Consider the following 57,671-nt stretch of genomic DNA (forward strand, 5'->3'; position numbering starts at 1 on the left):
ATCAATAACCACTTTTAATAACTAACTTTGAAAACGCTTTTACAGCTCTCGCTGCTATCGTTCGCCAGCTAATCGCCTGGTCACTTTGCCACGGAATTAGGTGGTCAACATCCCCGGAATATCAACCATAGCCGACGGAAAAGGTAAATGGTGGGATGGCTATGATCCTGTTGACCTTTACGGTCCTGTACACTCGAGTAAGGACGATCCGTTACGTTCGTCGTTTGCCAATCAATTTATGTGGCGTGTTGATGATGCCATCACCAAGTACCACCCCGATGTAATCTACTTTGACGAACACGGGGGAGACTCGCAGGTAGATTTAGGAGTGCACATGGGTTTGGGGTTTTTAGCACCACAGTTAATTGCAAACTATTATAATAAGGCGTTGAAGTGGAATCATGGTAAAATGGAAACTGTGGTTAATTTAAAAGGTATAGGTGGCCAATACAACAGCTTCCAGAACAGTCTGGATCTATTGCCTTATGTAGAGCATTCCCTGGTAAAAAGTTCGGAAAAGGTAATCGAACGTGAAATTATGGCCTATCCGTTCCAAACAGAGGAGTCAATTTCGGAATGGCATTATCAAACCGGCCAAAAATACTTAAGTGCAGCAGAAATTGTAAAGATATTGATGGAGAACGTTTGCCGTAATGGGACGTTGCTGCTTAACTTAACACAGCATAACCGGGGTGACCTGGATCCTGAGGTAATACAAACAGCAAACGATATTGGAGCCTGGCTTAAAATTAATGGTGAAGCTATTTATGGGTCGAGGCCTTTTGAAGTCTATGGCGATACTACGCTTTATTATACCCGCAATAAAGGCAAACTATATGCCACTATCATGAACTGGGACAATAAGCCTGTTTATTTAAAAGCTTTAGCTATTAATGGTGCAACGCTCGGGAAGGTTACGAAAGTTGAATTGCTCACTAACGGCCTGCCCATTGCATTACCGTTTGTACAAAACGAAAATGGGCTAACAATAAATCCCACCCCACAGGCCAAAGTTCTGATCGGGATCAATAACCCCGTCTTGACATCGCAGTACCGTGTGCTACGCATAACACATAGCAAAACATGGATAAATGATGATGATCCGGGCGTTTACGTCGCACAGGGCTGGTTTAGGCATGCCAATTTAAACAGCGGGGATTTTAATAACGATCTAACCGGCAGCAACACCCCTAGCGCTAAATGGAGTTTTGCTTTCACCGGGAATCAAATTGCACTCATTGCACCACTACAGCCAAGTGCCGGTAAAATGGAAATTCTAATAGATGGTAAACGGATGAAGATTGTTGATCTGTCTACATCGGGGGGCCGGAAAAGCCAGCAAGAGGTTTATCGAAATAATAATTTAGCACCGGGAAAACATGCCATTACTGTTGTAAATCTTGGTGGCGGCTCGGTTGCAATTGATGCCTTAATTACAACAAGTTTGCATTGACGTTGGAAAGGCACGGCATCTGTTAGTGTGCGGATAATGAATAAAATATACTGAAGGAATTTGAATTGCCTATTGGAAATGAAAATAACTGATGTGAGCTTTTAAGAAGAAGCTTTGAACAATTTATGAATTACAATATGATAAAGAGAAAAGTGCTATGTTACGGAGTTATCCTTTGGATGATTTGTTTTGTAACCATGGCCGAAGGGCAGACTCAATTGGGCGGGTTGCCACAATACATTACTCAGAACCCGGTAGGCACATCTTTTCCAATTAAGGTAGGCAGCAAGACAGCTTCCATTGTTGTTGACCCTGATGATTGGAAAGGCGTGATAGGTGCCGCAAATGACCTGGGCGATGATGTGCGTAAGGTCACCGGCGTACCATCTATAGTAGTCAAAAGCCAGCAGTTAAGCAAAGGCAACATCGTTGTTGGCACTATAGGTAAAAGTAAACTCATAGACGGGCTGATCGCGTCAGGGAAAATCAACGTAAGCACCGTTAAGGGTAAATGGGAATCGTTCATCATACAAACCGTGGGCGATAACCTGGTGATTGCCGGCAGTGACAAACGTGGAACGATATATGGCATTTATGATGTGTCAGAAAAAATAGGAGTTTCGCCATGGTACTGGTGGGCTGATGCCCCGGTGAAAAAGAGTAACGCTTTGTACATTAAAGCAGGAAAATACATACAGGCTTCGCCTAAGGTAAAATACAGAGGAATATTTATCAATGACGAGAGCCCCTCGTTCTCCGGCTGGGCAAAAGCTAATTTTGGAGGCATTAATTCCAAAGCATATGTGCACATGTTCGAATTATTGCTGCGTTTAAAGGCCAATTACCTTTGGCCGGCCATGTGGGGTAATGCGTTCAATGAGGATGATCCGATGAGCCCGGTACTGGCCGATGAGTATGGTATAGTAATGGGTACTTCTCATCATGAGCCCATGATGCGCTCTCAAAAAGAGTATACCAAACGTCAGAAAGAGATTGGCGCGTGGGATTATACCACCAATGCCGAAAATTTGAAGAAATTTTGGACTGAAGGCTTGGAGCGTAATAAATCGTATGACAACCTGATCACCATGGGCATGCGTGGCGATGGTGACGTAGCCATGGGAAAGGGGGATGATAAGGAGAATATCCAAACCCTGCGCAACGTGGTGTCCGACCAGCGCGAGATTATCCGCAAAGTGTACGGCAAAGATCCCGCTGAGGTACCACAACTCTGGGCCATATTCACCGAGGTACAACGTTATTACGATGCGGGGATGAATGTTCCGGATGATGTAACGCTTTTGTTCTGTGACAACAATTGGGGTTATATACGCAGAACAGGCCCTGCTAAAGAACTGAAACGAAAAGGGGGATTGGGCATGTACTACCATATTGATATGAACGGCGGCCCGTGGAACGACCGCTGGATAAATACCACGACCGTTCCCAAATTGCGTGAACAGCTTAGCCTGGCCTACAATACAGGAATAGACCGGATATGGATTGTTAATGTGGGCGACTTAAAGCCGAAAGAAGTGCCCATTGATTTCATTATGCGTTATGCTTGGGACCCCAATGCCATTTCTGCCGACCAGACCGACGACTATATGCGGAACTGGGCTACAGGTATTTTTGGAAAGGAACATGCTTCGGAGATTGCGGATATTGTTTCTAAATATTCCAAATATAACCTGATACGCAAACCTGAAGTTCAGGATCCGCGTATCTTCAGTTTCGTAAATTATAACGAAGCGGACAAGGTGCTTAAAAAATGGAAGGAACTGACCAATCAGGCCGAGGCCCTCGAAAAAAAGATGCCTAATGATGCCAAAGATGCCTATTATCAGTTGGTCCTATACCCTGCAAAAGCTTCTGCCGGTGTAGCAGAAATATACCTGGCTGCTGGGCGGAATAACCTGTATGCCAAACAAGGGCGAATAAGCGCCAATGATCAAGCCAACCGTGCACGTGAACTATTTGAGCTGGATAAGCAGTTAAGCGAACGTTATAACAAGCTTGTTGACGGAAATAAATGGCAGAATATGATGAGTGATGTTCACATAGGATACCGGCAATGGTCTATGCCCAGGGAAAATAGCCTGCCGACTATGACGGAAGTTACTCCGCTTTCCTCACCGGCAATTGGGGTGGCTGTAGAAGGAAGCACTAACGCTTGGCCAAATGCAGAAGTACAGGCCGAATTGCCTCAGTTTGATGTCTTGGATAAACAGCAGTATTTTATTGATGTATTTAATCGCGGTACAGGAATGATAGCGTTTACTGCAAAACCCGATAAGCCATGGATTAAAGTCAGCGCATCTGGCGGCCATACTGCTAAAGAGCAGCGCTTATATGTAACCATCGACTGGAAAGCCGCCCCTGAAGGCAAAAACTCCGGAAACGTTGAAATTTCGCAAGGAGATACAAAAATCTTAGTTGCTGTTAACATGCTCAAAGCAAACGCTCCATTAGCTAAAGTACCTTTCTACGGTGGTTTCTCGGGAGAGTTCTCCATCCCGGCTCATAAATTCAGTGCAAATATAGCTGGTGCAAATGCTAAATGGAAAGTGTTGCCCAACCTGGGCAGGGCCGAGGCTTGTATGGGCATCAGTCCTGTTACCGCACCAAGTGCTACGCCTGATAACGCTCCGAGGTTGGAGTACAACGTTTTCCTTGGCAAAGGTGGCAATACTAAAGTTTGTTTAGGCATATTGCCCACGCAAGATATTAATCCATCACGCGGACTTCGGATTGCTGTTTCGATAGATGGAGGAGAGCCGGTAATAACTGATGCCAGGAAAGGGTATGTAGACACCTTCAACGAGTACACGCCCGCTAACCTCAAAAACTCATTAGTATTAAAACCTTTGCCTCCATTGGGGGCTGATTACGCGCTGGTATCTCGCCGCCAACAGCGCCGCAATGAAATTTTTGATAACCTTCGCTGGCTGGACGTTGACTTGGACGTGAAGCAGCCGGGTATGCATACCCTTAAGGTATTTATGATAGATCCCGAACTGGTGCTGGAGAATATCGTAATTAATCCAGATAACGATCATCCAAGTTATTTAGGAGCACCCCCTATCGAGCATCAAACTGCTTCAACTTTAAAATCAAAAATCGTAATAAAATAAAATAGCAATCTTAGTATGATTAAAAAAATGCAGTCAACATATATAACAAGACATTGGTTTAAGGCGCTTGTCCTCATCCTGATGGGTCTGAATTTGTCCGAAACGGTCAAAGCGCAGGAGGTTACTTCCGGTGAACGCCCCGCTTATGTCAAAAGCACAACTTCTAAAGTAAAATCTCCTGGCACCCACGTGTTCAAATACAAGAACCCGATCATCCACGACACCACGATCGCCATGCGCGATCATTCTATTTTAAGGGTTGGCAAAAAGTGGTACTGTACCGGGACCTCCTTACCAGTATGGACAGGCCCAAATCCGGGCGTGCGTTTACTGGTTTCTGATGATATGCTTCATTGGAAACAGGAGTCATGGCTGATCGACGGGTCTAAGCTGCCTGCCGATTGCCCGTATAACGGGAGGTTCTGGGCACCGGAGCTCCATTTTATCAAAGGCAAATATTGGCTCATTGTAAACAGTGGTAAAGTAACACCCCAAGATCCGAAAGGCTTGGCCACTCACAGTATTTGGTTATTTAGCGCTGATAAGGTGACCGGACCATATAAACTTGTTAACGGGCCGCTGACACCGCAATATAATAATGACGCTACGTTGTTTGAGGATACGGACGGACAAGTATATCTCTATTGCAGTGGTAATGGCTTGTTCCAGGCCAAACTCGACTTGGAAAAAGGGAAAATCATCGGTGAGTTGCAAAGATTTCGCACCGCCCGTGATAGCATTAATCCAAAATGGATGTGGGGTGGTATTGAAGGTCCGTTTGTGTTGAAACGTGAAGGCCTATATTACATGTTCTTCTCCACCTGGACCAGGGGTTATGAGGTGGGGTTGTTAAAATCAAGATCTCCATTAGGCCCTTGGGAGTTGGCTTTGCCTGAGCCAATTTTCGGTACCCGGAAGAAAGCTTACAGAGGGGCGATCGCGGACGTTGCCGGCAACTTTACAGACACTAAAGATCCTTATTGTGAAACCGGGCATAATGCGATTTTTGAAGGGCCTGATGGCAAGCTCTGGAGTTCCTGTCATTACGTTTTCTATAAAGGCCAACCGTTTCCTTCTGTAAATGAAATGGCAGAGCCGAAGCCGCAAATGGGGATTGAACCTTTATATTTCAAGAATGGCATCTTCACCATAGGTAAGCCAACATGGACGGAGCAAGCCGTAAAATATTAATAAATAACTTCGCAGCTTTACTGATCTACTATGGTCAAATTATTTGTGGTAGGCTTTCCGAGGGATATGAGTGAAATATCGCTTGATCAGCTATTTAGTAAAGAGGCAATGATTAGACGGGTTACCATTATCCGTGATATCCAAACCGGCATAAGTAAAGGGTATGCTTTTGTGGAAACAGTTGATCAGATTGGTGCTGAACGCGCCATTAGAGCACTTCATGGCACAAGGATCGGCGACCGTACAATGAGCGTTCGGATCGCAGAAGAGAAGACTCCGCAGTCCGCCCGCGTGCAAAATGTTATAGAGACTAACCAAATAAAGTCCGAAACAGAAAAAAAGATTATTGGTAAACGACCTAGAAAAGCTCGCAAATTCTGACCGGTGATTTCATCTGGGAATTTAATAGAATGGTAGTCAACTTAATAAAATAATGCGAGTGGCCAAAAACAACCTAAAAGTAAGCTAATAGCTAAGATCGCAATTTTGATGCAGCCGGATATATGCGTCTGACAAGTAAAATATCACGGTCTTAAAAGTACAACTAACAAATTGACGAGCACCTTTATTTAAAAAAGATCCTTTTAATTGTGGCTCCCCAGACTGAACAGGATTCGAACCAATTGGTAGGACAACTGAAGATTTTAAATGATTTAAATATGGCATAGATAGGTTAAATTCTTCATCGGTTAAGTTGTAAGTTGAGCGATAAGATTTAAGTTTCGCAACCTTAAACCCTTAAATCATCTTATTTTAGTTAATTCAACTTAGCGATACAGAAATTAATTTGTAGGTGATTGTTAGTAAATTTTAAGATTTCAGTACCAGATTAAAAACAAACTTGTCGTCCCAAAATGGGTCACTTCTGTTATTTCACTGTTTCCAAAGTGCGGAAACTTGGCAATATTAAGTATTATTTTGCACTGATTTATAAGTTGATTTTTATAAAAAAAATCGTTTTTCTTTCATAGTTTAAACGCACAAGATTGGTTTTTTGCCTGAACCAATAAAGTTATAGAAGACGATTTTCTGCACCGGTCATGTATTCGACAGTAGACAAATTATTCAATGTATCGATAAAGCCCTACTAAGTCACAATGAATACTATATATATTGTGACTTACAAAGTGCTATCTGACTAATTAATGTTTCATGTTGGATTTACTTATTAACATCCATATTTTCTTTATACCATTCAATTGTGTCAGAGGAAACATAATTAGTAAGATTAAGACGAAAATAAGACAGTTCTGGATTATAGCCATTAAATATTGGAAAAGATCGTTTAAGAAAATTTTTATCTGTGCCAAATCTGAAAATAGAAACATCTACGGAAATTCGATCAGTAGTTTTAGTTTGTGAATTAGATAGTTCAACAACCTTTCCTTTTTTATTTTTTACCATCATCCCAGTATACCTATCTGATTCGATTTGTTTATCTAGAATAAGTAAATAAACTATTAATCGGTTTAATAAGGATGAGTTTAGATTGAATTGATTGGTTCCTGAAGCATGGTAAACAACAGTGTCGTCTCTTAAAAACGGTTTTAAATCTGATAAGGCAATTGGAATTTCTTGATCATTCTTAAAATTAGCGTCATACATTTCTCTAAGTGATACATTTTCACCCAAATATTGTGAGGCGGCAAATTTTTTATCGACTTCCAGCATTTTCAATCCCAAATTACGAAGTGAATGAAGCCGTGTCAAATCGAAAATAGTTTTATGATTTATAGGTTCCCCGTCAAATGTATTTTTTAGCTTAGCTCGGATAAGATCTATTAAAGCCCCATCACCACTTCCTCCAACCAAAACACTTGTATGTGTTTTAAAGGGCCGCATCAAAACATCTGGTTTCCAATAACTTTGGAAATCTCCACTTTTAAAGATGTTTGTCTCATAACCATATCCAATTGCCATTATTAAAAAATCGTAATGTCCTTTAAATTTTTTATTGGCAAATAGATCATATCCTTGCTTTGACTTCTTTATATCATCAATTTTGACGTTTACTTGAAGATCGATTTTTAGTTTAGAATCATAAAATTGTTGCCTGATTTGATTTAAAACCGAATGAGTGTAATCCGCATTCCATTCTAAAAATGGCAATTCCGCTTGATCTTTTTCATATATCTCACTCGGCCAATCGTAAATGTATGGATGTATGAATCTATGTGTTGCAGTTTTTTGTAACATCAAAATATCATCATCACTTTCAAATAAATTGATATTTTTAACACCTAAATAGCTACAGGCGACTGCTGCAGTAACTCCTGAAATTCCTCCTCCGATGATACCTATTTTTTTATCCTGAGTAAGCACTTTAAACTCAGATAACGCGCGGATAAGGTTGATGGCACGTGATTGTTGTGCTAAAAAGGTTATACGCTCCTCATTTGTTCCCAGTAGAAAGATACCTGGGCTTTCCTTAACAGATGATAATAGAATATTTCTTTCAAACTGAAACTGGTCTTTTCTCTGCTCGGACCTAATTAATTTTTCAATGAATAATGAGTTTATTACATTTTCGGAAATTAGTTTGAATGCTGTAATCAGCTCTAGCTTTCGTGTTTCGCCAAGGTCCTCATTCAAAGCTATCATACAGTTTAATACTGATGTATGCTTTTTTAAATTACCGTCCTCATCATAATAGCTTATGGGATGTTTAGGGCTATGCCAAATTGAAAAAACAAAATGTTCTTTTAATTTACCATCTATTTGGCAGAAATAGTAATAAGGAACTATAATCGGATTGGACTTATGTAAAAAATCCAACGCAGAATTTATAGAGCCATCAAAATTATCACCTATTGAGTCTACAAAATGTTTAAATACAGCCGAAACGACCTCATTGTTTAAGTCTGTAATATTATTTTTGTAATCAATTATTTCTGTTAACTGTCTTAACGCGTCAGGTGAGTCTAAATACTTAATAGCGTCAATTTCTTCGGAAAGTTGAGGTTTTACGCGATCAACTTTTGCGCGGATTTTTTGCCAATGAGTGTGAGCATTCGCCGAATGTGATTTCCAATTACTTGGTATGTCTAATTCTTGTAAAGATGATTCTGGGTCACTTTTTAGGTTAAAATATTTATTCAGGAATGGGAAGGTAAAATAATTCTCAGTTTTAGTGCAATTTAAGTTTTCAACCGAATCACTCCGTAAGTAATTATAGCAATCCTTAACTTGTAAATCCTTGTTTTCTTTAAAATTTTTATACAGAAACCAAATTAGTAAACGCCAGATTAAAAAACCATACATCATTGTACCATGGTTATAAACAACGTAATTTGAGCTAGAAGCCAAATCACCTGATGAAGGAAGTTCTTTAAAAAATTCGGGAACTTTAGTAAAGGTCACAAAATTTTTGTGATCATAAAGACCTTGATTTTTCCTTTGAATTTGAAATATTTTATTTGCGAGTAAATTATATTCTTCCTCATTGAGGGCACTGAAATTTATGAGACTGCGTGACTTTGAGGTTCTATCTTTTCTGATAGGAATGTTTAGTTTAGGATAATTTTTAGCATCAGATACTTCATCTTGCAACAATACAACTCTTTTCTCTAATGCATCAGCGATTACTAAAGCTCCTCCGGCAATTTTAAAATAATCATAAAATAGCTTTCTGAATCCACCATCTTCCACGAATAAATTTTGGAATTTTTCAGAACTGGCATCACTTATTTCTCGATTTTTTTGAAAAATAGTTTCAAGGATTTTTAGGTATTCAGAGTGAGCCATTAAATTAAATATTTATTTTCTGTGATAGATTTTTTTAAGAATTCCGATTTAGGATTATCTATTTGTTGAATCAGGTTTTTTTCAACTATTGAACCGTCGGTTATTACGAAGTATTCATCAGCACAATACTTTGCAAAGTTGATAGAATGAGTAACCATGATAATTGTTGTACCATTTAAAACTGCATCCTTAAGTAAAAGAGCAATTTTTTTCGCATTAAGATTATCAAGTGCTGAACTTATTTCATCAAGTAATAACACTCGGGGTCTTAAAGAAATCGCGCGAGCAATTGCTACTAGTTGTCGCTGTCCAACGGAAATTTCCCAAGGCATTTTTTGCAAAAGGTGCTCAAATTGAAAATCTGAAATCGTTTTCTCGAAAATTTCTGAATAATTCTCACGATACCTGCTTTTTAAAGGCAAAAGAATGTTTTGTTTAATATTTAAATGAGGAAACAAAACAAAGTGCTGAAAAACAATAGTTACATCTGGCCAAAGGCTCTCAGAATGACGGTTAACTTCGCTTTTTGGACCATCACTTAAATTGAACTTGATTGATCCAGTATCAATGGAATCAACTTTTGCAATACATCTCAACAATGTGGACTTTCCGGAGCCGTTAGGTCCCAATAGCGTGTAAAATCGTCCTTGCGAAATCTCCAAAGAAATATTAGACAGAACATTAATTGTTCCGTATGCTTTAGAAATATTGTTAATACGGATAATCATTTCTCTGCAAGTTCCTTAGTGTATTTTTGATTATAATAAATCGATAATAGGTAAATTGGAAAACAGAGAAATATAAAGAAAACAGCCATGGCTGAATAAATAGTCACCGGTTGCTGTACTTCGGAATTTATTAACTGAGCTTTTTTAAAGATTTCCTGAACAGATATCGCTCCTGAAAATATCGATGTTTGAAGGATGAATATCTGCAACATAACTATTCCTGGTATACTTTTTCTTAAAATAATTGGTATTTTAATTTTTCTTAAAACATCTATCGAACTAAGACCGCATACACTTGCTGTATCCGCTATTTGATTAGGAAAATTTCTTAAAGAACTAATCAAAACCTGGTAAACCAAAAATGTATTTATGAACGATAGGGTAAATGCTGCCGTAACAAAAGGCGAAAAATTCCGACCAATCAAGGCTTGGAAAGGATAGTAAAACCAATATAACGTGATTAAAAATGGAACGGAGATTATCAATAATGTCAAGAGTTGAAATATATAAAAGAATGGAATTGGAACTTTGTAGGCAATTATAGATAGTATTATCCCTTGACTAATACCTGTTATCCATACTATTAAACATAATTGAATTGTCACCCAAAAACCATCCCAAAACACACCTTGGTATTCATTTAATATTTGGAAAAAATCATTCATTATCTTCTTACAGATTGATAAGGCTTGGCTACCCTGATGTGAGTTTTAAATCCTTTATCATATTTTTGAATAATACGGTCAATCGTTCCACTATTTTCCAGATCCATTATTGCAAAGTTCAATGTTTGGGTCAAATCGTATTCACTTTTTCCTACCATTATTGAGGTTGCAAATACGCGAATAGGTTTTTCTTCAGCAATGTTTTTAAGGCTGTTAGGATTTTTTGTAATGTAATTATTGCCCGGTCCTAATCCGATAAATGTAATATCAGCTTTTTTTTCAGCTACATTCTTTAGCATTAAAGAAAGATCGGAGGTTGGTGGAATACTTAACGTTTTTGCTGATGGAAAATCTTGTTTAGCAATAGTTGCTGCCATTTCACCATCGATTGTAGAAACAGTTATACTGGTATTATTAACCAGCGAAAGGTCTTGATTAAATCTTTCATCATCTTTTCGAACGTAAACACCAACTGCATCGTAAAAAATTGGTGTGGTAAAATCAGCGACCTTTCCTCTCGCACTATTTATCCATACACCAGATCCGACAACATCGTATTTTCCGGTTCTTAAACCTTCAGCCATGTCTGAAAACCCAACCTCTATTGTCCAAGATATTTTATAACCCAACTTTGCACCTATCGAATCTAATACTTCGCCAAATATTCCAGATATTTTTCCAGATTTCGGGTCTTTTATAAGGTAAGGATCGGCGATAAAGTATGCCGCTCTTATCTCTTTGTTTTTAGTCACGCGATTGTATGTAACATTAGTCGAATCTTTTTCGCCTTGGTCATAACATCCCGTTAACACAATCAATAGAATTAAAATGACGTAAGCTGTAATTTGAAACTTTGGAAACTTATAAGATTTATTTTTTTTCATAATGATAAATTTCAGGTTAATTCTATACATGAAAATAATTGCACTATAATAGCTTTTAAATATATTCAAATATTTATCGAGGTTACTAAATTATTTCACTTTCTTAGAGGTAAAAACATGATTATTTTTGGAATCTGGACTGCTGTTCTAAAAGCATACTGCTTCCTTAGGCCAAATCTTGTAGGCTATCATTCTGTTGCGCTAAAAGGGAGTGATTTTGCAGAGGTTAAACTGCAAAGATCGTCTGGTCAACATTTAGTTATATTCTGTTATACGGCGAAACACTCAACCTTGAAGCAGCTAAAACGCTATGGTCAAATTCCGCATTGACAGCGAATGGTCCGCATCTGGAATTAAGAATCTATTACAGGGATCGAAAGTTGCCTAACATTCAATATAGACCAAGGAACCATTTTTGCAGATGAAGAATTGGCAAGAACGGTATCCAGCGTTCCAGAGGAAATCCTTAATTGAAATGATAAGATCGGAGCACTAAAACTGGTCAATTATGTAACGCCATCATTCTTGATGATTCGAACGATGATATTTGGCTGAATTCTATATAAGGTAAGAGAAAAGTTAACTGAATGCTAATAAACTTAGGAGATGAGTCCTAATTTTTCAATGTTATCGATCTTGGATGTAACATTCTTAAAATCAGTTAAAAAGTTCGACTTTTGTCCGGTTCCTTCTACATTGACGCCACTCTTAACAAAGGTGGCGTTTTTTTTATTATTCTTTAATTTTTGTGAAATGCCATAACCTAATTTTTGAATTTCTCATAAATTTAAGAGCCATTTGGGTTCGAGTCCTCTTCTGGTTATTAGAAAGTTTCCCTATAATATAAATGAAATGCACTCCATTGAGAGATTCAATTTGGTAATATTCTTATATAACTTTACAATTCTAATCGCAACTAATATAGAACAGAAATTGGCATTAAGTATGTCATATCATTCACGTTAAACATCTTTAATTCTTTGATAAAGCATACTCTCCCAGCGGAAGACCTTTAGAAGTAATTGATAGGATTTTTTAACTGAATGGTTTTGAATCCTGTTAGACTTACAATTCCATTACTCTTTCAAAGATTTATGCAGTAACCTGTAGCATTTGATTAATCGCTAATTTAGTAGGCTTGAGTTTGAGCCCAAAGGGCCACTTAGGTTGAATTGAAGCCTCTATGTAACTGTTGAAGTAAACTAACATCAGACCGCGATTTGGATTGTTTACCTAAAGTATAAATTGACCAAAGGATCTGCATTTAGTTTCGCGAATCAAATTTCAAAGTACTCCTCAGCCACATAATGAAAAAGATCAGCATTGTCTTGCGATATGTCTAAGCACTCCAACACCAGCTGTGTATAGGGATGGTAAGCTATCTTTAGGCCATCAAATTGAGTATTTTGCTGGCACCAACCTGCATATTTTCAATAGCAGACATATAAACCAAAATGGACATGTCACTTTGAAAATGCTCATTCTGGTTGAAGCTAACTTGATTGAAGGCTTCTGAAATTACGGCATTAGTGCCTAAACACTTGTCTGTCAGCCAGGACTCCTGCATCAAATTGAATATTGCCTGTAAAGAGGTCATCTGCCTTTTGGTATCTTCCAGGTCCTCCGTCAGAGCTGCTTTAAGATTTCCAAAAGTAGCCTGTTCTACCAATTCTGGCAGGCACCCTGTAAGACTAATCTTCGCATTATAAAGAATGGTTAATTGTTGAACAAATACCGCACGCAATGCATCGATATCAAGAAACTTATTTTCGATTATAGACATAGGTAAATGATTGTATAGAAGATAAATAGTGGGTTTAACCCATCGCTTGTGAACTGTTAAATGTGCTGTATAATTTGCTCTTTCGACTACTAAATCTTTTATTCAATATATGGCTTTTCAGACCATTTCCATTGCGATATCTCCGGCATGTCTTTGCCGTTTGTATAAATGTAATGCTTGTGTTCAATTAGCTTGTCCATCATTTGCTGCTTAAGGTAAACGCCTTTGCTGCCGTTTGATGGCAGGCGATCAATTATATCCATTACCAGGTGAAACCTGTCCATTTCGTTCAACACAGTCATATCAAAGGATGTAGTAATTATGCCTTCTTCTTTGTAGCCACGCACATGCATACCCGTGTTGTTGGCCCGGTTGTAAGTAAGGCGGTGTACCAGCCACGGGTAACCATGAAAAGCAAATACGACAGGCTTATTGGTAGTAAACAAGGCATCATAATCTTTGTCGGTTAAACCGTGACTATATTCTGTGCTTTTTTGAAGTTTAAACAAATCAACTACGTTGACCACCCTTATTTTAATTTCCGGCAAATGCTCCCTTAAAATAGAAAGAGCTGCAAGTGTTTCTAACGTAGGTACATCACCGCTGCAAGCCATAACTACGTCGGGCTCAATATTCTGGTCATTGCTGGTAAAGTTCCAGATGCCGATGCCGCGTGTGCAATGGTCTACCGCTTCATCCATAGTGAGCCATTGTGGCGCAGGATGTTTAGCGGCTACAATAAAATTTACATAATGAGAACTACGCAGACAATGATCCATAACCGACAATAAGCAATTGGCGTCGGGTGGTAAGTAAACGCGGACAATGGTCGCCTTTTTGTTAACTTAAATTTTAATAATCAGACAGTTAAGTTAGATCGCGACTGCCTTTCTTTTTTCTGTTTAAACAATATTGAAAAAAACGGTGTGCACAAAGCAAAACAGATTTTAACGGCAATATTGAACAACTGGATGCTAAACATCAGGCAAAAGGTTGGACGCTGGCATTTCAGCCCGAACAACTTAAAGCTTACTCGGCAACACTGGACAGTATCATTAAGCACGAGGGAATATTTGTATACCTATTTTGCCAATCTGCAACGTTTAGGGCAATTAACAGGAAATGAAAAATCAAGAATAAGATGCCACTCTGCTAATAATAAATATTAACGCTCAAATTAGCAAAACGGCTTTAAGAGTTTTTTCAAGGATTTTTATAGCCGTTTTGTAAAAGTCGATTTAATTTCTTTTATTTGCCTACTAAATCGATAGACTTTATAGAATTAATCATGAATCAACCGCTACTTCACTATGATCTGAAGCTCCCACTTGCTCTCGCAAGTGGCAAAAGAGCCACCAATTTCCCAACTAAAAAAGATACCTCAAGCATGTCCCTGTACATGTGCAGCACCTGTTGTTGCTAACCGCCGTCGTTCTGACAGCTGTTCAAATCTCACAAACATAACACGGCATCACTGATCTGCGATTGCAGGATAGTACGCTTTACATTGATCACATATTTATTATTATGAAACACCTTTACATAAAGGGTGTGCTGGCATTGCTTTGGGTTTTAGTTACCCAGGTGGCCATTGCACAGCCCGGTAGTCAGCCTACCATCAAATCCAAACTTATCGGCACGGTTGTCGATGCTAATAACAAACAACCCATTGCAGGGGCGGTCGTTAAAATTAAAGGAACCACGCACGCTGTATCTACTGATGCAGATGGCAAGTTCAGTTTCGTAACCGGGCAAAGCTTTCCTTACACATTGGTGGTTAGCTTTATCGGTTACATTCAGCAAGAACTAAGAGTGGATGGCAGCCCTGTTGAGATACCATTAAAAGAAAACATCAGTCAGCTAAATGATGTGGTAATTACCGGTTACACCACGCAGGAGCGTAAATATGTTGCAAGTGCCATTACCAGCATAAGTGGTGATGTAATTAAAGACCAGCCTGTAGCAGGTTTTAACCAGTTATTGCAGGGCAAAGTAACTGGTGTTCAGGTATTGGCCAGCAATGGTACACCCGGCGGAGGTATCACCTTCCGTATAAGGGGCAATAATTCGATCAATGCTTCGGTCGATCCTTTGTATATTATCGACGGGGTTTTCGTGAGTAACGCAGACCCGATACAAACCGGGTTAGGTAATCAGCAAGGCTCCAACCCACTGGCCGACATCAATCCTAATGACATTGAAAGCATACAAATCTTAAAGGATGCCAACGCAACTGCCATTTACGGCTCTTTGGGCGCCAATGGGGTGGTTATTGTTACTACCAAGCGAGGCAAGCGCAACACGGCTGCCCGTATCAGCCTTAATACTTATCAGGGTTGGTCTACCGCAATCAATAAATTCAAAGTAGCAACCGGTCCCGAAACTGCCATACTCACCAATGAGTCGAGAGTAAATACAGTAAAAGATAACCCCAACTTACCTGCACCAACATTAATTGCCAATGCAGAAGGGCAGCCTACTTACGATCGCTTTGCCGACCTATTCCGTACCGCACGCACGCAAAATTATGAGCTGGCCACTCAGGGAGGTACCGAAAGGAGTAACTATTACATTGGCTTAGGCTATTTGAACCAGGATGCCGTAATAAGGCCATCTGGTTATACTCGGTATACTGCCCGATTAAATTATGATACCTATTTAACCAACAAACTAAAGGTAGGTACCAGCATAAATTTGAGCCGTTCTCGCCGCAACCTGAGTGGTAGCGACAATAGCCCTACCGGAGTCATTAACTCTGCTTTATTCCCACGTTCTTATCTTCCTATTTATAATGCCGACGGCACCTATGCACGTTACGGAAGTTTTGATAACCACATTGCCCTTATTGAAAACTTAGATAATGACGCCGTAGGCTGGCGGACTATTGGCAATATCTATGGTGAATACACCATCATCCCCGGTTTAAAACTGCGCAGCAGTTGGAGTTTGGATAATGGCAGTGAGTACGAGAACAACTATTCTAATACGCTGATCAGCGCAGGTATCTCCTCCTTAGGATCGGCTGCCTCCTATGAGAATAAGAATTTGGTGCTTACCAATGAACAGGTGTTAAACTACATTAAAACGTTTGGAAATGGAAAGCATAACATTAATGCCTTAGTAGGTAATACCATTAACACGGTACTCACTCAAAACACCTCCGCAACCGGGACAGGGTTTGCTGCCAACAGCTTAAAATCTGTTGCTGTTGCAGCTACCCGTTCGGGCTCTTCATCAAGGGCCGAGTCAAAACTTTTATCGTTTTTTAGTAAGGTAAGTTATACCTACGATAACAAGTACACCATTGATGGTAGTATCCGGGCAGATGGCTCTTCGAAATTCGGTGTGAATAAACAGTGGGGCTATTTTCCATCGGGAGGCTTTGCATGGCGCGCCGGACAGGAAGAATTCATCAAAAAACTCAACATTTTTGATGAATTGAAACTGCGTGCCAGCATTGGCCTATCCGGCAATCAAAACGGCATAGGTTCTTACGCGGCGCAAGGTCAGTGGTCTTCGGGTGCAAATTATCTCGAACAACCGGGCACTGCGCCATCCCAACTGGCTAACCCCGACCTTACCTGGGAAACCACCCGCCAAGTTGACTTCGGTGCCGAATTTGGTTTCCTGAAAAACAGATTGAACATTGTAATTGATTACTACAACAAGTACACTTATGATCTGCTGTTAAACGTTCCGGTGCCATATCGTTCAGGCTTTGCGTCTTACCTGCAAAACTATGGCGCAGTACGCAACAAGGGTGTCGAATTTGCTGTAAATTCAACTAACGTACAATCGGTAAATTTTAAATGGACAACTAACTTCAACATCTCGTACAATAACAACAAGATCGAAAAGCTGGCATCAGATATCGCGCTGGGTGCATCCGGCCGTAATATTTCCATCTTGCGACAAGGTTTTGCTGTGAATTCCTTTCAGTTGTACAAACAATTGTATGTAGACCCGCAAACGGGTAATGCGGTTTACGACGATGTAAATAAAGACGGGCAGATCACATCTGCCGATCGCCAGATTGTAGGCAACGCATTACCTAAGTTCACAGGTGGTTTTACCAACAACCTAAGCTACAAGAACGTAGACTTAAGCTTCTTCTTTTATTTCCAACAAGGCAACAAGATCATGAATATGAATGACTTTTTCATGGTTCATGGCGGTTTGCAGGCTAACATTGGGTTTCTGCCCCGCCAATTAGAGCGCTGGCAAAAGCCGGGTGATCAAACGGATATCCCGCGCTTAACAGCCGATAGCCGTAACCCAGCTGTAAATGGCGGAGCCGCTAATAATTATGGTGGCAATGTAGCCAACCTAAGTTCACGCTACCTGGAAGATGGCTCATTCATCAGACTGAAGACTTTTAGTTTAGGTTATAACCTGCCGGCATCGCTTTTACAGAAAATCAAAATCAGCAAGATCCGTCTGTATGCACAGGCAACTAACCTCCTCACCTTTACAAGATATGGAGGCCTCGACCCTGAGGTAAGTTCACAAAGCAGTAACCAGAATACAGCAGGCTACGATTGGGCAACTATTCCACAACCCAAAACTTTCCAGATTGGTGCTAACGTAACATTCTAACCTCTAAAAAAGAATATCATGAAAACTTTATATATAAAAAATATATTGCTGGTCGCTACGGTTTTAGTGACTGCTTCCTGCAAGAAGTACCTGGAAGTAATACCCAACAATGCCTTGCCTACCGAAAGCGCCATAACAGATGCTGGCACCGCCCGTGCGGCGATCATTGGTGCTTACGATAGAGTTCAAGGTTATTATGCGTCAAGTTACCCAACACTGGGCACTATCACTACCGATAACGTGGTATTCAACGGTACCCTGAGCGAATACCTGCAGTTAGATCAGAATGCCGTACCAACCGACAATGTGATCACGGTATCGGCTTATCAGAGCATCTACCGGGCCATCAATTCTGCTAACAGTGTGATAGCTTATGTACCCGCTGTACAGGACGCACAGTTAACTACAGTCGAAAAAAATAAAATTTTGAGCGAAGCTTACTTTATAAGAGCCTTAGGTTACTTTGACCTGGCTCGTGGCTGGGGTGGTGTTCAGTTACAGCTTAAACCGACTACCGACCTTACGGTACTTAAAGGTATTAAACGCAGTACACTCGACCAAACTTACGACCAGGTACTGGCAGACTTGATACAGGCCGAACAATTGTTGCCCGAAGATGCTACTACCCGTAACCGGGCGCAAAAGAGTGCTGCCCGTGCATTAAGAGCGCGGCTGCATCTTTACCGCAAACAGTGGGCCGATGCCGAGAATTATGCTACGCAAGTAATCAGCAATACCAAATACTCGTTAGTAAAACCATATAAAAGCTTCTTCACAGCACCGTTCCAAACAGCCGAATCGGTATTAGAGCTGGCCTACTCGGTTAACGACCGTAACACGTACTGGAACCTTTGGTACCCAAGTTCCGCAGGCGGGCAATACACCTTGAAGCCATCTGATGCTTTGGTTACTAAACTGAACAACCCATCTATTGGCGGCACACGCAATACACTCGTAGCCGGCACTGGTAGTTCGGTTTACGGGGTATTGTATAACACTACCGCTACAGGAACAGATCCATCTTATCTCATTCGTATAGCCGAGTTGTACCTCATCCGTGCGGAGGCACGTGCCCAGCAAAACAAACTTGTTGAAGCCACAGCCGATTTGAATGCTGTGCGTTCAAGAGCTGATGCAGGCGCAACTACAGCGGTGGGCCAAGGTCCGTTGTTGCAGGCCATTGAGGATGAGAACGGCGTTGAGTTTGCCTTTGAGGCGCACCGCTGGTTTGACCTGGTGCGTACTGAGCGGGCCGGTGCAGTGCTTGGCTTAAACAACCGCAACTACTGGCTTTTCCCTATCCCCTACTCTGATGTATTATCAGACCCTGATGTAACTCAAAACCCTGGCTATTAATTTACTTAAACCATATATAAAATGAAATTATTCCATAAGATTGGCGCTTCGCTTATAGTTATATTTATAGTAACGCTGCAGCAAGTATCGGCACAAAACAATTACTTTTTCCCTAAAGCTACGGCTCTTGATAGTAGAATCCCAACGCCAGAGCAGTTCCTGGGGTATCCTATCGGTTCGTATTTTACCCGGATAGATCAAGTCAACGCTTATTTTAGAGAGCTTGCCCGCGTAAGCGACCGGGTACACGTGCAAACTATTGGTAAAACTTACGAACAGCGCGAACAGATCATTGTGACCATTACCTCGCCGTCTAATTATGGCAGGTTAGAAGACATCCGTAAGGAACACCTGAACCAGATAGATCCGGTGAAACCTGTTTTAGGAAACAATGCTCCAATCATTGTTCATTTGGGCTACGGAGTACATGGTAACGAAACTTCGAGTACTGAGGTAAGCTTGCTTACCGGCTATTACCTGGCCGCAAGCAACGACCCAGAAACCCAAAAATGGCTGAGCGAGTCGATCATCTTCATCGATCCTGCCTTGAACCCTGATGGCCGCGACCGTGCTGCTAACTGGCACAATGCCTATCATTCTTTCCCACCGGTGGGCGACCCGGTAGATAAAGAGCATGTTGAAGGTTGGCCTGCCGGGCGTACTAACCACTATTTTACGGATCTTAACCGCGACTGGTTAAACCTGGTACAGGTAGAAAGCCGTAACCGCATAGAATTCTTTCACAAATGGTATCCTAACGTACAAATTGATTTTCATGAGCAGGGAACCAACGCTACGTATTATTTTGAGCCATCCCCTAAACGCCACGAAAGCCCTATTGTGCCACAATTCTTATATGAATACCAGGCGATCTTAGCTAAGTACCATGCAAAAGCTTTAGATGATATTGGCTCGTTTTATTTTACCAAAGAAAATTATGATAACCTCTCGCCTATTTATGGTTCAACTTATCCCAAGTTCTTTGGATCGGTAGCTGCTACATTTGAACAGGCCAGTTCGCGCGGCATTCAACAGGAATCGAGCAATGGATTGGTTACTTTTGCATTCACTATCCGCAATCACCTGGCCACCAGTTTTTCTACCATCCGTGGTGCCGTTGCAGAAAAAGCAGGATTATTCAAAGTACAAAAAGACTTCTTTAAATATGCTTTGGATCAAGGACAAAAAAACCCGGCCAAGTCATATGTATTTGGCGATAGCAAGGACGTAAATCTTACGCAAAAATTCTTGGGCCTGTTGTTACAGCACCGCATCAAAGTTTATGAGCTGAACGATAATTATACCCAGGATGGCAAAACGTTTGAGAAGAGTAAAGCTTACGTAGTGCCCTCGGCTCAACCCAACTTTTTGCTGGTACACTCCATATTTGAAGAAAACATATTGCAGGATAGCATCTATTATGATAATACAGGATGGAGCATCATCCACGCTTACGGTTTAAAATATGCAAAAACACCGGTAGTGGTAGCTAAAGCAGCAGAGATTAATAGCCTGAGTCTGGCTAAAGGCGAGGTAGAAGGAGGCAAATCGAGCTATGCTTATTTACTTAACTATAGCGACTATAATGCGAGTAAAGCGCTTTACAAATTGTTGCTTAAGAATGTACTGGTTAAGACCGCTTTCAAATCATTTACGGTAACCACAGGGTCGGGTAAACATGCTTATAGCTCGGGCTCGTTAGTGATACCGGTTGCTGGACAAAGCATTTCGGCCGATTCGCTTTATAAAGCCGTACAGGAAGTTGCCGCCAACACTCACATCAACGTATTAGCAGTAAACGGAGGTTTCAGTGCCGAAGGAATTGATTTGGGTAGCAGCAACATTAAAGCTATTCGTAAGCCGGAAGTAGCGTTGGCCTTCGGTCAGGGAGTAGTGGCTTCCGAAGCTGGTCAGGTATGGTACCTGCTAAACCAACAGTTGGATATGCCGGTAACTAAAATTGACCTGAGTAGCTTTGCACGGGCCTCCTTAAAAAGGTACAACGTGTTGGTACTGCCAGCAGGTAACTACAGTGCCTGGGACAACACCGTTGTTGAAAAACTAAAAAGCTGGGTGAATGATGGAGGTACGCTGATTACTTTTCAAACTGCTACAGCATGGGCTGTACAGCAAGGTTTAGTAAAAGAGAAGCTGGTTGAAGCCGATTTTTCCAGCCGTGGTGGTCGTGGAGATACACCTGCGCCAGCTCCCGAACAAAATGTTGCAAATGCTGGTGCTCCTGCGCAAACGGCAAGTTCGACCCGCCGAAACAACGTGCCAGCCATTGTTGGAGCCGAAGATGCTACTGCAAAAAAAGAAAAACAAACCCGTTTAGACTATGCCCGCCAAGAAGATGTGGAAGGCTCAAGAAGAATTAACGGCGCCATTTTTCAGGCCGATTTGGATATTACCCACCCAATTGCTTTTGGCGTAACCAGCCGCAAACTGTTTATTAATAAAAATGGGCCAACCATATTAGTACCCAGTACTAATAAATACACCACTATTGCTCAATACAATAGCAAACCATTTATAAATGGTTATTCCTCAAAGGTTAACATCAACAGAGTAGCCAACTCTGCAGCTATTATAGCTGCTGCAAATGGTAACGGCGAGGTGGTTCTTTTTGCTGACGATCCTACTTATCGTGGGTACTGGTTAGGTACAAACCGGTTGTTTTTAAATGCCATCTTTTTTGCCAACCTGCTTAACGGCGGCGGCGGCCTTGGCGGCGAATAATTAACTTAAGTGCCATTTGCAACAGCAGGTGGCACTCATAAGGCGGAGTGGCCGAGTGGCTAGGCAGAGGTCTGCAAAACCTTTTACGACGGTTCGAATCCGTCCTCACGCCTCACTTTGTTATCAAAATTCAGGCATTTGTAAAAACCTGAATACACTTGGCAGGTGATATGGTTTATTTTATACAATTCCATACATTTGAATGTCTACCAGATCCGTAGATTAATATTTTATGAGCAAGATCGTCATTTCACACGAGCATCCCGATTGGTTTAAACCATTGTTCGCCGAACTAGAAAAAAGGGGAATACCCTATGAAACAGTAAACCCTACACAACATAATTACGCCATTGAAGAAAGCGCGCCCGATATCGCGCTTTTCTTTAATCGCATGAGTCCGTCTGCTTATCTGCGCGGCGGTGTACAGGGTACGTTTTATACATTAAATTATTTAAAGCATTTAGAAGAGCATGGCATCCGGGTGATCAATGGCTACAAGGCATTTGTTTACGAAACGTCAAAAGCATTACAACTTCAATTGCTGCAAAAGCTGGGCATCAAATTTCCTAAGTCGAGAGTGATCAACCATCCATCGCAAATAGAAGCCGCCACTGAGGGGTTAAGGTTCCCGATCGTGGTTAAGGCTAACATTGGCGGTAGTGGTGCCGGTATCGAGAAATTTGATTCGATAGAAGAAGTGCGCGAAGCAGTAAAGAATGAACAGATCGATCTGGGAATAGATCATACGGCATTGGTGCAGGAATTTATTCCGGCACGTGGCGGCTATATTACGCGTGTAGAAACGCTTGGCGGCAAGTATCTGTATGCCATCAGGGTTTATACATCGGGCGAGAGCTTTAATCTTTGCCCGGCAGACATTTGCCAAACCACCACTGGTCAGGACTTGGTGCGCAATGCATGCGCGGTGGATGCACCCAAGAACGGGCTTAAGGTGGAATCCTATACACCGCCTCCTAATATTATTAAGAGCATTGAGACTATAATGGAGCAAAGCGGTATTGACGTTGGTGGTATCGAATACATTATTGACGATCGTGATGGTGAGGTATTATATTATGATGTGAACGCCCTTTCGAACTTTGTTGCCGATGCTGTGAACGTGATCGGTTTTAACCCGCACGAACGCCTGGTTGACTTCCTGGAGAAGGAAGCTGTGCAAGAAATTGAGAATATTGCTGTTGTTTAAGATCAGCTAAACCTAAAGAAAACCAAATATGGAATATGGATACTGGCTGCCGGTATTTGGCGGCTGGCTGCGCAATGTAGAAGATGAGAACATGACCCCGACCTGGGATTATGTGAAAAAGCTGGCTATCAGAAGCGAGGAAATCGGTTTTGACCTGGCTCTGATTGCCGAACTTTACCTGAACGATATTAAAGGAGAAGAAGAGGCATCGCTTGATGCATGGTCTACCGCTGCGGCATTAGCTGCCGTTACTCATAAACAGGAATTGATGGTTGCGGTTAGGCCTACTTTTCATAACCCGGCTCAATTGGCCAAACAGGCTGCCAATATTGATCACATTAGTGGCGGGCGCATTTCACTCAATGTGGTATCATCATGGTGGAAAGATGAAGCCGAGAAATACGGTATACAGTTTGAGCAGCACGATGACCGCTATGCCCGTACGGCCGAATGGCTGGAGGTAGTGGATAAGGTTTGGAAACAAGACCATTTTAGTTTTGAAGGTAAATACTATAAAGTAAAAGATAACATATTGCAGCCCAAACCCGTGCCTAACCGCCCGCGACCGAAGATCTATGCCGGCGGCGAATCGGAAGCCGCAAAAGAGCTTATATCTTCAACCTGTGATGGCTATGTGATGCACGGCGATTCTCCCGAAATGATTGGCCGTCGTATAGCAGACCTTAGCGAACGACGGGAAAAGAAAGGCTTACCACCCATGAAGTTTGGTGTGGCTGCATATAGTATTATTCGAGATAGTGATTTAGAAGTAAAACGCGAACTCGAACGGATCACCAATGTAAAAGAAGGGTCTTCGGGATATAAAAATTATCAGCAATGGTTATCCGGTACACAGCTAGATCAGCATGTATCTCTACAGGACTATTCTGTTTCTAACCGTGGCCTGCGTTCTGGGTTAATTGGAACACCATGGCAGGTACAGGATCACATTGCCAAATTTGAAAAGATCGGTGTAGATTTCTTCTTATTGCAATGTAGTCCTCAATTAGAAGAGATGGAGCGTTTCTCGGATAGTATTATTGCAGCTCAAGTACAAGGTTAGCTGAGCCTTGGGATTTTATAATGAGTAGAATTATATATTCTTATCTTTACAATCGCAAGACTTCTGATGGAAACATTAATATCCACTTAATTATCATACAATTAGCAAAAGTCCTGTTACTATATGATTGATCGAAATTCTACTCATATCACAGTGACAGCCTTTTCGTATTTTGACCTATTTTAAGACTCGGATGGAATTTGCATGAAAAGCATCATGCTGTGCCGGATCAATGGAGGGATGCGCCAAAGTGAAGACTTCGGTTTGTTGAAAGTCTTTAGTGGCTTTTTCTATAGCCATTATCAAGGCTGTGGTTAAATATACTTTTTTTTTAGATCATCTTCAATTATATCAACTATAAATTTAAAGAGTCTTAACAACAGCGCTGATCAAGCCGATGCAAATACAGGTTGTTTCGTTAAATATCCATATTTAAATCTAAAGATGACTGCATTACAGGTAACATATGTATTGGCGTAAACGTAGTGGTTAGATTAGATAATCAAAGAGAGTGATAAAATGTGTAAATATACATTGCCAAGTGACTACAAGACTTGGCTACATGTAATTGAATTCAAATCATCAATCAAGCGGTTCGATAATAGTCCGTGCAAGAATATCCAAACGCAAAAATGGCCTACGTAACCCGTCACACCAGATCCCATTGGGTAAGACCGTGCCGCTTACGCAAAGAATCAAATTACTCAAGTTAGCCGCCAGGCAAAACATGTGGATCATCGAGGAAGATTACGAAAGCGAGTTCCGTTATAAGCACCGGCCGATACCGGCGCTAAAAGGCTTGGATACTTTTGGCAAGGTCATTCATATTGGATATTTTAACAGGACCATCTTTTCGGTTTTGCGCATAGGCTATATGGTATTACCGACTGTTGAAATGGCGCAGCATATTACTATGATCAAAGCAATGACCGACCGTCAGGATGGGATAATTGATCACGCAATACTTACAAAGTTTATTGTTGAAGGTCACTTTCTACGGCACCTGCGCCGGATGAGGCTGATTTATAAAAAATTACAGACGAAACTTATCTCCTTGTTGAAAAAGCATTTCGGGAATGAAATTCGCATCACGTCCACGGATGCAGGAATGCATATCATTGTTTGGTTCCTAAATGCCAAGCATCCCGAAAACATTCCTCAATTAGCTAAGGAGATTGGAATGGTCATTTATGCCGTCGATTAGCTAGCCTTGAAGTTTGAAATCCCAACGCCTTTATTTTAGGGTCTACTGGATCCAAAGGAATGGTGATGGAAGATGCCGTTGTCAAGCTTAAGCAAATAGTATAAATGGCATAATTAACAATCCTAAATTTCAAACCTATCTGTAGACTAAAGTAAATTGGGTACGTTAATCTATATGAATTGAATTTATACCCTAAAATATTAATTTAAGGAAAAGGGTTTTTTTCAATCGATTCAATCTTCGACTTAACATCTTGAAGATCAGTTAAAAAGTTCGACTTTTGTCCGGTTCCTTCTACCCAAGTAAAAAGCCTCAAGTCGAAAGATTGAGGCTTTTTGCATTTCGTATATATCTATCAGACTCACATTAGGCCTTCGATTATAGGTTATAGTCATGTGCCGCTAAATCATCGGATTATGAATCAAGTAAATTCTGATAAAATTTTAATTTAATACCGCAAACTTATAATCTTTGCATTCTCAGGCTATGCAAACTTTTTTAATAAAACAGCATCTTTTTAAGGAAACTGAATACCCATTAAGGTACCAACGAAGCGTATTACTTAAGACGGTGACTGTTCAGTTTGGTGTTCTTTTTCTTTTCCTATTGCTGTTTAAACCTTTTGGTACCTATGTGCCGGAGCACCGGGTGAATTATTCCATCATCTGTCTCCTGCACGCCCTTTCGCCCAGCCTCATTATCTATGCCTACTTCTATTTATTAAGTTATGTATACGAGTATACCTCCAGGCTTAAAAGTTGGACTCTACTACAGGAGTATGCGCACCTTGCCATTGCTTTCTTTTTAGTAGGGCTCGCAAGTTTTTCAATGCGAAGCTTAATTTATAATAATCCGAATAACTGGTCATGGGGTTATTTGGGAGAAGAGATCCGCAACTGTTACCTGGCGGGCATCCTTTTTTATTTTCTATTACTCTTTGCAGGTGCGTACTTGCGGTCAAACCAAGCACCCTTTGCAACTGAAGAAGATCTTATTGATACCGATCTTCCGAACGAGAGCAAAGGTACTGTGAATACCAAAATGTCTATTAAAACGCAGGTAAAACAAGATGATTTCAGCTTTAATCCTGCCAATCTTCTCTATGCCAAAGCAGATGGCAATTACATTGAGCTCACTCTTAGCATCAATAACCAGGTCTTTACTGAGTTGAAGAGAATATCGCTTAAACAGTTCGAAGCGCAGCTCGCGACTTGCCCTTTCCTGTTTAGGTGCCATCGGGCATATTTGGTTAATTTACAGCACATCAAAAAGGTTTCCGGTAATGCGCAAGGATACACGCTTTTGCTACATATGGCCGAAGAACGGGTGCCTGTTTCTAGAACGCAGTTAGAAGTATTCAATAGTCGCTTTGAAAAATTGGCTGGCGCTATTGCTGGCTGATTGTTGTTCATCACAAAGGTTTGTCGCTGGTCACAACGCCCTTTTATGGCATCTAAGAACATAGTAGGTTTGCCATCACACTTCCGAATGTTAAGCAAGTTTATTTGCCAAGAAACTTCGGTAAGCATATAATCACTTCCAAAAGAATAAATCATGCCAGCACTTACCCAACCTTTATCCGCTACCCAACCCCAATATGAAAAGCTATTTTATATTGACAACATCAGGATTATTTTAACCATATTGGTAATCCTGCATCATACATTTATTACTTACGGTGCCTCAGGCGGATGGTACTATAAGGAGCCGACCACCCATTTAGGTGCGCTGATTCCAATGACGGTTTTTGTCAGCGTGAACCAGTCATTTTTTATGGGTTTCTTTTTCTTTTTGGCGGCCTTTTTTACTTACTCGTCTTTTTACCGTAAAGGAACCAGGCAGTTCGTCACGGACCGGCTTGTACGCCTTGGCATACCACTGATTTTCTATACTTTCGTTTTTTCACCATTTTTAAGCTTCCTGGTATACCGGTTTACCAAAGAAATCCCGATCAGCTACTCACAATACCTTAGTGTGTTTGATGGTTGGATAGATTTTGGCGTTCTATGGTTTGTGGCTGCATTGCTGTTATTTACGCTTATCTATGTGCTTAGCCGAAAGTTATTTAGAACATGGACGCAAAGGTCCCTACCAGTTCCAGAAACAAAAACCATCTTATGTACTGCATTACTAATGGGTTGTATAAGTTTTATTGTTAGGATTCTCTTCCCGGTTGGCTGGGTGCTTAAACCTTTAGGCTTTCAGTTGGGGCACTTTACGCAATACATATTCTTGTTCACAATTGGTTTACTCGCTGCAAAAAATAACTGGCTGGAGCAGCTCTCTTACCGTACCGGCAAGCAAATGCTGGGGGTTGCCATTGTACTGCTTTTGTTCTTCCCGGTATTCTTTCTTATCCGAACAAAGCTTCACATGCCCATCGAATGGTATTCGGGAGGATTTAACGGATTGTCGCTGCTGTATTCCGTTTGGGAGCAATCTATAGGTATGTCAATTATCATAGCTTTTTTGGCTATAGGTAAGCAATACTGGAATACATCCTCTTTAGCTTTAAGCTATTTATCACGGTGTTCATTTGCAGTTTATATTTTCCACCCGCTGACACTCATTGCATTATCGATGGTATTTCGCAACTGGAATGCCGATCCGGCAATGAAACTTTTGGTGGTGGCTCCATTAGGTGTGGCAGGTAGCTTTTTGCTGGGATTTCTTATTTTGGCATTACCCGGAGTAAAGCGAATTATATGAGTTAAATGAATAATTCCATACTTAACATAAAGCATTTTACTGGATGCTTGGAGTGATATAACTAGTTCATTTAATTCATACCTGGCTTTAAACAAATATTACGTCAGTTATTCTGTTTAGCATTTATAACACTATCCGCTTTAGATCTTCCATCAAGCGGTTCGATTTCAGTCCGATTAGGGCTACCCAAGTAAAAAGCCTCAAGTCGAAAGATTGAGGCTTTTTGCATTTCGATATCTATAGTCCTTTTCCTGATAGCAATAATGTCAAATTGTACAGGAACAACAAGGCCGAAAACAGCCGGTTTAAAATAAGGTATTTTAAAACGTTGGATGTATATGCGGTTACAAAATCATCTTGTGCATAATTTTATTTTGATGGCTTTAAGTTTGATATAGTTTTCAAATTTTCTGGAAATTTGTTCGACATCTGTAGCAGTGGACTCGCCTAGCTCCCTCAGTGGTAACACTGTTACATTATCACTTTACATGCTAATGCAATAACTAACAACACAAGCTAAAAAGTTAATAATCACTTAATGCAAAATTGAAATAATTGCTACAGTGCCCGTGTACTTTTGTAACGATGTCACACTCAGTTGAAGTACAAACCGCCCAATGGTTAAACGGAGATGAGCGCGCCTATAAAGGCGTGTTTGACTATTATTACCCCAAGTTGTATGCCGCTGGTTACCGTATTCGCAAAAATTGCGAAGAATGCGAAGAACTGGCTATGAATGTTCTGCTGAAAATATGGCAACACAAGGGAAGTATCCAAAATATAATTAATCTGGAAGATTACCTGTACGGTATGCTGCGGCAGGAAATTAGCCGTATAGTGAGAAAAAAAATCCTCCAAACTCAGGAGTTGGATTTAGTACAGAAATACCAAATTTTTACCGAAGTTGACAGTCAGTTCAATCTTAAAGAATTACAACGCAGGTATGAAATAGCACTATCAAAGATACCGGCTAAAAGGCTGGAAATATTTTTGCTTAGCCGTGATAAGGGGTATACCTATCAGGAAATCAGCAAACAACAGAATATCTCCAGCAATACCGTGCGCAATCACATTGCTTCGGCCCTTAAACTCCTTAAGAACGAACTGCACGAATACTCGGATATTTTCCCGCTAATTGTATTACTTGCCATTTTAAAACGATAAGGTTTGCCCTGGCAGGTGTTAAGCGGTTGTTAATTCCATATCAAGTTTTTTATTACCATAGTACACCCTCACTACTTTGGGCTTCTTACTGGTAGAACACCGGAAAAGGATGAAGAAACCCTCAAAGCAAGCACTCATAAATTATTTCAAAGGCAGCAGCATGCCCGATGAACAGGAGGCTATAGAAATCTACTTGGCTTTAGAAACAGATACAGCTTATGTAGAGCTTTGTTTAAAAGAAGCAATGGCCGATTTGGGTGACGCACCTCTCACATTTCATCCTGAACAACGAGAAAAGGCATGGTCTAAATTTAAAACTCTCCTCACTGCTAAGGGGGCCATACCTATGTACACCAATGGTAGCAAATGGCTTACCTATGCGGCGGCAATAACTATGTTCTTATTAACTGCTACACTCGTTTTCTATTTACGGCAGTCAACCGGAGTACTACAAAACATTGTAATTTACCAGCGTATTAAGGCCGGATATGGAAAAATAGAGCATATTACCTTGCCAGATAGCAGCCATTTATCACTCTTCCCCGGAGCGGTTGTAGATATCCCCAATAATTTTAATGCCCGTAACCGGAAAGTGTTTTTAAATGGCCGTGCTTATTTTGAAGTTACCCATAACAAACAAAAGCCCTTTTATGTACGCACGTCAAAAGTAACCACCCGCGTATTAGGAACCTCGTTTGAAGTTAACGCGGCCAAAGAAGCCGAAATAGCCTCTGTCACATTACGTACAGGCCGGGTTGCCGTAAGTAATAAATTTCACAAACTGGCCATTTTACAACCCGGCCAAAAGCTCACTTATCACCAGGTTACCGGCAAGTATGTAATGGAACAGGTACAACCTAATAAGTTGCTACGCTGGGTAAAAGGCGAACTAACATTTGAGCAAACCAATTTTGCAGAGATATGCCTGCAATTGGAAAAATGGTACCATATCTCTATTAAAGTACAAAACAAGCAGTTACTGCAAAAAAATATCACCGCAAACTTCAAAGGCCAGTCTGCCAAACAAGTACTTGATATTTTGTCGGCAACTGCCGGCTTTAACTACAAAGCGAGCAACAACATCATTCACATTTATTAACATAGGAGGAGATGAAACAAATCTACTAAAACTAAAAACCGCCCTGCGTTAACAGGACGGCAAATTAACCAGCCGATATAATCGGCCAGCAAATCGAATTTTAATTACAGGGCGGCAACCCTATAACCAATCAAAATTAACAATGAAATCATCATTATGGCCCATCGTATTTAATAAATTTTACCGGCGGTGCCTTTCCCTGGTACTGCTGTTTTTAACAGCACATGCCTTACCGGCAGCAGCGGCGCAAATATTAGAACAAAATTTACAATTGCAGTCAGCACAATATAGCGGTCAGCAATTAATTGAGATTATTAAGAAACAGGCAAATGCGCAAGTCTCTTATGATGAAACGGTGAATGGAAGGCTTGGCCGTAACATTACTGTACGTAAAAAACACACATCTGTAAAAGAGGTGTTAGGGTGGTTAAAAACTGATGCCGGCATCACCTACAACAACCAGGGAAACTTTATTGTACTTACTGTTATACAAGCAGGCGGTGCCCAGGATAGTAAAATTATGGGTAAGATTACCGATGAAACAGGGCAGCCTTTACCCGGCGTTACCATACGTATTGCAGAATTGAACAGGGCTGCAGTAAGCAATGCTGAAGGAAATTATTCAATTAACGCTGCGCCGGGCAATTACACGGTAGATGCCAGCTACATCTCGTACGAAACCCAGCATATTTCCAGTGTTAAGGTAAAAGCAGGTGAAAATACGCTACTGAACATTGGAATGAAGCCATCAACAAAATCGCTAAACGAAGTTTTGGTAACGGCTTTAGGCATTAAGCGGGAAGAAAAATCATTGGGTTATTCCGCTCAAAATGTAACTTCTAAAAGCCTGGAAGATGCCAAGACCAACAATTGGGTGTCATCACTATCGGGCAAAGTGGCTGGTTTAAATATTGTGAGCACTGGCTCAGGCCCCGTTAGCTCTTCGCGTATAACGCTCCGGGGCGAATCGTCGTTAAACCTCGACAACAACCAGGCGTTAATTGTTATTGACGGTATACCCGTAAGCAACCGCATTACCGGCACAGGTTATAAGGCGCACCTGGCAGCCGATAGCCCCGTTGATTTTGGATCGGACGTGTCAGACATTAACCCAGATGATATTGAGAAAGTAACGGTTTTAAAGGGGCCGGCTGCAACCGCACTTTATGGTAGCCGTGCAGCCGGTGGTGCCTTAATTATCACCACCAAATCGGGTCAGCGTAACGATAAAGGTTTGGGTATTACCTACAACGGCAACCTGAGTTTTGACGGGGTAATGAAATGGCCCGATTACCAGTTTGAATATGGCGAAGGCCGTACCGATAAATATTACTCTTACGGCGATAGCCCGGATGGTGTAAGTACCGCCGCCGCTGCTGCACAGGGCAGGGCTTTTGGCCCCAAATTTAACGGCCAAATGTATTACCAGTACAACCCTAACTCGCCCGATGGTAAACCAACAGAGCGTACGCCCTGGGTTGCGCATAAAGATTATATTTCTAAATTTTTTAATACAGGTATTACCCGTACTAATAATGTTTCAATTGAAGGCGGTAACGAAAATGGTTCGGGCAGGCTATCGGTCACCCATTTAAAAAACGACTGGTTAGTGCCTAATACAGGATTTGAAAGATTATCGGTAGCCTTATCGGCCAGTCAAAAAATATCCGATAAACTTAAAATTTCGGGCAAAGCCAATTACACCAACAAGCGCAGCGATAACCTGCCGCTATCGGGGTATAATAACCAAACCATCATGTACTTTATGATATTGGGTACCACACCCAACGTAGATATTGACTGGTTTAAACCATACTGGCAACCCGGCCAGGTAAATATTCAGCAGAGGTTGCCCTTTAACCCCGGACCTGATAACGTATACCTGCAGGTATATGAAATGCTCAATAAAATTAATAAAAATGGGGTAATTGGTAATGTAATGGCTAATTACACCTTTAACCCTAAATTGGAACTGATGCTCCGCTCGGGAGTAGATTTGTCTAACGAATTTCGCTCGCAGCAGCGCCCCTACAGCATGACCAAGTACCCTAAGGGCAGCTACCGCGAACAAACGGTGTTCAATTTCGAGAGCAATACCGACATCTTACTGTCTTACAAAGACAAGTTTTCTGATAAACTGAAGTTCTCATTATCGGGCGGTGGTAACTTAATGAAGCAGACCTATAACTTTGCAGGCATTTATGCCGATCAGTTAGCACAACCCGGTGTTTATCAACTCTCTAATAGTTTAGACCAAGCTGTTGCCGACCCTAACAAGAGCGAGAAAGCGATTAACAGCTTATATGCTTTTGGCCAGTTGTCTTACCGCGACCTTGCCTACTTAGATGTTACCGGCCGTAACGATTGGTCGAGCACGTTGCCTTATGGTAACAATTCTTTCTTTTATCCATCGGTAAGCAGTAGTTTTATCTTGAGCGATATATTTAGCCTGCCTAAGGCGGTATCGTTCGCAAAATTCCGTTTCTCTTGGGCACAAGTTGGTAACGATACCCGGCCTTATCAAACTGCCAAGTATTATGATAAAATATACAGCAACAGTTTTACCAATCCTGCAACACTGTTCAATGCTAATTTAAAGCCCGAGATCACCTCAAGCTTTGAAACCGGTTTAGATATGCGCTTTTTTCAAAGCCGCTTAGGTTTGGATTTGGCCTTGTATACCAACAATAGCCGTAACCAGATTTTGGCCATTCCGCTCGATCCTATTTCAGGTTATTCAAGCGCTTTGTTAAACGCGGGTTTAATTAACAGCCGCGGTATTGAATTGCAGTTGACCGGTAAGCCGTTTAATAATCCAAAGTTCAAGTGGAATACCACCGTTAATTTTTCCAGCAACCGCAGCTATGTAAGAGAGTTGGCCCAGGGTATCACCAATCAGGTGATTTACAATCATGATACCAATGTTTCTATTGAGGCACGTGTAGGTGGCCGCATGGGCGATATGTACGGACGCGGCTTTCAGCGTTCGCCCGATGGCAAAATTATTTATGCAAGTACAGGTGTGCCTGCCGAGTTAGACCCAACACTTAAGGTTTTTGGTAATGCTTTTCCGGATTGGAAAGCTGGCTTACAAAATGAATTCACTATTAAGAATTTCAGGATAAGCTTTTTAATTGATGGACAAAAAGGAGGCAGCGTATTTTCACAAACCAGCCATAAGTTAAATACGCTCGGCAAAACCAAAGTTACACTACCAGGTCGTGATGGCGGTATAGTTGGTGATGGTGTTGTTTTACAGCCCGACGGCAGCTACAAACCTAATACAGTAAATGTGCCCGCCAGTAAATATTATGATGAGTATTACAAGATCACCAACGCTGAAGTAAACATCTATGATGCTTCTTACATTAAACTGCGCGAAGCCAGGATCGATTTTAACCTACCGGCTAAATTGATCACTAAGCTGCATTTGAAACAAGTGATGCTTGGCGTTTATGGCCGTAATTTACTTATCATCACCAACTTTCCGGCCTTTGACCCCGAGGCGGCAAACCTTAATAACGGCACCATAACCCCGGGCGTTGAATTAACCCAGTTTCCTACCGAAAGAACATTCGGCTTAAATCTTACACTCAAACTTTAACCATACAGTTATGAAGTTTAACGTTATACCTAAAGTTGCTGCCCTTATACTGGTAACAACTGTTTTACTTACCTCGTGTACTAAAAGCTTTGAAGAGCTTAATACCGACCCTAACCGCCCCAAGGAGGTTACGCCCGGTGTTATGCTGGGGCAAATGCAGTATAAGTTTGTAACCAGAAGTATTGACGGTTCGCGCCGTTTTACGCATGAACTGATGCAGGTTACCGCACCAAGGAGCAGCGTTAACGGTGGTATCCATCGCTATGTGATCACCCCAAGCAGCAATGATTTTTTATGGACAGGCTTTTATACTTCGCTTACTGATGTACAAGATATGTACAATATAGCCTCAAAGTTAAAGGAGAATAACTACATGGCTATATCTCTGATTTATAAGTCATGGGCCTATTCTATACTTACTGACGCATTTGGTGACTTGCCTTATTCACAATCCACCCAGGCATCAAATGGCATTTTGAAACCAGCTTTTGACCAGCAAAAAGATATTTACCCTCAAATATTAAAAGACTTGGCTACGGCCAATTCTTTACTTGATAATAAGAAGGCATTAACATATGGTGGCGATTTTTTGTACAATGCCAATGCCTTAACAGGTAGCACCAATGAAGGTATAAACCGGTGGAAAAAGTTTTGTAACTCTTTGCGTTTACGCTTGTTGCTCCGAATATCCAAAAGAAGCGGTGAGGTTGATGTTAATAGCGAGATTAATGCCATACTAGCCGACCCGGTTAAAAATCCGGTTTTTGCCTCTACCACTGATGATGCTATTTTCAGGTTTCCGGGTACATTCCCTTACTTCAATCCCTACTACAATGCACGTTTGAGCGATTGGCGCCAGGGCGATTATTACACCAAGTTTTTCATCAACAAAATGAATACCGACGAAGACCCCCGCAGGGCAGTTTGGGCAACGCAGGTGGCCGTAAATGGTGCCAATGTTTACCAGGGAATTGATAGTGGATACCCCTCAAGTACGGAATATGTAGTTGATAAAAACTCAAGCTACAGCGACGGCTTGAAAACCCTGCCACAATTGGGTATCATGATGACCTATGCCGAAGTAGAGTTTATTAAGGCCGAATTAGCGCTTAAGGGCTTTACCACAGGCAATTCTCCACAAAAGCATTATGAAAACGGCATTACAGCATCTATGACTCAATGGGGTGTGGCTTTACCTTCCGATTATTTGCAAAAAGCAGGTGTGGTTTTTAACCCTGTGGCAAGTGTTGATGCACAGCTACAACAAATTATGCTGCAAAAATATTATGCTTATTTCTTCGTCGATTATCAATCATGGTTTGAAAAAAGGCGTACAGGTTACCCTGTTTTGCCAAGAGGTGCCGGTATACCCGATGGTAACCAGTTTCCTTCAAGATGCCCTTACCCGGTTTACCTGCAATCATTAAACCCCGATAACCTGGCCAAGGCGGTAACCCTCATGGGTGGCGACAATAGTAATATCAAGGTTTGGTGGGATAAATAAATCATTCAAAAAAAACATAAAATGAAGACTATCATAAAACACACCATAGCTGCCGGTTTCGCATTATGGTCAATAGCGACAGCCGCATTTGCGCAACAAGCTAAAATAGTAATGCCAAAGCAGGGGCTTTGTGCACACAGGGGCGGCTTTGAAAGCACGCCAGAAAACACTGTTCCAGGCTTTGAAGAGGCCATTAAGTACGGGGCACAAATGATTGAGTTTGATATACAATTTACCAAAGATAGTGCACTGGTAATTATGCACGACGGTACAGTTGACCGTACCACCAACGGTAGGGGCGCTGTAGCAGATATGACCTTGAACGAAATACGTAAGCTGGATGCCGGCATCAAAAAAGGCAGCAAGTTTGCCAGTACTAAAGTGCCTACCCTTGACGAAACCCTGGCACTGATGCCTAAAAACGTTTGGCTTAATTGCCATTTAAAAGGCGGTAGTAAATTAGGCGCTGCAGTTGCTTTGGTTATTCAAAAAACAAACAGAATGCACCAGGCCTTTTTAACCTGCGAAGAAGATGCAGCACAAGGTGCAAGAGCCGCCTGCCCGGCCATATTGATTTGCAATGCCGATAGCAGGTACCGAGCCAATGTGCCTCAATATGTTGCAGCTACTATCAAAAACAAGGCAAATTTTATTCAGTTGCTGGTTTTGAAGCCTGGCGAAGACCGTACGGAGCAAATAGCATTACTGAAAAAGAACAACATACGCATTAATTATTTCGAAGCTCAAAAACCGGAAATGCTTGAAGACTTATTTAAAAGTGGTGTCGATTTTATATTGACCAACGATTTACCGCACTTTGTTACCGAAGCTAAAAGGCTGGGTATAGCACCTGTTCAGCCGATTTATTAATTATAAATTGATAAAGCAATCTACATGAAATTTAAGATAACCGTAATGCTTATAGCTATGGCATTGCCCGTATGCTATGCGCAAAAAGCACACCCTAAAAAAGGTAATGATGCAGGCAAAATACATAAAACCCTCATCGTTTTTTTTGATGGCCTGCGACCAGATTATATTACAGCCCAAAATATGCCTAACCTTTTCGCCTTTAAGCAGCAGGGAGCATATGGCAATCAACACCACAGTGTATTCCCTACCGTTACCCGGGTTAACTCTTCAGCTTACTCAACTGGTAGTTACCCGGCCAAAACCGGCTTAATGGGTAACACTGTTTATTTTCCGCAGGTAGATTCATTAAAGGGTATGGACACCGGAGATGCTATTAACCTGCAAAAAATTGATAAAGCTACCGGCGGGCATTTGCTAACTACCATTTCGTTAGGTGAGGTATTACAGGCGGCGGGTAAAAAGATGATGGTATTTAGTTCAGGTTCTACAGGGCAGGCTTTGCTGCAAAACCATACGGTTAGCGGAGGCGGTATTGTTAATCCCGATATGATATTGCCCGAAAACATCAAACAGCACATCATTGCCGAAGTGGGGCCTATACCGGCAAGTAATAAACTGGATAATGCCGCCAAGCATCAGTGGATAACCGATGCGCTTATTCGCTATGGCTTAGCTGCCGATGGTCCCGATGTAAGTGCTATTTGGCTATCTGACCCGGATGGTGCGGCGCATAGTACGGGCATTGGCTCGGCAGTTACTATGGCCTCCATTAAAACGGTTGATGCGCAGTTTGGGCGCATGATTCAAGCCATCCGGGAGAAAGGCCTTATCAATCAAATTAACATTCTTATCTCTACCGATCATGGATTTATAACCCATACCGGCAATCATGATGTAGCTTCATTACTGATAAGTAACAACTTAAAAGCAGCCACTCCAGGTACCGACGTAGTGATATCAGAAAATGCCATTTATGTTAAAAACCACAATGTTGATAAGATAAAACAAATTGTAAACTTATTGCAGGCACAACCATGGGTTGGTGCAATCTTCACGAAGGGGGCAAATGCCGGAGATTTGAAAGGAGTTGTTGCCGGAACACTTTCTTTTGAAGCCATACACTGGAATCATCCGCAAAGAGCGGCCGATATTGTAGTATCGCCTAACTGGAATGATAATAAGAATAACTTTGGTTATGCAGGTATGGATGATAGTAAGGGGGTGGCCGGCCATGGTGGTACCAGCCCGTACGAGATACACATCCCTTTCATTGTATCAGGGCCAGATTTTAAGAAAAATTATGTAAGCGAAATACCTACATCTAACACCGATATTACGCCAACCGTACTTTACTTGCAACATTTGAAAGTACCACAGCAAATGGATGGCCGGGTAGCAAATGAAATGCTGATCAACAACAAAGCAGCTTTGCCTGTGGTTAAAGTTCAGTATATTGAAGCAACAACACGCACAGGAAAAGATCTATATAAACTTCATATGCAACGATCAATTGTAGGTAAGCAACAATATTTTGATTTTACTAAAGTTACCCGGCAATAAGAACTGAAATAAAATGATAATTTATCTGTTGTGTTTATTACTGTTTTTAGGCCATTAAGTATTTGGAGATTTCAAGAAGTTAAGCCGTGCGGAAACGGTCTATATTTATTTGCTAAACACTATCTACCTGTTATGGATTTCATCCTATGTCCTTTTTCTAATAATTGCAGCCCTTAACTATAAGGGCTGCAATGCCAGCTAAAAAGTTCGACTTTAGTCCCGCTCCTGCTACTAATGTAAGTAAAAAGCCTTTCAGAGAAATCTGAGAGGCCTTTTTGTTTGGAAAGTTCGTGCAGTATAACCCCCAACGTAAGGGGTACATATGAAGGTACACTCGCAAAAGGCGAAAGGTACACTTGAAACCTTTATGATATTTCATCTATTAGCTATTTGTAACGAGCTAATTTTTTTAACCCATTAATCAATTAGCTATGATACACAGCTTTTACACTTTACTATATTCTATAAGTCTAAAGTCAAGATAACATACTTTCTCGAATCTTTTTTCAAATCACATTGAAACACTTGAGCAATGTTCAAATTATTATCCATTCAAGTGTAAACAACTTTCTCTGTTGCGTTAGAGCATTTCGTTCGAGAGTAAATTTCGATAAATACATTGCACATATGACAAACCTATAAAGATTATTATCAATTATGAAAATGTTTAAAGGCTGCGTTGGCTATTTTGAAAAAATATTGCTCATGTATTGTAATAATTAGTTTGCGGGAAAAAACTGTAATCAATTGAAATGGAGCCACGGCATCATATTTTAAACAAATTTATGATTGATTTATTCAATTGTGCTTATTCTCCCAAACGCACAATTGTAATTTCGAAACGTTAAAACCAATTAAACTGAAATTCTTGTTGCTGATAATCGTAGTTAATGTCCATTAACAATTAGTAGGCTATAGCGTTCGTAATGTTCTGTTTATTTATTACTAACAGAACATTACAAAACCTTTGTCCTGCATTTTTAATGCATACTGACATGAAACTCATTACTGGTGTACCGTACATGAAGTTGTTAACTACATGCCAACGCAAGTTGTTTCTATATAACCTAACGTAAAATAATATAAACCAATAACTTAAACTTAAATATGAGAGTTCCTCCTTAAATTATGCAATCGATTTCATTCTACGCCAATTATCCCAATTCAATATAGAATTATAACACCTCAATTATGGAAATAGATTTACACTCAGATTAAGTAACCATCGCTACATTCTCGAATTGATTGATCTGTAAATATTTACAGGCTGGGTGCACTATGCGCTGTCATTACTGAAGCCACAAGTATTTACATGATTTTATAAATTAAGTAGAAGAGTTAATACATGCAGGATCGTTAGCAGAAGCTAAAAATTTCAACTACAGTTTCCTGATTAACACACTCACTAACCAGTTAGAAAAAGGCATACTTATTTAGTCTAAAAAAATGATAAGAATTAAAAACGAAACGAAGCGCACGGTAAAAACCTCATTAATGGTTTTGCTGATGCTTTTCAGCGCTTTAATAACTCAGGCACAAAACAGCGTTACCATTAGAGGTACCGTTACCAATAACACAGGTGAGCCGGTTATAGGAGCTATTGTTGCTACACAGGGCAGCAATGCAAAACAAACGATAACAGACCAAAACGGAAAGTTCGCGATAGAAGTACTCAATGACAATGTCTTGGTAGATGTTAAAATTGTAGGAATGGTTTCCAGGGTAGTGAGGATTACGCGTTCTTCAGAGAACAAAATTATTCTGCAAGACGATGTTAAAAACATGAACGAGGTAATCGTAGTAGGTTACGGTCAGCAAAAAAAAACCAGTGTTGTAGGTGCTATTACACAAACTACTGGTGCAGTTTTACAGCGCACAGGTGGGGTTACTAACTTAGGCATGGCCTTAACCGGCAATTTACCGGGTCTTGTTACTAATGCCTCTTCTGGCTTACCTGGTGGCGAAGATCCACAGATAACGATTAGAGGAATAAGTTCATGGAACGGTAGTAGCCCACTTGTTTTAGTTGATGGAATCGAGCGTTCTCTTAGCTCCCTGGATATTTCGTCAGTAGAAACCATTTCGGTGTTAAAAGATGCGTCGGCCACTGCTGTTTATGGAGTAAGAGGTGCAAACGGCGTAATTTTAGTGACCACTAAACGTGGTGTTGAAGGAAAGCCGCAAATTCAAATACGATCTAACATAACAACCAAAATAGCTTCTAAGTTACCGGAAAAATACGATTCGTATGATGCTTTTATGATTAAAAATAAGGTCATCGAAAGAGAGACATTGGTAGACCCAGGCGTATGGTCGGGTTACACACCAATGGCTATTATCAACAAATATCGCTTCCCTGCTAACGCTACTGAAAAAGACCGTTATCCTAACATTGATTGGGAAGACGAATTATTTAAAGACAAAGCCATGTCTTACAATACTTCGGTTAACGTATCGGGTGGGTCTAAATTTGTAACCTATTTTACATCAATAGACCTTGCACGTGAGGGCGATTTATTTAAAACGTTTGAAAACAACCGTGGGTATAAACCAGGTTTTGGCTACAACCGAACAAACGTTCGAAGCAACCTGGATTTCCAATTGACTAAAACTACCAGGTTTTCAACAAAACTATTTGGATCAAAAGGCGTGCGTAAAGTTCCATACGGACTGCCCGACGGTGACCAATCTTATTGGGCTTCTGCCTACCGTACAGCACCAGACTCTTTCCAACCTATTTACTCGGATGGCAGCTACGGCTTTTTCCCTAATGCAAATCAAGATCAGCCAAACGCAGCATTTTGGCTGGCTTATTCAGGTATAGAAGAACGAACAGCTACGCAATTAACTACCGACTTCATTCTGCAACAACAGTTAGATATGGTAACTAAAGGGCTTAGTTTACGCACGAGTATATCATTAGACAACTCTTTCTTAGAAGGTACACGCGGAATTGATGACAGGTATAATACTGCACAACGCAAGTGGATAAGCCCATCTACAGGTTTTGAGCAATTTGAACAATCTCAGATTGTTGCGGGCTCACAACTCGATTTTAGTAATAACATATCGTGGCAAACTACTGCGGGCGGTGTAGATAAAGGTCAAACTTTCCGTCAAGTTAATTACCAGGTAGGTTTAAACTATGCCCGGTCGTTTGGAGACCACGATGTAACGGGTTTAGCACTCTTTCAACGCAACCGACGAGCCAGAGGAAGTAATTTGCCAACTTTTAGAGAAGACTGGGTTTTTAGGGTAACCTATGCCTATAAAGGCAGATACCTTTTTGAAACCAATGGTGCTTATAATGGTTCACAAAAATTTGGTCCTGATTACCGTTTTGATTTCTTCCCTTCGCTGTCGCCAGGGTGGGTAGTAAGCCAGGAACCTTTTATGAAAAAGCTTAAGTTTGTTGATAATTTCAAAATCCGCGCCTCTTGGGGCCGTATTGGTGATGATGGAGGTGGTAACGGTATTGCTCCTTACACAGATGCCTACGCGTATGGTAACAGCACTTACTTAGGAGCACAATACAATCCCTCACCCTACACCATTTACAGGCAAACCACCATTGGTAACCCCGATATTTCATGGGAAACCTCAGAGAAACGTAATCTTGGTGCCGACTATAGCTTCTTCAAAGGTCAAATATCTGGTAACGTGGACTTTTTTAGCGACAGGCGAAGCCGTATTGTAATTCAGGGAGATAGGCGTGCCATACCCTCTTTTTACGGATTTGTTAGAAGCGCACCGGCTATTAATGTAGGCGAGGTAACCAGTAAAGGTTACGAATTAGAATTAAAGTTTAATCATTCTTTTAACAAGAACATACGGGTATGGTTAAATACTGCCGTTACACATGCCGAAAATTTAACAAAGTTCCGTGATGACGGTGAACTTGCACCGGCATACCAAAAGCAGGCTGGCTTTCAAATTGATCAAACACGTGCTTTTTTAAACAACGGTTTTCTTACCAGCTGGGACGACATTTACGGAAGCACTACACGTAATGCCAATAACCAAAACAAACTGCCCGGCGATTATAACATTATTGATTATAATGCTGATGGTGTTATTGATAATAAAGACAGAACCCCTTACGGGTATACGGGTACCCCACAAAACACCTATAATGCCCAATTAGGTGTTGAATGGAAACGCTTTAGCCTGTTTGTTCAATTTTATGCGGTTAACAATGTAACGCGTGAAGTTACCTTCTCAAACTATCAGGGAAAAAGCAATGTGGTTTTTGTAGAAAGACCATTTAATTTTCTGCAAGATGGTGGTGGACAAGTACCACCACCCCGCTGGACCGTGGCAGAACCTTATGCTGGTGAGGGAACACGTTACTATTACGATGGTTCTTACATCCGTTTAAAAAATGCCGAATTAGGTTATGCTGTTCCAACCAATTATGTAAACAAAATAGGTTTAAAAACCTGCAGATTATATGTAAATGGGAATAATTTGCTGTTATGGACCAAGTTACCGGATGACCGCGAATCAAATTTTGGCGGTAGCTCTGGTGGTGGTGCTTACCCTACCGTAAGACGTTTCAATATAGGTCTTGATATCACCTTATAAATTATACGAAGATGAAAAATTTATTAACAAAAGTGCTGTTGCCTTTAATTATTGTATTGGGTACCGGTAGCTTAAGTTCATGCAAAAAGTACTTAGATAGGTCTCCAATTGCTGACATCAAGGCGACCGACCCGTACAAAAATTTTAGAAACTTTCAAGGTTTTACAGAAGAGCTTTACAACTGTATTCCGCTGTTAACTTTAAGCAATGCCCACAATAGTTGGAACCTGGGTGAAGATGAATTTTGGGAACTTGGCGAAACACGCATCATTTCCTACCATATTGATAATGGTAATTATTTCGCCTGGACAGATGCCTATTATAACTTTTTAGGCCCGGATGGCTCAGGTTCAGCTGATGGTAACGCCAATGGAACTGGAGTTAATATTGGAAACAAAGGAAATTTGTGGGGATTAGCTTGGTACGCTATCAGAAAAGCCAACATTGGTTTAGCCAATTTAGATAAACTGACTGATGCTACTCAAGAGCAAAAAAATCTTATAGCAGGGCAGTTATATTTCTTTAGAGGCTTCTTTCACTATCAGGTAATGCAATATTGGGGAGGGCTGCCTTATATAGACCAAGTTTTACCTTCTAACGAGGTTATTAAGCTCCCACGCTTAAGTTACCAGGCAACGGCAGATAAGGTTGCCGCTGATTTGAAAAAAGCTGCAGAATTACTTCCGGTAAGTTGGGAGGAATATCCGGACGTCGCTAACGTAACGCAAGGTAATAACAACGACCGTATTAACAAGCTAATGGCGCTAGGGTTTATGGCCAAAAATTATCTTTTTGCCGGTAGCCCGCTAATGAACCGGGAATCGACCGGAAGCAGTACTTATAATACAGAATACTGTAAAAAAGCGGCCGATGTATTTGCGCAAATGCTGCAGATTACTGAGACTACCAAACGTTATGAACTCGCCCCGTATGCTCAAATTCGTGACGTATTTTATACCTGGAATAAGCAAAATCTAATCCCTGGGTTGAAAGAGTCTATTATGCATGAAAACTTAGCTGGTGCTTCTGGACGTTTTCTTTATAATCAGGTAAATGATTACCGCCCTTTAGTAATTCACTTAAGTGGTATAAAGGTTTATCCTACCGCCAATTACGCCGATTATTATGGAATGGCTAACGGTTTGCCTATTGTTGATGCGGAGAAAGCAGACGCCGAAAGCGGCTATGACCCTGAATACCCATGGCGCAACCGAGATCCACGCTTCTATAATGACATTTTAATAGATGGTGAAAAATGTGTAGCAACAGCCTCGAGTGTTGGTAATAATGAGTACAGACAATATGCCAGCCTTTTTACTAATGGGCTTATGCGTACGGCAGATGGCAATAAGAAAGTTTGGACAGGTTACATGAATTCGAAAATTGTCGCTAAAATGATGAACAATCAAGACGGTACAGGTATAAATATCGGTAACACCTTCGTAATGCCATTAATGCGACTTTCTGATGTTTACCTGATGTATGCTGAGGCTGTAGCTAATGGTTATGGTACACCACAAAGTGTAGCTCCGGGCTATTCAGTTTCGGCAGTAGACGCTGTAAATAAAGTTCGCAGCCGGGCGGGTATGCCTGGTGTAGCTGCCAAATTTTTGGGTTCCACTACTGATTTCATGAGTGAGTTAAGGCGTGAGCGTGCAGTAGAACTGGCATTTGAAGGCCACAGGTTTAACGATTTGCGCCGTTGGTTGCTGTTAACCGAGCGCCCATATACCTTAAAAAAAGGTGTTGAATTCGACCGTGCAATTCCTAATGCCCAAGTATACGCCGATCCTAAAAATGCACGTGTAAGAAACTTCAGAGAAACAGTTTTATTCGAAAGACAATTGGGTCCGCGTCATTATTGGTTACCGTTCCGTATAGAGGACATTCAGTTATATGCAGACTTTAAACAGAATCCAGGTTGGTAATTAACATTCAAATCAAATGAAGAAAAAATATATAAAATCCTGCTGTGTTCTGTTTGCTGCATTTTTAGCATTTGCAGCAACGGCTCAAGGACAGGAAAAAAGTGATACCCTGGTAAATGTGGCTTTCCGAACGGTTGCCAAAGAAGATTTATTAGGTGGAGTTTCTACAGTTAACGTTGCCGAGTTGTTAAAGAAAAACTATAGTTCTAATAGTCTCGATAATTTACAAAGCTTAGTAGGCGGTTATGCAAATGGCAACATTTGGGGACAATCTCCTTTAATATTAATAGATGGTGTACCGCGGAGGGCAGCTGATGTTCGCCTAACCGAGGTAGAGTCTATTACAGTACTTAAAGGTGCCAGTGCTGTTGTGTTATATGGTAGCAATGCCTCTAAAGGTGCTATCCTGATCACAACTAAAAGAGGTACAATAAGCCCGTTGCGCATTGATGTACGTGCAAATACTGGTTTATTTGTTCCTAAGTCGTACCCAAAGTACCTCGGAGCCGCGGATTACATGACCTATTACAATGAGGCCCTCACAAATGATGGAATTTTAGTTAATGGAACATCGGGTTATACACAAGATGCAATTGATAAATCGAGAATCGGGTATAATCCTTTCAGATATCCGGATATAAACTTCTTTAGTTCAGACTATCTTAAAAAAACCTTTTCAAAATCTGATATCACAACAGAAATTGCTGGTGGTAATGAATTTGCACGCTACTATACCAATATTGGCTTAACCTCCAATAACGACATAGTAAACTATGGCGAGCAAAAAAAGAACAGGGATTTTGGCTTTAATGTTAGAGGTAATGTTGATATGACCATATCCAAATGGCTTACTGCATCTGCAAACGCAGTAGCTAATATGGCCGATAACTATGTTGGAAGAGGTAATTTTTGGGCTGCAAGTGCAACAACACCACCCAATTTTAACAGGTATTCACCATTGTTTCCAATTGACTTAATACAACCAACGGATCCAAAGAACTTCGATATCTTAACCATAGCAAAGAACAGTAATCATATTATTGATGGAAAGTACCTGCTGGGCGGCTTGGCAAATGCTCCAACTAACGTATTCGCGGATATGTTGGCAGCAGGGTATATTAAAACCAAATTACGTACATTCCTATATAATGTAAATGCAAAGGCAGATCTTGCTGCTTTTACTAAAGGTTTATCATTTACCGCCGGCACCAGTATGGATTACACCTCTGCATATACAGAGGGCTATTCATTAACATATGCAACATACGAGCCTATTTGGAGTACTGTTAACGGCAACGAGGTTATTACTGATTTTAGAAGTTCAAATGGAGCTAAACAATATTCTGTAGATCAGAATTCTACTACCGAAAATATAGGAAGAACAATTTACACGCAAACCATGTCGTTCAAATCGCAGTTTGATTATGCGCGCACTTTTGCGAATGATCATAATGTAACGGCTACAGCGCTGGGCTGGTGGTATACAAGTCAGTATTCGGCCGATACCGACAATGGAGGAGGTACATATCAACCCTTGAAAAACACCAATCTGGGTCTCCAGGCAGGTTATAACTTCCGCAAGAAGTATTATATCGACTTTTCGGGTGCATTAATCCATTCTGCAAAATTGCCTCCTGGAAAACGTGATGGCATTTCGCCTACTGTTACCGTGGGTTGGCGCCTGAGCGATGAGCAGTTCTTTAAAAAGAATCTTTCTTTCTTTAATAATTTAAAGCTAACGTCTTCGTACGCCTCTATAAAGCAAGACTTAGATGTTACTGGTACAAGGCTTGGCACCACTGCTGATTACTACCTGTATCAAACTAACTTTACTAACCGCATTGGCGCAGGTTATTACCAATGGCGTGATGGTGCTCCAGGTGCCGGAGGTAATACAACCCGCTCAGTAGCATCTGGTAACCCTGATCTTACTTTCGTTAAAAGAAACGAATTTAGAGTAGGCTTAGAGGGAGCAATGTTGAGCAACGTAATAACGTTTGATGCCAATTATTTCGACCAGATTACTGATGGCTTACTTTCACAAGTAGGATCAACTCCTTTTCCTTCTTACTTTTCTGGTGTGGGCGATTTCAGACCTTGGCTTAATTACGGAAAACAGAAACGTACAGGTGTAGATTTTGCGATCAACTTGAACAAGAGAATAGGTGAGGTACAATACTCTTTAGGTGTTACCGGCTTGTTCTATAACTCAAAAGTTCAACGCACGTTTGAAACGCCTCAAGAATCTTATTTGGCTGTAACTAACAGACCTTTGGATAATGTGTTTGGTTATGTTGCCGACGGTTTCTACCAAAATCAGGCTGATATTACTAATTCTGCCAAACCACAGTTTGGCGGTTCCATTAAGCCTGGCGATATTAAGTACAAGGATATTAATGGCGATGGTCTGATTAATCAAAACGACCAGATTACTTTGGGTAAGAATGGATTTGCATCCTCTCCGTTCAATTATGGAGTAAACCTTACTGTAAAATGGAAGCGCTTAACTATGTTTGCTCTTGCTTCGGGAAATACCGGGTCTGTCGCTTTTAAAAACAGCTCGTATTACTGGCCATCTGCTACAGGTCCATATTCTGAAGAAGTATTAAACCGCTGGACTCCTGCTACTGCAGCTACAGCAACCTATCCGCGTTTAAGCACTAATAGCACAGCTAACAACTACAGAAACTCAACTTTCTGGATGTACAAAACTAATAGGTTCAACCTAAGCAGGGTTCAATTTACCTATGATTTTAACGATGAGATTTTGAAAAAATCATTTGTGCATGGCTTAAGTGTATATGTGCAGGGAGACAACCTTCTTGTTATAGCAAAAGAGCGTAAATTGATGGAAACCAATATAGGTACAGCGCCTCAATACCGTTTCTTCAACTTGGGTGTAAGAACCTCTTTTTAAAGTATTAAGTAAATTGTAAACAACATGAAATTATACATTACAATTTTGGGGCTGGCCGTTATAGCGCTAACAAGCTGTAAAAAGCTTTTAAACCCCGAGCCGGAAAACATAAAAACCATTGAGCAGATGTATGATGATGCAACCTATGCACAAGGTTTCCTGACAAACGCTTACATTAACATTCCGGGTTATTATGACAACTCGGAATATGCTACAGACGATGCAGTTACCAACCAGTTAAACACTGGTTATCAGCAAATAGCTACGGGTGGCTGGACATCTACTAATAATCCAACATCGGTGTGGAACCAAAGTTATGAAGCTATGCAGTACATTAATCTTTTCCTGCAAAACTCTGCTAAAGTAAAATGGTCTGCAACGCCCGAAGTAAACAATTTGTTTAACAGACGATTGCGCGGCGAGGCCTTTGGTTTGCGTGCTTTATTTTATTACTTCCTCTTACGTAACCATGGAGGTATAGCCAGCAATGGCCAGTTAACCGGAGTTCCTTTAATTTTGCAATACCAAACTCCAGAATCAGACTTTAACCAGCCCCGTGCCAGTTTTGATGTTTGTGTTAAACAGATTTATAAAGATCTGGATAGTGCCGAACTATATTTACCTTTAGAGTATAATAACATATCTTCAACAGCACAAATTCCTGATCGCTTTAAAACGTTTACGCAAAATGCGGAAACTTACAACCGAGTAATGGGTGACCCTTCACGACAATTATTCAACGGATTAATTGCCAAGGCTTTTAGGGCTAAAACAGCTTTGCTGGCCGCAAGTCCTGCTTTTCAAAACAGTTCCAATCCTGCTACCTGGGCAGATGCTGCCACTTTCGCAGCAGCTTTGGTTGATTACAGAGGTGGCGCAAACGCGTTACCTTTAACAGGGGGAACTTTTTATGATACTGATGTTGATAATCAAAGCGGAGGGTCTAATCCGCCCGAAATGATCTGGAGACAAAATCTAAGTTCGAGTGAGCTTTCTAATCAACAGGAAGCTCAAAATTTTCCCCCTACATTATTTGGTAGTGGTTTTATGAATCCAACTCAAAACCTGGTAGATGCATTCCCCATGGCCAATGGTTACCCTATTGATAATCCTAATTCGGGTTACAACCCGGGAAATCCTTACGCCGGAAGAGACCCCAGGTTTGCAAAGTACATTATTTATGATGGTAGTACTGCCGGTGTAAATAATACAGTAATCAAAACAGGTAGCTCATCTACAACGGCTGATGCACTTAATAGCAGATCAACAGCTACACGTACTGGTTATTATATGAAAAAGCGCTTAAGAATGTCTGTAAACCGTAACCCAAGTGCAATTGCTACCAAGAACCACTACGTACCACGTATACGCTTTACGGAGATGTATTTAAACTATGCAGAAGCTGCGAACGAAGCCTTTGGACCACAAGGAAAAGGAAGTAGTAGTTATTCGGCGTATGATATTATTAAAGCTATACGCAAAAGAGCATTAAGCCCGAATGCATCTTTCGCAGACCTTTATCTGGAAGAATGCAAAGCCGATCAAGGTAAAATGCGCGAACTTATCCGTAATGAACGCCGCTTGGAATTAAGCTTTGAAAGCTTTCGTTTTTGGGATTTACGCCGTTGGAAAGTTGATTTAACAAAATTAAATGAAACCGCCAGAGGTCTGGATGTAAACGGAATAGTATTTACCCCGTTGAACAATGTGGAACCACGTTCATACCAAAACTACATGTACTATGGACCAATACCTATTTCAGAGGTTCAAAAATTCAACCAGCTTTTGCAAAACCAAGGGTGGAGGTAATTATATTACAGCGAGATTTAAAATAATAAAATTATGAAAGTTAACAAATTATATATCATAGGGCTTGCGGTTGCCTGTGCTTTATTCAACTCCTGCAAGAACAGTGATGCCCCCTTCCCAGATTATGTTTTTTCGAATGTGTATTTTGCTACACAATATCCTGTTAGAACCGTTGTGCTTGGAGAAGACCTGATCGTAGATAATACGTTAGACAACCAGCGTAAGGTATCTATTAAAGCCACCATGGGAGGTGTTTACGAGAATAAAAAAAATGTTGTTATTGACTTTAAGGTTGATCCAACTCTTTTGAACAATTTATATTTTGGAGGCGGCGGTGCTAAAATTGACGCTATGCCAACTCAATACTATCAGCTGGCTTCAAACAAGATTACTATACCATCAGGAAGTATAATTGGCGGAGTAGATGTACAGCTAACCGATGCGTTTTTTGCGGATCCAAGGGCAATAACCAGAAGTTACGTTATTCCTTTATCAATGACCGGTGTTACCGGTGTTGACTCTATTTTAAGGACTAAAAGTACTGTACTATATGCTATTAAGTATGTAAACCCCTGGCAGGCCAATTACCTGCGCAGAGGTTTGGATCAAATTACTTCTTCAGCAGGTGTTACTACCAGTAGTGCCCGTCATGCTCAATACGTGGAAAACGACCAGGTAGTAAGTACAACAACAACTTCATTAAGTTCCGTTAACCTACCTATCACCATAAAAAACACAGCAGGTGCTAATGTTACTGTTACGCTGATTTTAACTTTTGCAAGTAACGGAATGTGTAGTGTAACAGGAAATAATGCCAGTTTTGACATTGCAGGAACCGGGAAATTTGTTTCTAAAGGAGAAAAGAACAGTTTGGGAGGCTCTGACAGAAGCGCTATTTACTTAGACTATACTGTAAATTATAAAGATCAGAACATACGTTACGCCACAAAAGATACAATGGTAGTTCGTGATAGAGGTATAAAAGCAGAATACTTCGACGTACAAGTAAGGTAACCAATAAATTTGGTTTAATTCAAAAGAATGCAGAGTCAGGGTTTGCCGACTCTGCATTCTTTTTGATGTTCATTAACATTCATAGATACCTTTTGCAAGGTAATCCAGAATTATATATATTATAATAATATCTGTTTTCAGATTCTTTCAATTGGTTTATTATTATTCAAAGTGTTAAAAAACCAGTTATAAAATTCGACTTTTATCTGGTTCCATATACCCAGGTAAGCAAACAGGATATTAGAGAAATTTGAGGATGATGATGATTCGACTTTTTGTCAGATTCCGCTACTTAAATGGTGTAAGCATCAAGTGAAGATATGGCACTTCTCTTGTTCAATATACTTTGATTTGCTTTGCAGAAATGATTTTATAAGACTATGATTGATAAATATTGTGAACATTTTATAAAATAACATGTTAATACATAGCAATTGATATAAATAACTAATTTGTCAATTAAGCATATTTATTATTTTGCAGATATAACAACCATCATTTAACTAACACAATTGTTCACCTAACTCAACATCATGAATTACTTCATCTCTGTATTGAAAAACTATGCTAAGTTTACCGGCCGTGCAAGACGCAGCGAATTTTGGTATTTTACCTTATTTAACACCATAATTACTTATGGTTTGGTATTTATTGGTTATACTTTAAATTCGCCGTTTTTAAGTAGCATTTATTCATTGGCTGTACTTGTACCAACTTTGGCCGTTGGTGTTAGGCGCATGCACGATGTTGATAAAAGCGGCTGGTTTCTAATCATTCCATTTTATAATTTAATACTGGCTTGTACCGATGGTACACCAGGTCCTAATGAATATGGAGACGATCCTAAATTACGCCAGGGCTTTGGTGCTGCAGATTACCAAAAGCCATTTGATACTACTCCGCAAGCTTAATGTATCTTAAATATTTTGTAAGCAGCCATTCAGTTCAACCTGAATGGCTGCTTCGTTATTTGATACCCTGTCCTTTTAAAAAAATAACCGGTATAGATTGTCCTGGCTGTGGTTTTCAGCGCTCTGTGATAGCCTTGCTGCAAGGGGATGTCGAGTTGAGCTTAAGGTACTATCCTGCTACGTTGTTACTATTGGCTACCGCGCTTTTTGTAGTATTAAATCGTAAGTTTCAATTTGAAAATTATGACTTAATAAAAAATTGGATGTTACTGGCATCGGCATTGGTAATTGTGAGCTCGTATTTCATTAAAGTAATCGGGCTCTATACCATTCGTTAAAGGCTATGCTGGCCAGTAAGCTGGTTATAATCGTTTAAAACTATCTCCAGAAACTGGAACTCATTTACTTCACGTTCAGAAGTGATTTTTAAAAAGTCTTTTATTTTTAAGGCCAGCCTGTAAACCAAAACGTTGTTGCGCGTGCGTTTAAAATTACGGATCACATCATGTATTAAAACCACATCTTGATCGGTTAAATTGGCAACTTCGGCATATACAGGCTCGTAGTTGCTACCCGGAGCATTAAAAACCAAATCGCCAAGTTTGTTTTTAGGTTGTGTTTTAACCAGGGTAGTACCTGCTACCATATCGCCAACACGTTGCTTATTGTTAGATAAAGCTACTGTTAACAATGCGCCCGAGCCAAACGTAACCCCAAAATCTATGATGCGAAAAGCCCAGCGTAATAAATATTGCCCGGTAGTTGGTCTTGCTCCATTTAAACTAATCACTTTTATTTTGATAGATCGCTTGCCAATGCTTTGTCCGTCAAAAAATATTTCACAAATAAAATCGTAAAACACACACAGGCCTAACCAAACTGCCATTAAAATTAAGTAGCTGCTACTGTTAAAAGCCCCCGAACCGCCGCCTGTTACACCTGCAAACAATATCATACAAATCAAAAATACAGCGTAAAATATGGCATAATCTATTAACCGGGCCGATACGCGTTCGCCTATACCAGCTACTTCATAGTCAATGTCAATGTTTTGTGAGGTTGTTATTCTTACCGTTTTCATGTGTAAACAAATATATATGCCATTAATCAATTATTATTTCTGATTATCAAAAATTTGTTATTATTTTCAGAAACGAAACGAGGTCACATTTTATGCGTGAAGCATTTTTTATAAAGCAAAATTCTGAACGGTGGAACAACTACGAAAAGGTGCAAACTAAAGACCCCGACGAGTTAGCCGAACGTTTTATTGCGATAACCGATGACCTCGCTTATGCTAAAACTTTCTACCCTGAATCCAAAACCACGGTTTATTTAAACAAACTTGCCGCAGGCTTTCATCAATCTATTTACAAAAATAAAAAAGAGAAAACAGGCAGGTTTGCTAAATACTGGAAGTATGAGCTGCCCCTAATTTTTGCACAGCATCAACGCCAGTTACTGTATTCTTTTATTTTCTTTATTACCTTTTTTTTAATAGGCATACTATCGGCCAAATATGATAATACCTTTGTTAGGCTAATTTTGGGAGATGCCTATGTAAATATGACCAATGAGAATATTGCTAAAGGCGATCCCTTCGGCGTTTATAAAGATAAAGATTCCATGTACATGTTTTTTAGAATAGCCCAAAACAACTTGTACGTAACTACAGTGAATTTTGTAGCAGGCATATTTTTATCTATCGGTACTTTATACGTATTGTTTCAAAACGGTATTATGTTAGGCGCTTTTGAATATTTGTTCATAAGCAGAGGATTGGGCATACAGTCGGTCCTGGTTATATGGATACATGGTACTTTAGAAATAGCGACGATCATTATAGCAGGTGCGGCGGGGCTGATATTGGGTAACAGCATTATCTTTCCTAAAACGTATAACCGCATGGTGTCGCTTAAAAAAGGAGCCCTGCAAGGGGTTAAAATAATTGTTGGTATATCGCCCATTGTGGTGCTGGCCGCTATTTTTGAGAGTTTTGTAACCCGTCATACCGAAATGCCGCTTTGGTTAAGCTGCAGCATCTTATTGTGTTCGTTGTTTTTTATATTAGGCTACGTGGTAATTTACCCAATGTGGTTATCACGTAAGCTAAACATGTTTGATATTGATAATGCAGCAAAAAGTTGAGTTAAAACAAATTCGCTCCGTAAGCGAAATAGTTGATGATAGTATAATTTTTTTGAAGCAAAACTGGAAGCCGCTACTTAAGGCTTACGTTGTTATATGCGGCTTTTTTTTGATGGCCAGTATGGTATTGGCAGTGATGAGCCAGGTACGCCTTTTTCAAAACTTCAAAGATGGTGAATCGAGCTTTACATCTGCATTTTTGATGGTGCAGATATTTGAGTTTGTAAGTTTAACTATGGTTACGCTTACTACCCTAAGCTTTATTGCACTATACCGCGATAAAGCTAATGAGCCACCCACTGTTGAAGAAGTTTGGAGATACGTTCGTTTTTACTTTTTCAGGGCTTTTGGAGGCGCCTTTTTATTGTTAGTGCTTTTAACACTGGGTTTGTTGTTTTGCATATTTCCAGGCCTGTACTTGTTCCCTGTATTTGCATTAGTATTGCCGGTAATGGTATTGGAAAATGCCACATTCAGTTATTCATTTAACAGGGCATTTAAACTTATCAAGAACAATTGGGGGCCAATGCTTGGAGTTATATTACTCACATTTATTTTAATTCTGGCCGTATTTATGATTATTACCATACCTGCATCTATAGTGGCTGGTTTGGCCATATTGCTTACAGGCCAAGGTACTGCTGTGATATTTGGTATGGTGTTTACCGTATTTGGGCATCTTGTACAGTTTACTTACGTGTTGCCTGTAATAGCTGCTGCTTTAGCTTATTTTAGCTATACCGAAAATACAGACGATGCCGGCCTAATGGCACGCATTGAAGCTTTAGGCGTGCATAATAACTCCTCAACCGATAACTTGCCAACGGAGGAATATTAATGCTAAAAGCACTGTTTGTTTTTTTGTTAATAACGGCCTTGGGCTTCGGTGCTAATGCTGCAAAAGCTGTAAAGAAAGACAGCGTGAAGCTTATTCACAAAACCATTAAGGTAGATAGTGCCAGTATTGTTGAACGCCATTTTAACGCAGCGCAATTAAAATTATACAAACAAGACCGCAATTTTCAATATGCTACACAAGAAACTGATCTTTCTATCTGGGATAGATTTTGGCGTTGGTTTTGGAAATGGTTACGTGACTTATTTGATTTTGATGGCCCTAAATTAGACGTACCATACTTAAAGTACATTATGGGCGCTTTGGCTGTTGGCCTAATTGTTTACGGTATTATCAAGTACCTGGGTGATGATTTGCATCTGTTTGGCAAAAAAGCTAAAGCGGTAGATATTCCATACTCAGAATCGCTTGAAAATATACATGAAATAAGTTTTGACGAAGAAATAGAACGCGCCATGAACCAGCATAATTATAAGCTGGCTGTGCGGTTATTGTATTTGCGCAGCTTAAAGCAGTTGAGCGATGCTCAGCTTATTCACTGGCAAATTGAGAAAACCAATTCGGCCTACTTGAACGAACTGACCGATAGTGTGCAACGCCAATCGTTCGGTATTCTTACTACGCAATTTGAGTACATATGGTATGGCGACTTTCCGATTGATGGCCGGTCTTTCCAAAGTATTTACACTGCATTTCAGGACTTTAAAAAGCGTATGCCATGAAGAATTTTAAGCTGTATATCTTTATTTCTTCGTTACTGCTAATTATTTACCTGGTAGCGCAATATAACAAACCTCAACTTATAGACTGGGCCGAAACGTTGAACAACACCCACAAAAGTCCTTTTGGTACCTATGTGGTTTATAACCGTATTAAAGATATATTTCCCGGCGCAACAGTCAGGACGTTTAGAGAACCACCTTACAACGTTATTAAAGACAGGGGCATTCAACACGGAGCATACATCATTATAGGCGGTAGCGTAAATATAAACGAAGAAGATTATAAGAAATTAGCTCAATACATTGAAAATGGAAATGATGTGTTTATTGCTGCATCCGACTTTGGCCAGTATTTACGCAAGCAGCTCAAGGTACAAACAGGATACAAATTCGGGTCTGAAAGCGGTAACCCCATTAGGCTTTTAAATAAAGCATTTGCTAATAATTGGTATAAAATTGACAGAGGGGCCACCAACGGTAATTTTAGCAATTTTGACACTACACGTGCCTTGGTTTTGGGCGAGACCAAAGAGCATGCAGCTAATTATTTAAAGTACAAAATAGGCAAGGGAGCTTTATATCTTAACGCCAACCCCTTAATGTTTTCAAACTATAGCCTATTGCAAGATACGGGGGCCGGCTATGCGGCTAAGGCGTTATCGCATCTGCAAAAAACCAATGCCATAGTTTGGGATGAATATTACACCCAAGGCCGTGCGGGCGATGAATCTATCATGCGTGTATTTTTAAGATATGCTCAATTACGCTGGGCATTTTATATTGCTTTTTTTAGCTTGACAGCTTTTGTGCTTTATGAAATGAAGCGTCGCCAGCGTATAATACCGGTTATTGATCCTTTGGGTAACGCCACTATTGAGTTTGTTAACGTAGTAGGGCAGGTATATTATGAGCAGCGTAATAACAGTAACATCGCGCAAAAAAAGGCTACTTATCTGTTAGAACACTGGCGTTCAAAATACAATGTAAGTACACAAAAGCTTGATAATGATTTAGCGCATGCGGTTGCACAAAAAAGTGGTGCTGATATCGATCTTGTAAATAATCTAATATCCCAAATAACTTTGGTACGCAGCAATAAGTCTGTAAGCGATCAGGAACTCATTCAATTTAACCAAAACATCGAACAATTTAATAAACAATCCAGGTAACATGGAAGAAGAATTTTTTGAACAACGCACCGACCTAAGTCGCCTTAATGAGGCGGTGTCCAAAATAAAAGAAACACTGGCTAAGATTATTGTAGGTCAGCAAGATACCATAGACCTGTTAATTGCAGGTATTTTGGCCGATGGACATATATTGATTGAAGGTGTGCCCGGTGTAGCCAAAACATTAACCGCTAAACTGATAGCCAAAAGCATTGATGCCAAGTATTCGAGGATTCAGTTTACCCCTGATCTGATGCCTTCGGACGTGTTGGGGACATCAATTTTTAACCCTAAAACGGTAGAGTTTGAGTTTAAGCAAGGGCCTGTATTTGGTAATATTATCCTTATAGATGAGATTAACCGTGCGCCTGCCAAAACACAATCGGCTTTGTTTGAGGTGATGGAAGAGCGGCAGGCTACTATTGATGGTAAGAGTTTTAAAATGGACGAACCATTTATCGTGATTGCCACTCAAAACCCTGTAGAGCAGGAAGGAACTTACCGTTTGCCCGAAGCCCAGTTAGACCGCTTCTTATTTAAAATAGAAGTAAAATACCCATCACTCGAAGAAGAGATAGCGATATTAACGCAGCAGCATCAGCACAAAGCCGCCGAGCAACTGAGCGATATTACGCCTATACTTTCGGGCAATGATATTATAACGCTTAGGGCCCAGGTTAGAGGTTTGTTTGTAGAACCTAAGATATTGGAGTTTGTAGCCAAAATTATTCACGAAACGCGAAATAATAAAGCGTTGTTTTTGGGAGGCTCCCCGCGGGCATCATTGGCTATTGTAAATGGAGCTAAAGCACTTGCTGCAATGAAAGGCCGCGATTTTATTACACCCGATGACATTATTTGGGTGGCACCAGCGGTGTTAAGACACCGTATTATGTTAACACCTGAAAAGGAAATGGAAGGTGTTACGCCTGATGAGGTTGTTGTTCAAATCATTCAGAAAATAGAAATTCCTCGATAACGTATTTTGAAGTCGTTTTTTAGCCTATTCTATAAAAATCTGTTTTTGTATAACAGGTTGTTCATCTGCATGTTTTTGGCGGCAGTGCTATTCTTATGCTCGTTTTTCTTTCCCTGGCTGGGCAATGTGCCGGTAATATTCTTCGGTGTAATTATCGTATTGCTCTTTATTGATATTTGGATACTGTACCGCCAGCCTAAAGGAATATTTGCACGCCGCAATACGCCCGAGCGCTTAAGTAACGGCGATGATAATGAGATAGGCATTTACATAGAAAGCTTTTACAACTTTAAGGTAGAAATAGGGATTATTGACGAAATTCCCCATCAATTTCAAAAACGTGATGTATGGTTTAAAACCAATTTGGAGCCGCG

The 57,671-nt window shown here is 40.6% G+C and carries 39 protein-coding genes, 1 tRNA gene and 1 pseudogene (1 of these 41 running past the window's edge); 32 read left to right on the plus strand and 9 right to left on the minus strand.

From position 1 onward, the window contains the following. Positions 1-100 precede the first annotated feature (100 nt). The 4 genes from IEV61_RS19765 to IEV61_RS19780 all read left to right on the plus strand — a co-directional run bounded on the left by IEV61_RS19765 (position 101) and on the right by IEV61_RS19780 (position 6,159). A complete protein-coding gene (locus tag IEV61_RS19765; RefSeq protein WP_188418798.1) occupies positions 101-1,453 on the plus strand; it encodes an alpha-L-fucosidase in 1,353 nt (450 codons plus the stop codon). Between the two features lie 137 nt (positions 1,454-1,590). After that, entirely contained in the window at positions 1,591-4,587 is a 2,997-nt protein-coding gene (locus IEV61_RS19770) for a glycosyl hydrolase 115 family protein (RefSeq protein WP_188418799.1), read from the plus strand. 15 nt (positions 4,588-4,602) lie between these two features. Beyond that, positions 4,603-5,778 carry a glycoside hydrolase family 43 protein gene (locus tag IEV61_RS19775; protein WP_188418800.1) on the plus strand — a complete coding sequence of 392 codons (1,176 nt, stop codon included), beginning with the start codon at positions 4,603-4,605 and terminating at the stop codon, positions 5,776-5,778. 30 nt (positions 5,779-5,808) lie between these two features. After that, a complete protein-coding gene (locus tag IEV61_RS19780; protein ID WP_188418801.1) occupies positions 5,809-6,159 on the plus strand; it encodes an RNA recognition motif domain-containing protein in 351 nt (116 codons plus the stop codon). Positions 6,160-6,939: 780 nt separating this feature from the next. Here IEV61_RS19780 and IEV61_RS19785 read toward each other — a convergent pair. The 7 genes and pseudogenes from IEV61_RS19785 to IEV61_RS20720 form a co-directional block, all read right to left on the minus strand. Next, positions 6,940-9,522, minus strand: coding sequence for a hypothetical protein (locus IEV61_RS19785; RefSeq protein ID WP_188418802.1), 2,583 nt, complete (start codon positions 9,520-9,522; stop codon positions 6,940-6,942). Then, on the minus strand, positions 9,522-10,250 hold the full coding sequence (locus tag IEV61_RS19790) for an ATP-binding cassette domain-containing protein (RefSeq protein ID WP_188418803.1): 729 nt from the start codon (positions 10,248-10,250) through the stop codon (positions 9,522-9,524). Before IEV61_RS19790 ends, IEV61_RS19785 begins: the two co-directional genes overlap by 1 nt. Continuing rightward, entirely contained in the window at positions 10,247-10,915 is a 669-nt protein-coding gene (locus IEV61_RS19795) for an ABC transporter permease family protein (RefSeq protein WP_188418804.1), read from the minus strand. Before IEV61_RS19795 ends, IEV61_RS19790 begins: the two co-directional genes overlap by 4 nt. Next, positions 10,915-11,799 carry a substrate-binding periplasmic protein gene (locus IEV61_RS19800; RefSeq protein WP_188418805.1) on the minus strand — a complete coding sequence of 295 codons (885 nt, stop codon included), beginning with the start codon at positions 11,797-11,799 and terminating at the stop codon, positions 10,915-10,917. Before IEV61_RS19800 ends, IEV61_RS19795 begins: the two co-directional genes overlap by 1 nt. A gap of 1,384 nt (positions 11,800-13,183) precedes the next feature. Continuing rightward, positions 13,184-13,582: a DUF892 family protein gene (locus IEV61_RS19805; RefSeq protein WP_188418806.1), complete on the minus strand. Its 399-nt coding sequence runs from the start codon at positions 13,580-13,582 to the stop codon at positions 13,184-13,186. A 98-nt stretch (positions 13,583-13,680) separates the two neighbouring features. Then, positions 13,681-14,361, minus strand: coding sequence for a phosphoketolase family protein (locus IEV61_RS19810; protein WP_229747225.1), 681 nt, complete (start codon positions 14,359-14,361; stop codon positions 13,681-13,683). Then, a pseudogene (locus tag IEV61_RS20720) lies at positions 14,353-14,415 on the minus strand (hypothetical protein); the annotation flags it as partial. The pseudogene IEV61_RS20720 and the gene IEV61_RS19810, both read right to left, overlap by 9 nt. 694 nt (positions 14,416-15,109) lie before the next feature. Between IEV61_RS20720 and IEV61_RS19815 the strand changes: the two are divergent. The 6 genes from IEV61_RS19815 (at position 15,110) to IEV61_RS19840 (ending at position 24,543) form a co-directional block, all read left to right on the plus strand. Beyond that, complete coding sequence (locus IEV61_RS19815; RefSeq protein WP_188418807.1) at positions 15,110-18,178, plus strand: SusC/RagA family TonB-linked outer membrane protein; 3,069 nt, start codon at positions 15,110-15,112, stop codon at positions 18,176-18,178. Between the two features lie 18 nt (positions 18,179-18,196). Beyond that, positions 18,197-19,534 carry a RagB/SusD family nutrient uptake outer membrane protein gene (locus IEV61_RS19820; RefSeq protein ID WP_188418808.1) on the plus strand — a complete coding sequence of 446 codons (1,338 nt, stop codon included), beginning with the start codon at positions 18,197-18,199 and terminating at the stop codon, positions 19,532-19,534. Between the two features lie 21 nt (positions 19,535-19,555). Beyond that, a complete protein-coding gene (locus IEV61_RS19825; protein WP_188418809.1) occupies positions 19,556-22,273 on the plus strand; it encodes a M14 family zinc carboxypeptidase in 2,718 nt (905 codons plus the stop codon). 41 nt (positions 22,274-22,314) lie between these two features. Beyond that, positions 22,315-22,386, plus strand: a tRNA-Cys gene (locus IEV61_RS19830). Positions 22,387-22,505: 119 nt separating this feature from the next. Next, entirely contained in the window at positions 22,506-23,480 is a 975-nt protein-coding gene (locus IEV61_RS19835) for an ATP-grasp domain-containing protein (RefSeq protein WP_188418810.1), read from the plus strand. 28 nt (positions 23,481-23,508) lie between these two features. Continuing rightward, a complete protein-coding gene (locus IEV61_RS19840; RefSeq protein ID WP_188418811.1) occupies positions 23,509-24,543 on the plus strand; it encodes an LLM class flavin-dependent oxidoreductase in 1,035 nt (344 codons plus the stop codon). 177 nt (positions 24,544-24,720) lie between these two features. Here IEV61_RS19840 and IEV61_RS20725 read toward each other — a convergent pair whose 3' ends face one another. Further along, positions 24,721-24,843: a hypothetical protein gene (locus tag IEV61_RS20725; protein WP_262890613.1), complete on the minus strand. Its 123-nt coding sequence runs from the start codon at positions 24,841-24,843 to the stop codon at positions 24,721-24,723. 427 nt (positions 24,844-25,270) lie between these two features. Here IEV61_RS20725 and IEV61_RS19845 point away from each other — a divergent pair, with 427 nt between their 5' ends. From IEV61_RS19845 to IEV61_RS20810, 16 genes are all read left to right on the plus strand, one after another. Beyond that, positions 25,271-25,747 carry an aminotransferase-like domain-containing protein gene (locus IEV61_RS19845; protein ID WP_188418812.1) on the plus strand — a complete coding sequence of 159 codons (477 nt, stop codon included), beginning with the start codon at positions 25,271-25,273 and terminating at the stop codon, positions 25,745-25,747. 486 nt (positions 25,748-26,233) lie between these two features. Then, positions 26,234-27,148 (plus strand): LytR/AlgR family response regulator transcription factor, encoded by a 915-nt coding sequence (locus tag IEV61_RS19850; protein WP_188418813.1) that lies wholly within the window; start codon positions 26,234-26,236, stop codon positions 27,146-27,148. A 153-nt stretch (positions 27,149-27,301) separates the two neighbouring features. After that, positions 27,302-28,456 (plus strand): acyltransferase family protein, encoded by a 1,155-nt coding sequence (locus IEV61_RS19855; protein WP_188418814.1) that lies wholly within the window; start codon positions 27,302-27,304, stop codon positions 28,454-28,456. A gap of 585 nt (positions 28,457-29,041) precedes the next feature. After that, positions 29,042-29,620 carry a sigma-70 family RNA polymerase sigma factor gene (locus tag IEV61_RS19860; protein ID WP_188418815.1) on the plus strand — a complete coding sequence of 193 codons (579 nt, stop codon included), beginning with the start codon at positions 29,042-29,044 and terminating at the stop codon, positions 29,618-29,620. A gap of 109 nt (positions 29,621-29,729) precedes the next feature. After that, positions 29,730-30,719, plus strand: a complete 990-nt coding sequence (locus IEV61_RS19865) for a FecR family protein (RefSeq protein ID WP_188418816.1) — start codon at positions 29,730-29,732, stop codon at positions 30,717-30,719. Positions 30,720-30,861: 142 nt separating this feature from the next. Beyond that, positions 30,862-34,323 carry a SusC/RagA family TonB-linked outer membrane protein gene (locus tag IEV61_RS19870; protein WP_188418817.1) on the plus strand — a complete coding sequence of 1,154 codons (3,462 nt, stop codon included), beginning with the start codon at positions 30,862-30,864 and terminating at the stop codon, positions 34,321-34,323. A gap of 10 nt (positions 34,324-34,333) precedes the next feature. Next, positions 34,334-35,827 carry a SusD/RagB family nutrient-binding outer membrane lipoprotein gene (locus IEV61_RS19875; RefSeq protein ID WP_229747226.1) on the plus strand — a complete coding sequence of 498 codons (1,494 nt, stop codon included), beginning with the start codon at positions 34,334-34,336 and terminating at the stop codon, positions 35,825-35,827. Between the two features lie 21 nt (positions 35,828-35,848). Continuing rightward, the gene (locus IEV61_RS19880) at positions 35,849-36,697 is read left to right on the plus strand and encodes a glycerophosphodiester phosphodiesterase (RefSeq protein ID WP_188418818.1); all 849 of its coding nucleotides are present in this window, start codon (positions 35,849-35,851) and stop codon (positions 36,695-36,697) included. 24 nt (positions 36,698-36,721) lie between these two features. After that, positions 36,722-38,260 (plus strand): alkaline phosphatase family protein, encoded by a 1,539-nt coding sequence (locus tag IEV61_RS19885; protein ID WP_229747227.1) that lies wholly within the window; start codon positions 36,722-36,724, stop codon positions 38,258-38,260. 1,446 nt (positions 38,261-39,706) lie between these two features. Continuing rightward, positions 39,707-42,844: a SusC/RagA family TonB-linked outer membrane protein gene (locus IEV61_RS19890; protein ID WP_229747228.1), complete on the plus strand. Its 3,138-nt coding sequence runs from the start codon at positions 39,707-39,709 to the stop codon at positions 42,842-42,844. Between the two features lie 11 nt (positions 42,845-42,855). Further along, positions 42,856-44,772 carry a RagB/SusD family nutrient uptake outer membrane protein gene (locus IEV61_RS19895; protein ID WP_188418819.1) on the plus strand — a complete coding sequence of 639 codons (1,917 nt, stop codon included), beginning with the start codon at positions 42,856-42,858 and terminating at the stop codon, positions 44,770-44,772. Positions 44,773-44,788: 16 nt separating this feature from the next. Next, complete coding sequence (locus tag IEV61_RS19900) at positions 44,789-47,689, plus strand: SusC/RagA family TonB-linked outer membrane protein (protein WP_188418820.1); 2,901 nt, start codon at positions 44,789-44,791, stop codon at positions 47,687-47,689. A 24-nt stretch (positions 47,690-47,713) separates the two neighbouring features. Then, on the plus strand, positions 47,714-49,498 hold the full coding sequence (locus tag IEV61_RS19905; protein ID WP_188418821.1) for a RagB/SusD family nutrient uptake outer membrane protein: 1,785 nt from the start codon (positions 47,714-47,716) through the stop codon (positions 49,496-49,498). A 33-nt stretch (positions 49,499-49,531) separates the two neighbouring features. Further along, positions 49,532-50,512, plus strand: coding sequence for a DUF5627 domain-containing protein (locus IEV61_RS19910; RefSeq protein ID WP_188418822.1), 981 nt, complete (start codon positions 49,532-49,534; stop codon positions 50,510-50,512). Between the two features lie 533 nt (positions 50,513-51,045). Further along, positions 51,046-51,423, plus strand: coding sequence for a DUF805 domain-containing protein (locus tag IEV61_RS19915; RefSeq protein WP_188418823.1), 378 nt, complete (start codon positions 51,046-51,048; stop codon positions 51,421-51,423). Continuing rightward, positions 51,423-51,761, plus strand: coding sequence for a DUF2752 domain-containing protein (locus IEV61_RS20810; protein WP_188418824.1), 339 nt, complete (start codon positions 51,423-51,425; stop codon positions 51,759-51,761). The genes IEV61_RS19915 and IEV61_RS20810 overlap by 1 nt, the downstream gene beginning before the upstream one ends. On the opposite strand, the gene IEV61_RS19925 is transcribed toward IEV61_RS20810, so the two are convergent. After that, positions 51,758-52,504 (minus strand): RDD family protein, encoded by a 747-nt coding sequence (locus tag IEV61_RS19925; RefSeq protein WP_188418825.1) that lies wholly within the window; start codon positions 52,502-52,504, stop codon positions 51,758-51,760. The two genes, IEV61_RS20810 and IEV61_RS19925, sit on opposite strands and share 4 nt — an antisense overlap. A gap of 92 nt (positions 52,505-52,596) precedes the next feature. On the opposite strand from IEV61_RS19925, the gene IEV61_RS19930 reads away from it, so the two are divergent. The 6 genes from IEV61_RS19930 to IEV61_RS19955 all read left to right on the plus strand — a co-directional run. Beyond that, entirely contained in the window at positions 52,597-53,571 is a 975-nt protein-coding gene (locus tag IEV61_RS19930; protein WP_188418826.1) for a stage II sporulation protein M, read from the plus strand. After that, positions 53,555-54,409 (plus strand): hypothetical protein, encoded by an 855-nt coding sequence (locus IEV61_RS19935; RefSeq protein ID WP_188418827.1) that lies wholly within the window; start codon positions 53,555-53,557, stop codon positions 54,407-54,409. The genes IEV61_RS19930 and IEV61_RS19935 overlap by 17 nt, the downstream gene beginning before the upstream one ends. Then, the gene (locus IEV61_RS19940) at positions 54,409-55,149 is read left to right on the plus strand and encodes a DUF4129 domain-containing protein (protein ID WP_188418828.1); all 741 of its coding nucleotides are present in this window, start codon (positions 54,409-54,411) and stop codon (positions 55,147-55,149) included. Before IEV61_RS19935 ends, IEV61_RS19940 begins: the two co-directional genes overlap by 1 nt. Continuing rightward, positions 55,146-56,318 (plus strand): DUF4350 domain-containing protein, encoded by a 1,173-nt coding sequence (locus IEV61_RS19945; RefSeq protein WP_188418829.1) that lies wholly within the window; start codon positions 55,146-55,148, stop codon positions 56,316-56,318. Before IEV61_RS19940 ends, IEV61_RS19945 begins: the two co-directional genes overlap by 4 nt. A gap of 1 nt (position 56,319) precedes the next feature. Then, on the plus strand, positions 56,320-57,297 hold the full coding sequence (locus IEV61_RS19950; RefSeq protein WP_188418830.1) for an AAA family ATPase: 978 nt from the start codon (positions 56,320-56,322) through the stop codon (positions 57,295-57,297). Between the two features lie 69 nt (positions 57,298-57,366). Continuing rightward, positions 57,367-57,671 carry the beginning of a DUF58 domain-containing protein gene (locus IEV61_RS19955; protein WP_308472353.1) on the plus strand. 979 nt of this gene lie beyond the right edge of the window, so only the first 305 of its 1,284 coding nucleotides appear in the window; it begins with the start codon at positions 57,367-57,369; the stop codon falls past the right edge of the window.

It is taken from the genome of Mucilaginibacter galii (genome assembly GCF_014635825.1).
Taxonomy (GTDB): Bacteria; Bacteroidota; Bacteroidia; order Sphingobacteriales; family Sphingobacteriaceae; genus Mucilaginibacter; species Mucilaginibacter galii.

Coding starts and splice junctions, on each gene's coding strand:
- IEV61_RS19925 (WP_188418825.1), bottom strand. CDS start 52,504: ATGAAAACGGTAAGAATAACAACCTCACAAAACATTGACATTGACTAT.
- IEV61_RS19895 (WP_188418819.1), top strand. CDS start 42,856: ATGAAAAATTTATTAACAAAAGTGCTGTTGCCTTTAATTATTGTATTG.
- IEV61_RS19845 (WP_188418812.1), top strand. CDS start 25,271: ATGTGGATCATCGAGGAAGATTACGAAAGCGAGTTCCGTTATAAGCAC.
- IEV61_RS19815 (WP_188418807.1), top strand. CDS start 15,110: ATGAAACACCTTTACATAAAGGGTGTGCTGGCATTGCTTTGGGTTTTA.
- IEV61_RS20725 (WP_262890613.1), bottom strand. CDS start 24,843: ATGGCTATAGAAAAAGCCACTAAAGACTTTCAACAAACCGAAGTCTTC.
- IEV61_RS19770 (WP_188418799.1), top strand. CDS start 1,591: ATGATAAAGAGAAAAGTGCTATGTTACGGAGTTATCCTTTGGATGATT.
- IEV61_RS19930 (WP_188418826.1), top strand. CDS start 52,597: ATGCGTGAAGCATTTTTTATAAAGCAAAATTCTGAACGGTGGAACAAC.
- IEV61_RS19850 (WP_188418813.1), top strand. CDS start 26,234: ATGCAAACTTTTTTAATAAAACAGCATCTTTTTAAGGAAACTGAATAC.
- IEV61_RS19790 (WP_188418803.1), bottom strand. CDS start 10,250: ATGATTATCCGTATTAACAATATTTCTAAAGCATACGGAACAATTAAT.
- IEV61_RS19940 (WP_188418828.1), top strand. CDS start 54,409: ATGCTAAAAGCACTGTTTGTTTTTTTGTTAATAACGGCCTTGGGCTTC.
- IEV61_RS19785 (WP_188418802.1), bottom strand. CDS start 9,522: ATGGCTCACTCTGAATACCTAAAAATCCTTGAAACTATTTTTCAAAAA.
- IEV61_RS19885 (WP_229747227.1), top strand. CDS start 36,722: ATGAAATTTAAGATAACCGTAATGCTTATAGCTATGGCATTGCCCGTA.
- IEV61_RS19810 (WP_229747225.1), bottom strand. CDS start 14,361: ATGGATCATTGTCTGCGTAGTTCTCATTATGTAAATTTTATTGTAGCC.
- IEV61_RS19950 (WP_188418830.1), top strand. CDS start 56,320: ATGGAAGAAGAATTTTTTGAACAACGCACCGACCTAAGTCGCCTTAAT.
- IEV61_RS19780 (WP_188418801.1), top strand. CDS start 5,809: ATGGTCAAATTATTTGTGGTAGGCTTTCCGAGGGATATGAGTGAAATA.
- IEV61_RS19910 (WP_188418822.1), top strand. CDS start 49,532: ATGAAAGTTAACAAATTATATATCATAGGGCTTGCGGTTGCCTGTGCT.
- IEV61_RS19855 (WP_188418814.1), top strand. CDS start 27,302: ATGCCAGCACTTACCCAACCTTTATCCGCTACCCAACCCCAATATGAA.
- IEV61_RS19775 (WP_188418800.1), top strand. CDS start 4,603: ATGATTAAAAAAATGCAGTCAACATATATAACAAGACATTGGTTTAAG.
- IEV61_RS19880 (WP_188418818.1), top strand. CDS start 35,849: ATGAAGACTATCATAAAACACACCATAGCTGCCGGTTTCGCATTATGG.
- IEV61_RS19890 (WP_229747228.1), top strand. CDS start 39,707: ATGATAAGAATTAAAAACGAAACGAAGCGCACGGTAAAAACCTCATTA.
- IEV61_RS19840 (WP_188418811.1), top strand. CDS start 23,509: ATGGAATATGGATACTGGCTGCCGGTATTTGGCGGCTGGCTGCGCAAT.
- IEV61_RS19805 (WP_188418806.1), bottom strand. CDS start 13,582: ATGTCTATAATCGAAAATAAGTTTCTTGATATCGATGCATTGCGTGCG.
- IEV61_RS20810 (WP_188418824.1), top strand. CDS start 51,423: ATGTATCTTAAATATTTTGTAAGCAGCCATTCAGTTCAACCTGAATGG.
- IEV61_RS19935 (WP_188418827.1), top strand. CDS start 53,555: ATGCAGCAAAAAGTTGAGTTAAAACAAATTCGCTCCGTAAGCGAAATA.
- IEV61_RS19945 (WP_188418829.1), top strand. CDS start 55,146: ATGAAGAATTTTAAGCTGTATATCTTTATTTCTTCGTTACTGCTAATT.
- IEV61_RS19835 (WP_188418810.1), top strand. CDS start 22,506: ATGAGCAAGATCGTCATTTCACACGAGCATCCCGATTGGTTTAAACCA.
- IEV61_RS19860 (WP_188418815.1), top strand. CDS start 29,042: ATGTCACACTCAGTTGAAGTACAAACCGCCCAATGGTTAAACGGAGAT.
- IEV61_RS19820 (WP_188418808.1), top strand. CDS start 18,197: ATGAAAACTTTATATATAAAAAATATATTGCTGGTCGCTACGGTTTTA.
- IEV61_RS19800 (WP_188418805.1), bottom strand. CDS start 11,799: ATGAAAAAAAATAAATCTTATAAGTTTCCAAAGTTTCAAATTACAGCT.
- IEV61_RS19825 (WP_188418809.1), top strand. CDS start 19,556: ATGAAATTATTCCATAAGATTGGCGCTTCGCTTATAGTTATATTTATA.
- IEV61_RS19900 (WP_188418820.1), top strand. CDS start 44,789: ATGAAGAAAAAATATATAAAATCCTGCTGTGTTCTGTTTGCTGCATTT.
- IEV61_RS19905 (WP_188418821.1), top strand. CDS start 47,714: ATGAAATTATACATTACAATTTTGGGGCTGGCCGTTATAGCGCTAACA.
- IEV61_RS19795 (WP_188418804.1), bottom strand. CDS start 10,915: ATGAATGATTTTTTCCAAATATTAAATGAATACCAAGGTGTGTTTTGG.
- IEV61_RS19915 (WP_188418823.1), top strand. CDS start 51,046: ATGAATTACTTCATCTCTGTATTGAAAAACTATGCTAAGTTTACCGGC.
- IEV61_RS19865 (WP_188418816.1), top strand. CDS start 29,730: ATGAAGAAACCCTCAAAGCAAGCACTCATAAATTATTTCAAAGGCAGC.
- IEV61_RS19870 (WP_188418817.1), top strand. CDS start 30,862: ATGAAATCATCATTATGGCCCATCGTATTTAATAAATTTTACCGGCGG.
- IEV61_RS19875 (WP_229747226.1), top strand. CDS start 34,334: ATGAAGTTTAACGTTATACCTAAAGTTGCTGCCCTTATACTGGTAACA.